This is a genomic window from Priestia sp. GS2 (assembly GCF_036409025.1).
In the GTDB taxonomy this organism is placed as follows: Bacteria; Bacillota; Bacilli; order Bacillales; family Bacillaceae_H; genus Priestia; species Priestia aryabhattai_A.
Genome location: NZ_JAZGJX010000001.1, coordinates 2,607,109 through 2,664,779, shown reverse-complemented (window position 1 = coordinate 2,664,779; position 57,671 = coordinate 2,607,109). Strand labels below are relative to the sequence as shown.

The following is a 57,671-nucleotide window of genomic DNA, read 5'->3' as shown; positions in this document are numbered from 1 at the left end:
TAATATTCCATATTGACCTACATTATGGTAACATATTTATCTTAATATTTCTAAATTACTAGTTTGTTATTTTATATTTTATGGTAATTTTATTTACTTTCTTATTATCTATAATTCTATTTATTGTAGGATTAGTAAAAAAGCAAAGAAGTATATTAATCTTCTTTAGTATACTTATGGTTATATCGTTAGGGTTAGGATTTTTCATATTCGAGCTTGTAGGGTTCATGTAAAAGTAATCCCTCATTATATAAAAGCTAGAAAGATAAAACAGGCATGTTTAATTCCTATTTTCTTTTTAATAAGTGATTGTTGTAACGTAAATAAAAATTTGGTATTTATCCTATGTATACTGTATTATTCTACATTTTGGAAGGTAAAGGGCAAAAACTCAAATGGGAATCAGGCGTAGGCCTAGTTTCCTCTAATTTTTTGATTTTTTTCAGATTGGAGAAGGACCTCTATTTTGTCAGCATGATGTGACATTAGTAGAATGGTCTAAATGTAGAGTTTTTTCTTACTATAAAAAAGATGTTAAGTTTCGAGAAAGCTTGTCCGATAAAATCAGCTTCTTTTTTTGGGGTATGTAGTACTTGTATATCAGAAGTAGTTTTACTTGAGTTATTAAGATTGGATTATATCTACAAATGAATCTTTTTAAAAGTAGGCTCTGTTAAAGTCGGGTGTTGATAATTTGATTAACAAGTATTCAACTAATGGGCAATTTGGCTTGTTAAATTATATTTATATGAAAATCATAGAAAGAGGTGTGTGGATTATGTTAGTACATAAGATGGATGATGAGGTCTCTTTGAGATTGTTTAATGAAGATGATGCAGAAGAGTTCTATGATTTAACGATTAATTCAAAGCCCTATTTAAAAGAGTGGCTTGGTTGGCTCGATTATACAAAGAGTGTAGAAGATACTGCAAAAAATATTCAATCAAGATGTAAAGAGATTATTGATAATGGGGGTTACCCACAATCGTTTGCAATTATATTTAATGGAAGAATTGCTGGTACAATCGGATTTAATACAATAGATAAGGCTAACAAAATCGGTGTTGTGGGTTATTGGTTAGGAGAAAAATTTCAAGGTAAAGGTATTATGTCTAAAGCATTTAAAGCATTAGTTGATTACGGTTTTAATGACCTTAAGCTAAATCGAATTGAAGTTCGAGTCGCAGTTGAAAACAGAAAGAGTAGAGCTCTTCCTGAAAGGTTTGGATTTAAGGAAGAAGGACGAAAGAGGCAAGCAGAATGGCTTTATGATCATTATGTAGACCACGTTATTTATGGAATTTTATCTAATGAGTGGAAATAAATTATTTAAATTTTGAACAAGCAAACATTATAAAAACGGAACTTTCACAAAATAAGAAGTTCCGTTTTTATAAGTAATATCAACATTGAACTTTAACAGAGACAAAATTTAAAAAGTAACGAACTTATTGAGCAAAAAAATAAAAAGATCATCCTATTATAGAGCATAAATTAAAAGAGTCTAGCTTTCTGAGAACTCACTATAATATAAAATATTAATCGAAGGGAATAAATTTTATCTTAATATTCAGATGCTTAATTTGTAATAAAATATTAACAATAAATCACTATAGATATAAAAAGGGGGGATTAAGCTATGAAAAGCAACACTGTCAAAGTGTTATTTTTAATTTTATTTGTTTTGTGTATAGTTGGCTGTCAACAAGGTATGGAGGCAAATGCTAAGAAAGATAAGCTTAACAATGATGGGATAATTGTTAGGAGAGAAATTATGATGTCGGATGGGGCAACGAAACTCATTATTAATAATCAAAATGGATTAGATAATACGTATGTGGAAGATGTTTCTTCAGACCTTAAAGAAGCTTTTAAAGAAATAAGTTCTAATTACAAAAACAAGAACTATGAATGGGAAGATACTATTATAGTAAATTTAAATGGTTCTGATGGGGTTAGTACTGGAATGAAAAACACCATTACATTATATAATGTTGTTGGAGGGAATCATCTTGCATATCATGAGTTAACTCACACTCTTCTAGGTTTTGGAAATCTAGAGGCAAATGAATTTAATACATCTAATGGTTATTTTACTCAAGAAGGGATAGCTGTATATTTACAAGAAAGATTGGATCCTAAGAAAAAGGTTTTTCCTACTAATTCCCTCAAGTTAGATACTATCATTAGGTATCTTTACGATAATAAACGTTTAATACCTATAGAAGAGCTTATATCTAGTGAACATAGAGATGAGTATTATAATTCAAACGATCAAAATCTGGCAAATGAATTACTTTGGAAGAGTTACGTTCAATCTGGATCTTTCGTTAAATATTTAATAGACCAATATGGAAAAGATAATTTCTTGAAGATTTATAATTCAAGTAACCTAGAGAAGGACATAAGGTTAATTTATAAAAAAGATATTAAAGAATTAGAAAAAGATTGGCTACATAGCATTAAAAGTAATAATAAACCTTTAAATGTGGATGAAAAGTTTCAAATTTCATTTCCTTAAAAATCCAATTTATATAAAATAAAGAGGTTGATTGTAATACCCCCTTTTACTTTGTGTTCTTTTTTTAAAAGGCTTTAATATAAAATAGAAGAAATCAGGAATGTAAAAAATCACATTTAATATGACCTGCATAATTAATTTGTTGGCTGAAAGGACCAGTTCCATTGCAATATAGCACTCCTTTCAAAGGAATAGACGCACTAAGCAAAACATTAAAGACTAATATTGCCATTTTAAATGCTTTGCATGTACATTGCAAAATTTGAAATTTGAATTATCAGACTTATTTTAGCTGAAGAGAAGATATATAAAGCTTATATTTATTAGTAAAGAACTAATAAATAGTCAAGGATGAAAAATTATTATTTGCAAGTTTATAAGGGAATAGTCATGTTATAAACTCATTTTCCTGGGTCCCAATTCATAAAAGTGAGCACTTATCTTCTGATAAGTATTTAGAATATTTAAAATTCAAAAAGGTAAAAAAAGAATTTATATTTTATATAAACAGGCTCTTTATCGAATCCAATAAAAGAATCTTTGAAAGAGAACCATTAATACATATCTTCAAAGATACACATCTCATCGTATAAATATAATTTGAAGAAAACGAGAAGTAAAAGAAGAGACATGGATGTTATTGTCAGCCTAACTGAAGAATTTATCGATAATAATTATATATTTTTTGTTGTGTTTAGAGCGAACCTTGTACAAGAACCAAATCAAATTTCAAAAGAAGAAAATATCTTAAAAGTATAATATAAATGCTTTAAAAAAAGATTTGAATTATTAAACCAACAAGTAAAATATGGTATGATTGTTATTAATGAAGATCTGTTTATATCAGAAAAAAACTTAGTTCAAGCAAATGTAGGTACAAAGTATGGAAAACTAAAAGATATTGGTGGATAGATAATGATTGGTATATAAACGCTCAAACAAAAGCACATATTAAAGACTTAAATTCCACTACTATACCTTACCTGCAAGTGGTGTAGCAACTGCATTAAGAGACACTTAGCTTTGTTCCTGGCGCATTTACAGGTGAAGTAGCAGGATTATACTGAGCAATATTAGGTTCAAGAGTGGACGCCAATAATAAAGTAAAGGTGTTACATTTTCAGCTACTTGGGCATTAGTCTTTAACGTACGTAAGCCCAAGACGATAAAGTGAGAAGGAGGAAGAATTATAATGACATCAACAACAATGACTTTTCTATTGTTTATGTTTATCATCATTATTTTTCTATCTTTTAACCCTACATTACAATCTTACAAATGGTCAAAAATAAAAATTATTGTCACTGGAATAGCTACAATTGCTCTAATAAATATTGTAACGTTTGCAATCTTAGGGTAAAGGTTCACTAAACTGTTTTTTATTTAATGTACTAATAAAGGTTGTCTTAATGGCAACCTTATCGTATTCCGCAATGTTAAATAATTTTCTTAACATCATTCTACATTTCCTCCTTAAATAATTCATCTAATATTACTTCAGCAAGTTGATTTTCCTTAATAAAATGTTCTAAACATGCTTTGATTCCGTGTTTATTATAATTTCCACACACATAGAGTAGAAAGGATTATTCGTCTCTAATAGAATAGTTTGTTTAAAACAAGCGCTTTGTATAAAGTTAAGCACAAAAAAAGACTTGTAGAATATAAAATTCCTACAAGTCTTTGCTTTATTAATAGCCCATCTATTCAACTTCTATGTAGCTAATTGGCGTACCATTGGCATTATCTGATGTGTTTGTAACAATAAGATTTGTTGTATATACTTCTAAGTGATGTCCTTCACTATCACTTAAACGGTCTGCTGCATTAGCCGCATATACATCATTATTCTTTTTATCGTATTCTTTTTCAATTTGATCAAAGTCAGTTAACGTTCCTGTAATTTTATCATCTGAAATACTCATTTTGCTAATTGTTGAATCTCCACTTGCAACGGTATACATTGCATCATAATAATAGTAAACGGTCTCTTCCGGCATATCTATTAAAGAAATAGGCTCCCCGTATTTTGCAAGCAACTCATCTCCTGTAAGCCCCAAGTTTAATTCTTCTTTTTCCACTTCAAAAATATTAAAGTTTCCTAACGTTACTTTCTTTGATTCTTCTGCTTGCAGCGCTTTCTTTTGGCTATCTGTTAATTCATCTTGATCTTCACTTCTATAAGTTGTAACTTCTGATTCTACCACTTCTACTTCTTCAGTTTCTTCACTCGTAGCAGGTTCCTTGTTAGACTCTTTTTTATTAGAAGAATAAGTTAAAGGATAGAAAAGCTACTAACCAACCTGTTACGACAGGTTGGTTTTTGCAGTAGAACCTAATTTCTTATGCGTATAAATGACTAAGAAGAAGTAACCAGCAATAAGAATGAAAATGACAATCTCAGGCCGGATGGCTAAGATAAAGCCGGCAGTGAGAGTAAGGAGTCCGCCAACTAAGCTGGATAAGCCGACTAGTTTGCTTGCTTTTTCTTTGTTTCGTATGCGGCGCTCGTTAAATCCAGGAAGCAGCCAGATTTGTTTTTTAATGCCGATGAAGTAGGATAGGATGAAGAGAACGAAGCTAATCAAAATCAGATTATAATTAATGAAAAACAAAATGAACACGCCCTTTTTACAACTAATGTATGGTGAAGTCAGTCGAAGTAGTACAAGGGAATAGAGGAAGTTCATATATGTTTTACCCAAAAGGTAATCCCACGTTGCTATAATAGAAACTAAGAATAAGAGAATAAAGGGGAGCGATCGATGAAAAAAGTAATTCTTACGCTTTTTGGTTTAGCTATTGTCGCTGCAGGAGTGATGGTGTATACGCTTCAACATCACGAAGCAAAGGCTTATGCAAAGGAAATAAAGCCTCAGGTAGTTACGCATTTAAAAGAAGAGTTTCATGATGTTTCATCCGTCACTTTTACGGAAGAAAAGCTGTTATCTAAGAAAAGAGTCCATATAAGCGGTTACGTGAATAACAATAAAGCACTTGGCTTTTCCGTGACGGCATCGTATCCAGCAGGAGACATTGAAAGTGAGCTCGTGGTCGATCAAGCGCTTTTTGATCAGTTAAAATAAGAGAAACCATTCTTTGGGATAAAAAACATCTAAAACAATAGCGAATCATTTACAAAAGGCTTAAACTTTTTAAAAAGGCGGCAAATGTCCGTGGACAAGCAGAGGAGAGGAGCATATACATATATAGCAATTATTTTTTAAAAGTGGTGAAAATAATGAATGACTATATATATCGATGGATTCAAATGAGAAGTAGTAGCGAAGGATGGCTTGCAGTTCAGCAAAAAGCCAGTAAAAGTCTCTCTCTTTTTTATACAAGTACGGGCGGACAAGCTTGGAAGGAAGTCACGCCAACATCTGCTCCGATTTTGACTGCTTTTGCTTTTACGAGCAAAACGGCATACGCAATCAGCGAGAAAAGAAACAGTCCTTCTTCACTTATAGTGTGGGGAACGATGAACCGAGGCAGGAACTGGAGTTCTGCTGTCATTGTGCTCCCTTTAAAAGCACAGGAACACATTCAAAAGGTTGTCATAGAGTTTCATAATGAGGCACATGGCTCGCTTTGCATCATGACCAGTGAACAAAAACATCTGTATAAAACTTTCGACCGCGGATTGACGTGGAATAAGGTTTCTTCTTTTTTAATAAATGGAATGGTAACGGGCCTGACGTTTGTCAATGACCAAGTTGGTTTTTTAACGGTAAAGGGGAACAAGCTGTATCGATCACTTTATCAAACAAATGACTTTGGAAAAACGTGGAGTCCAGCGCACTTTGTAAGCGTAGCGGCTCTTCTCTACCCATTAACAACTGACGCCACGGCGTACAAGCCTCTTTATGTGGATGGAAATATCTTTGTTCCGTTTAAGGTTACTGGTCCCGTTTTACACTCCCTTTTTTACTATTACTCTAACAATTTCGGTAAAACATGGCGCATGACGCCAGCAGTTCCGTACCGCGGGGGAGCTTTTTCATTTCCAACCTCAAAGAGCTGCTTAATTGCCAATGGAAGTAGTGGCGCTTTGTATGAGCAGCAAAGTCCACTTTATATTGGGAAAATATATGCACAAAATGAAGCGTTAAAAAACATGCACTGCTTGCATTTTGTTGACCGAAGCACTGGATTTGGCTGTGCGAAAGAAAAGCTTTATACGACTAAAGACGGCGGTAAAACATGGAGTTCCCTAAGCTTTAAACTTTTGTTTCATCAGTAATAAAGAAAGAAAGCCCATCGTAACCTGATAGGCTTTCTTCGTTATAGAAGGCATTCATATACATCTACTATGCTACGACATTTACAGATAGCAGACTCGCTGATAAACACCATTTTCTTGTTCTCTAACCATATCTTTGTACTTAATTAGCCTTTAGGTCTGAATGCTCATTGGATGATAGGTAATTTAAGGTAATGTCCCTATTTACCTTTCAAGCCTACATGTTAACCTAATTGTAAGTACATATCTGTAAAAAAATTTACTAAAAGCTAGGCGTACGTGTAAATCAACTACATCATCTTGTCAGGAGGAATACTCATGAACCAAGCACTATTACCAAACGGATCTGTTGTATTGTTAAAAGGTGGAGACAAAAAGCTGGTTATTTATGGACGTAAGCAAATGTCTCTTGGAGAAGAGCAACAAATTTATGATTATATTGGCGTTCCGTATCCAGAAGGATTCATCAATGAGCAGTATACATACGTGTTTAATCACGCAGCGGTTGAGCAAGTAGTGTTTGAAGGGTATCGTGATGAAGATGAAGTCAAGTTTCAAGATGTACTACAGCAAGTGCCAAAACAAAAGCCAGAATAATAGAGATAAGAGAAAAGCCTTCTTCACGGTGTGAAGAAGGCTTCTGTTGTTTTATAGACTAATTTCTTTCCCTTCTTTACGCATTTTTCCATACTCGGCAGTTGCCGTGAAAAGTACGTCTGAAGAAGAGTTAAGCGCTGTTTCACATGAGTCTTGTAAAACACCGATGATGAAGCCAACCGCAACGACTTGCATCGCTACATCATTTGGAATTCCAAATAAGCTACATGCTAGTGGAATTAATAGAAGCGAACCGCCTGCAACACCTGATGCTCCACATGCTGATATTGCAGCTACGATGCTAAGAATAAGTGCTGTACCAAAGTCTACTTCAATGCCAAGCGTGTTAACGGCTGCAAGCGTTAATACAGAAATTGTAACGGCTGCACCTGCCATGTTAATTGTTGCGCCTAGCGGAATGGATACTGAATACGTATCTTTATCTAAATCTAGCTTCTTGCATAGATTCATATTCACTGGGATATTGGCAGCAGAGCTACGTGTAAAGAATGCCGTAAGCCCGCTTTCTCTTAAGCATTGTAAAACAAGCGGATATGGATTTTTACGAATGTTAATAAAGACGATAATAGGATTCACAACAAGAGCAATAAAGAACATGCATCCTAATAAAACTAATAAAAGCTTTCCATAATCAAGCAATGCTGATAATCCATTTGTAACAAGGGCTTCAAATACAAGGCCCATAATACCAAGCGGTGCTAAGTTAATAACCCAGCGCACGATTGTTGAAATGGCATCTGAAAAGTTGCCAATCATGTTCTTTGTTGTATCAGGTGCATGGCGAAGTGCAATACCAAGTACGATCGCCCACGCTAAAATACCGATATAGTTAGCGTTCATTAGTGCATTTATAGGGTTGTCCACGATATTGAACAATAGCTTTTGGAGTACTTCACTTAACCCACCTGGAGGTTCAAAACCTTCAGCACCGCTTTCTTTTAGTTTTAGCGTTACTGGGAAAATAAAGCTTGCAATGACGGCAACAAGTCCAGCTAGAAACGTGCCGATAAGGTATAAGCCAATAATAGGCTTCATATTTGTTTGCTGACCATTTCTGTGCTGTGCGATTGCGTACATAACTAAAAATAATACCAATACAGGTGCAACCGCTTTTAATGCACCAACAAATAGCGCACCAAAGATTGTAACGAATTTAGCGCCTTCAGGAACCGTTAATGCTAGAATAACACCGACAATAATCCCGATTACAATGCGAGTAACTAGACTAATTTGATTCCATTTGTGTAATAAATTTTTCATCATATGTTCCTCCGATTAATGCTTTATATCCTACATATTGCTCATACGTAAAAGTAAGTTTATCATGAAAAATATTGCTTGTGAATGAGAAGAGAAAAAATCTTTATAATTTTTAGAAAGTTTTTTCTTTGTACAAATGTCCACTCCACTAAAACAACCGCTTGCATGATTATATGTTATAAAAGAGAAAAATGCTAGTGTAAAATTTTATAAAACAAAGAAAATTATTTTTTTGAAATAAAGAAAAAGCACAAAATCAGGCGTGCACGCACCCTGTCTTTTGTGCTACGTTGTTTCTCGTAGAATCAGTGTGGCTTTATAAAGGTTACGACGAGAAAGCACTTCATTCTGATTTACGCGGAGAGCAAGCGCTTTAGCTACGTCATCTGCAATGCTTTGCAGAGGGTAATCAATCGTTGAGAGTAAAGGGATGCTCGCGCGTCCAATGGAGTGGTTGTCAAAGCCGATAATTGATACATCACTCGGAATGTTGATGCTATGTTTTTGGGCACTATGAAGCAAACCCATGGCAACAAAATCACTTCCTGTCAACAGACCATCTGGATAGCTTTCAGCTTGAAAGAGCTGATCTCCAAGTCTGAGTCCATCGTCAATCGTCATGATTTTATTTCTTTTCATATCGGTTGAGTAGGAGATTTCTGCATTTTTTAAAGCACGTTTAAATCCAGATAACCTTTTTTGTTGAAGCGGCGTTTGTTCATAATCCATACAAAGTAAAAGGCGTGTTCGGCCTTGTTGGAGTAAATAGGTCGTTGCATCAAATATTGCTTGTTCTTCATCTACTGAAAAGACGTCAAATAGAACTCCAGGAGTTTGTTCATTACAAATGATGACAATTCTGCTGCCTACCAACTCTTTAATTTCTTGTTCAGATAACAAAGTATGTGTGACAACAAGAGCGTCCATTTCTTGCTGTGCGAGTTTGTCATAGACATAGCGCTCTTCTTTTGGTTGAAACCCACTTTGATAAATGACCGTTTCATAGCCAGACTTGCGACAGGCTTCTGATAGCGCACTGATTAACTGGCTAAAGTAGGGGTGGTTGACGGTAGGCACTAATAAGCCGATGAGCTGATTTTGCTTTTTGCGCAAGTGAACGCCTCTTGCATTTCGCTTGTAACCAATTTGCTCAATGGCTTTTTCTACTTTTTCTTTGCTTTCTTGTGAAACATGTGGGTGCTGATTTAACACACGCGAAACGGTAGATTTTGATAGACCGCTTATACGAGCAAGATCAAGAATTGTTGTCATAAAAAAACCTCCATTTAAGCGTTGACCTGGGAACGTTCCCAGCGTGTATGCTGAAAAAAAAGCAAAAGGAGAGGGAAACATGAATAAAAAAACATATCCTCACAGAAAAGAGACGCGCGCACTGATTTTTTTTGATTTTGATGAAACCTATTTTCCTCATGCGTGCACGGTTGAGCAGCTTGCGATGTTGCAACAAATGGAGATGTATTTACACGACGTATGTCATCAGTATCACGTGAAGATTGGCTGGGTAACCGGTAGCAGCATGGCACATATTGAGTCAAAAATGCAGAAAGCGAACTTAACCTATTGGCCTCATTTTATTTCCAGTAATCTTGGCACAGAGCTATATATGATTGATGAAGAAGGAAATACAAATCGTTTATCAGAATGGGAAGCCAAAATTGAAGCTTCCGGATTTTCAAAGGAAGCTGTTCAGTCGCTTTTACATCAGCTTTGCACTGATTATCAGGTTGTTTTAACGCCTCAAACGCAGTTTGGTCAACAAGGATATAAAATGAACTATTACTATTATACAAAATCAGAGCAAGATACTCATTCAGCCTTGGGGATTATTAGGAAGTTAGCTGATAAATATGAAGTGGAAGTAAATATTAACCGATGTAATCCAAAAGCAGGGGACCCGGAAAATGCGTATGATGTCGATTTTATTCCAAAAGGAACCGGAAAAGCAGCAACCGTTCATTTCATGAAAGCGTATTATGACGTTTCCCATCATCAGACGCTTGCTTTTGGAGATAGCGGAAATGATATTGACATGTTAAAAGCAGTGAAGCACGGCTATTTGCTGTTTAATGCAACTGATGAGGCAAAAAGCCTTCATGCTCAACATACATCAGCTGCTTATGGAGAGGGTATTATGGAAGTATGTCAACAGGTTTTTAGTTCGGTAAAATAACCAAAAACACCGGCTGCAGGTTCGCAGTCGGTGTTTTTGATTATTTTAAAAACTTTTTTACATACGGTGTAACCATTGGCTTAAAGTTTGTGTACAAATCTTTTGCCTGCTGGGCGCCGCCGGCAATCTTTGCATAATCCATATTGCCCTGATCGTCTTGAAAATAAGACATCCATTCAGCTACTTGAGATCGTCTTTGGGGACGTCTTCTTGCAAATCCAGGGAATGGGAAACCGGGTCTACGACGAGGTCTGTTTGAAAACATTTTTTTCACCTTCTTTTGCTTGTTATAACGTATTGTATGAAAACAAAGAGAAGAATGGAAAGGTTCCTGTCCTAAACTTTTTAAAATAAGTGAAAAGGTTTAAAAATACTACAATAAGAGAGTCGACAAATCCATCAGCGTGTTAGACAAAACATGACGCTTTCTGGATGGAAAAGCGTTATTTCCCCAGGAATTGTTGCAAACGACCTCTTTATTTGTAGAGATTTTACGTACGAAAGTCCCGTTTTCTAGGCATAATTCCCTTTATAATAAAGGGTAGTGAATGCTGAAAGGAGCGGTTGAATGAAATGGACAAGCGGTGTTGTAGTAGGAGCGTTGGCGGCATGTAGCGCAGTGATGGTAGCGGGTGTTCAGCATTGGGAAACAAAAATAGAGAGACAGGTGCAAGCGGCGGTGGTAGAACCAGCACAGCCTCACAAAAAGCAGTTTTCCGATGTGTCAAGCTACACAAAGCATTTACCGCCATTTTTAGTTAGTGCGATTGAAGATACATTTATAAAAGGCAAGCCCATCTCGCTTGTGCTGGTAGCGAGTGAAGAGGACGAGTGGGCATCTTTCGTAAAGAAATCTTTAGAAGCTACATACGGGCAAGATGTGTTTCAAATCCAAATCTATTCGTACCATGATCAAACAACAAAAGAGCTCGTTCATTCTTCTTTTCAACAAGACTTACAAAAGCTAAAGCCGAGCCTTGTTTTGGCTGAGATTCCAATGTTTGAAGATCAGAAAGAAACGCCAATTGATGATGCGTTGCCTGAACTTCAAGCATTCATTTCCCAAGTGAAAGAATTAAAAACAGCACTTATCCTTCAACCGTCATCACCGTATGCCTCTCAATATGAATCATACGAAGAAGCGGTAGCAGCCGTCGGGGGAAAGGCAAAGGAAAATCACGTTTACTATCTTAATCACGCTCCGTTATGGCCTTATGAAATCGCTCCTTATGTCACAAAAGAAAGTGAGCTAACAGAGGAAGGAAAGAAGCTGTGGGGAAAACATTTAAGCAGCTGGTTTACAGGAAAATAAACGGGTAACAAAAAGCATGAATGTCTTCATTCATGCTTTTTGTTTGGAGAAAGAATCAGCTGTTCTTTGTTGATGGTTCCAGGAGGTTGTTCAAGCCACTGGTTTTTAATCATAATATCCACTCCAGCTTTTGCATAACGCCCAATTTCAAGCGACATTCTTTCATAGTTAAACGCAAGATCGCTCCGTTGGCTAGCTGCAGCTGCCGTTGCGTAATTCCCCGTACCTGTAGCGCTTAATAAGCTCATGGGAAACATCATCAGCTTTTCAGAGAACACAGGCGTTGTTGAATTTGTAATACAAAGATCTGGGCTCATTGGAGCAGGGATATGATCGTTCAAAAGGGTATCTGCAAATAGCTTAATATGCTTTTTAGAGATCTCGTTTCCTCTCATCATAAACTGTTTTACTTCTTTAGACGTAGCTGTTTGAGCAAAGCTTAAGCAAATTTTATAGCCAATTAAGTTTGTTTGGATATTTAAAAATAAGTGTGAAATCTCCACGGCATTTACAGGCCGATTTTTGCTAAACAAATGAAAGCCGCTTATGTATTTCTTACTGTCGATGTAATCGACTTCACTTGGCATGCAGATGTAAGGTGGACGTGTGAGAATTCCTTTTTCAAGTGCTAATTTCGTCGTCTTTTCATAAAGAGAGGCCGTTTTATGCAGAGCAGTTGAAAAATAATCAATTAAGTCATATCGTGCACTCATCGCTAATGATCCGCTGTAGCCAATCATTCCAGCCTTTGACATGTGGTTAAGATAGCTAAGACAAAATGTATCCGTATATAAGCGAGGTGCATTTACATTGACGTCTTGCTTGCCAAATCCATTTGGAATTGCAAACTTTTCTTGGTGAAATAACTTTTGCAAACTGCTTATGTGCTCAGAAGACATTGTTAGAGCCTCTTTTACAAGCACGTGAATATCTTTATCTTCAATATGAGTTAACATATAAGCTAAAATACATGTCGCCATGCTGTCATTTACATAAGCTGTCCATAAAGATGCAATTTCAGCTGACGTTAAGTTGGGTAAGTGTTTTTCCATTCCTATTCCTCCAGTATCATTAGTTTTTCTCAAAGAGCAAAAGATTATGAGAAGCATTTCATAAGAATATGCCCTGCAAGAAAGATCTGGTCTTATGAACGGTAGAGAAAGATGGATATTTATAGTAGGGTGAACAAGGCACGTAGAAGATTTTGTATTTAAGCAAATGGAGAACCAAGTATCTCTACTTGGTTCTTTAAGATAACTGAAGTTTTTGTTGAAGCTTGCTTGTCAGCTGTTGAACCTCTGCTTCTGTTTTGGGGAATTCTTGTTTTGTAACGCTAGCAAATGCTGCTTTATAGTGCTTACGCATAAGTGAAAGGTCATCGAAAGTTAAATTTGTTTGTACAGTATTTGATAGCTCATTTAAAATAGGCTTTGCTTTTGTGAATGTCGGAATGGTAGCCACTTGTTTTACAATAGCTTTAGCAACTAGTATCTGACGATCATGAGCAGAGAGTACATCTTGTTCATGAACAGGCTGAAGATAAGCTAGCGTCTCTTCACCGTTTAACCTTACTTCACCTGCTGGAAATGTGCGTTCATCGTGCGTGAAGAGAGTTGGATTATTCACAATGATACCATCAAGCTTATCAACAATTGGTTTCAGGTTTTTTTGATTAATCATGACATAGTAGTCAATGGGAACACCAAGCGTTTGCTCCGCATTGTTCACCAGCTGCTCGGTAGATTGTGTGCGCTCTTTTAGGATAGAAGCTGTTGGAATGTTCGTCATATGAACATCTGAATCCTCTTTGTTAACGGTCATATGAACAAATGAGATATGCTCTTGGTTTTCCGTAATAAGAAGTGCAGAAAGAGGCTTTCCTTCCTTTAATGCTTCTTCTGACATTTGTTCCTTATGAGATAGAGGTACGTATGCAGCGTTCATAGCAGCTTTAACCGTTTCATATCCAAACATGCTTGTTCCAACAAATCCAATTAATAAAAGCAAAACAAGGCCACCAATCCATTCTTTTTTTGCTTTACTACTCATTGTGTCACCTTTTCTTTTTACAGTTTCGTTTTTATTATTTCCACGGAGGGTATAACCTTAAACAAGAATAGAATGTTGAAGCGAAAGGAAGGTGGTTGCACCAAAAAAAGATAGCCATAATCTGCTATCTTTTCCGATACTCTTTTGCATATTGTTTTAATGTATTTAATAATAATTGCTGCTGCTTTTCATTTGTAAATGCTTCAATTCCGTATAAAAATTCATGATTGGCTTTTTCTTTCCAAACAGCTAAACCAGTAACTGTAAGGTTCTCATCCAATAAAGAGAAATTAACAGTAAGCTCAATAGGCTTTTGAAATACTGGAAGATCTAGTGGAGTAATTAGCTTCATTCCTCTTGGAGATAAATCAATAACGGCAAGTGGACCAGGTTTGCTTTCGATCTCTTTTCCATCGAATTTTTTAATGAAAAACGTGCCAACAATAGGTTGTGTAAATGTAAAACGAAAAGGCTCTTCACGCTTATATTGCATAAAACAGCTCGCTCCTTTTAAGTAGGGAATAAATGGAGAAAAATGCATCCTTCAGCTGATGTATTCCTTGCTTTCTTCACATATAGTAAGAGAGAGGAGAGGCTTCTTTTGCTACTATTTCTCACTCCACTATATCGGTCAGTTACATTAAATCTATAGAAAAAGAAAAGGTGTTGTCAATATTTTATGAAATTTATGCATTCTTTTGTATCAAAATATACAGAAATGTTATGACTGAAACGAATAGGTGACAGTGTAAATAAAATAGTAGACAATAAGCATAGTAGGGTAGAGGGAGTGACAGAGGTTGAAGAAAGTAAAACAACGCAAAGAAAAGCGAATACTGTTTGACAAAAGTCAATTAGCACCGCTTAAAGTTGATTTGGAGACTAAAAGGCTGCTAGCTGAAGTTGGGCTACCGCGAGATGTTGCTCCATTGTTTGAATTCATGTCCTCTAAAAATCAGCTATGCACTTTGTGTGAGACGCTTCATTTATCTGCTCGCTATCAGCTTTATTGGTTTTTAGGGATGACAAAGCTAGGCGATCCTATCTGTTTACATGGTGACAATGGTAACATTGTACTTTTAGATGTTTCAAATGATGACTGTGAGCGTCTAATCAACTCATCGCTTGTACAGTTTTTGCAGTTTGTTGAACTATTTTACGACTATATCCAGCCTTTCGTATTACGAGATGAACGTCCTGAAGTGGATGGTCATGTTCCGAACGTATTGATTCGGGAAATGCGCGAGCGGTTTGAAGAAATTGATAAAGAAGCGATGAAACCGCATAGCTTTTGGAAATCCGAATTGGATTCGCTTTCAAAATAAGCCTCGCCTTGCGGCGAGGCTTTTTCTATGTCCGGTTCATGCTAACGGTAAACTTGTAGCGATCTGCTCTGTAAGCGGATCTTACAACTTCTAATGGCGTTCCATCTTCTAAAAATGTATAGCGCTTAATAAGAAGGATAGGAGCGCCTTTTGCTACCTGCAGGTGCTCTGTTTCATTTTCTGTTGCCACGATTGCTTCTAGGGTTTGAGTGGCATGTCCAATCTTAAGTTCACTTTGTTGTTCTACATGATTATAAAGCGACTGTTGGATAATAGCTTCCGTGACGCCTTTAATTAGATTAGCGGACATATAGACCGTTTCGATGGCCATAGGAATTTGATCTGCCAGTCGAATGCGTCTAATTTCATAGATGGGGTGGTGCACTGGAATCGAAAGCTGAGATGCAATTTTTGCTGGAGCCGGAACAATTTCAAAATGAAGCAAGCGGCTACTTGGCATGTAGCCTCTTGCTTTCATATCTTCTGTAAAGCTCGTTAAGCCAACGAGCTGTTGCTCAATTTTTTGTTCTGAGACAAACGTCCCTCTTCCTTTTTCACGGTATAAAAGGCCTTCGTTTACAAGGTTTGTAATTGCTTGTCTTACTGTCATACGGCTGATTTGAAACTGTGTTGCATACTCTCGTTCGGATGGAATCGCATCGTGGGGCTTAAGGTCGCCACTTTCGACTTGAGCGCGGATTCCATCTTCAATCTGTGTGTAAATCGGCAGAGGTGAATTTTTGTCAATCATGTGCAATTCCTCCTTTACATCGATCATACTACAATCTGTTATAAGTTTGTACGAGATAATGCTTTCTCATCAGCAATAATTGTAACGTTTTGATGATTTTTTAAGATAGAAGCAGGGAATTCTTCCGTTATTTTTCCTTCAAGTAAATGATAAATAGCATCTGCTTTATCTTCTCCCGATACTAATAATAAAATTTCATTGCTGTTCATAATTGAGGAAATGCCCATAGTCATAGCATGAGTCGGTACTTCATCAATAGACGAGAAGTAGCGAGCGTTTGCTTCGCGCGTAGAAGAAGCAAGGGTCACCACATGAGTTTTAGATGAAAAAGGCGTACCAGGTTCGTTAAAACCAATGTGTCCGTTATGACCGATTCCTAAGATTTGTAGGTCGATACCGCCATGTTGTTCAATCAGTGTTTCGTAACGCTCGCATTCTGCTTGTGCATTCTCTGCAGTACCGTTAGGAATAAACGTTTGAGTAAGATCTACGTCTAAATGGCCTAGGAGAGTCTCGACCATGTAATAACGATAGCTGTTTGGGTTATCAGCAGCAAGGCCTACATACTCATCTAAATTAAAAGTGTGTACTTGCGCATAAGAAGTTCCATTTGTTTGGTGATCTTGAATCAACTCTTCATACAAACCTTTAGGTGTCCCACCAGTTGCTAAACCGAGATTAATTGAAGGATTAGCTTTTACTTTATTAATAATAATAGTAGCTGCCATTTGGCTCATTTCTTTATAGTCTTTTACTGAGATGATGTTCATGATTGTTCCTCCTGTTTATATGCAATATGACCGCGACACACGGTTAGCTGTACGTCGAAATGCTTGTTCATGACAACGCAATCGCCATCTTTTCCTACTTTAAGACTTCCTTTACGATCGAAAACGCCAATTTGCTTAGCCGGATTAACAGAAGCCATCTGAATGATTTCCGGTATGCTACAGCCCGTAAAGTCCATCATGTTTTTCATTGCTTCATTCATTTTTAAAATGCTTCCTGCAAGAGTGCCATCCTCCAATGTAGCCATCGTTTCGTTAACCTGAACTGACTGACCTCCAAGATCATAAGTTCCGCTTTTTAACCATTTGGCACGTAATGAATCTGTGATTAAAATCAAGCGCTCGCTGGAAATTTGCTCATAAGCAAGCTTTACCATCTCTTTACGCGAATGAATGCCATCTACGATAAGCTCGGTGTATAACTCTTTACGTAAATAAGAAGCACCTAAAACGCCTGGCTCACGGTGATGAATACCACGCATGCCGTTGTAGAGGTGAGTGACGTGCGACGCTCCTGCTTGAATCGCTGCATCTACCTCTTCATACGTAGCGTCGGAATGTCCAATTGAAGCCACTACGTTTGTTTCTTTTAAATGCTTCACAAGATCTGTGCCTCCGGACTCTTCAGGAGCAAGCGTCACAAGTCGAATGTGGTTTTGAGCTAATTCTTGCCAGCGTTTAAACTGCTCGACGCTTGGCTGTTGAATGTGATGAAGAGGCTGAGCGCCTGCTCGTTTTGCCGAAATGAAAGGACCTTCTAAGTGAATGCCTATCGCTTCTGCTTGAGCGTCATTTTGGTTATTTGTAACAAAATCACCACATACTATGAGAGCGTCATTAATGGCTTCCACTGATTGCGTCATTGTAGTGGGAAGGAAGCTTGTTGTTCCTTCTTTTGGAAGAGTAGCAGCCATTTTTTGCAGCGCTTGTTCTGCAGCATCCATAGCATCTGCATTTGCAGCGCCGTGAATGTGTACATCAATCGCCCCTGGGACAACGATGAAATCAGGGGAATACTCAATAACTTGGTCGTCTGAACTTCTTTGATAATCGTGAATACTACCTAACTCTGTTATTGAGCCGTTTTCTATTTTAAGGTATCCGTTTGAATAGACGATTGTTTCGCCGTAAACCGTTACGTTGTATATGACCAGCGGTTTGTTCATAACATAGGTCTCTCCTTTGCCTTTATCAAATTTATATGATTAGTGTAGCGCGTTTAGGGTAAGTTGTCTAGACCAGTTGTAAAAATTTATGTTGTAAGTGTTTTCTTTATTTATAAATAAGCAATGTAAGCGCATAATTGGTATAGACAACTAGAACACCTCGTGGTAGGATGTTAGTAAATATAGAGATAAGGGGATGAAGAAATGTTTCAATTTTTACAACGCATTGGGAAGTCGCTTATGCTACCCATCGCCGTCTTGCCCGCTGCGGCATTATTGCTGCGCTTAGGTCAACCTGATTTATTAGATATTCCATTTATGGCGCAGGCGGGAGATGCAATCTTTGCTAACTTAGCCCTTTTGTTTGCTCTTGGCATTGCAGTAGGGTTATCAAAAGATGGAAGTGGGGCAGCTGCTCTTGCAGGTGTTATTGGTTATTTTGTTTTAACAAAAGGTGCTGTCGCACTTGATGAGACCATTGATATGGGCGTACTTGGTGGGATTGTAGCCGGTACTGTAGCAGGACTTCTATACAATCGTTTTTCAGATATAAAATTGCCGGAATGGCTAGGTTTTTTTGCAGGTAAACGCTTTGTACCAATTATTACGTCTGTTGTCATGCTTGCTATCGCCGGTTTGTTTGGCGTGATTTGGCCTCCAATTCAAGATCAAATTAATAACATCGGTGAATGGCTAACCGGTGCTGGTGCTCTTGGTGCAGGTATTTTTGGCTTTTTAAACCGTTTGCTAATTCCACTAGGGCTACACCATATTTTGAACAGTTTAGTATGGTTTGTATTCGGAGAATTTAACGGAGCGACAGGTGATTTAAACCGTTTCTTTAAAGGAGACCCAACAGCTGGAACGTTTATGACAGGTTTCTTTCCAGTAATGATGTTTGGTCTTCCAGCAGCAGCTCTTGCGATGGTAGCGGCTGCTAAAAAAGAAAAGCGAAAGCTCGTATCAGGAATGCTTATTGGACTAGCATTTACATCATTTTTAACAGGAATTACAGAACCGATTGAGTTTTTATTTATGTTTATTGCTCCTGTTTTATATGTAGTACATGCTTTGCTAACGGGAATCTCAATGGGACTTGCTGTTATGCTTGATATTCATCATGGCTTTGGTTTTTCAGCGGGGGCCATTGATTATTTCTTAAACTTTGGGATTGCGCAAAAGCCGCTTTTACTTGGAGGAATTGGCCTCATTTATGCAGCCATTTACTTTGTGTTATTTTATTGGCTGATTAAAGCGCTTAATTTAAAAACACCTGGTCGTGAAGATGATGAAATCGATGGTGAAGAAGCGGTGGTATTATCAGATGATAAATATGTGAACATGGCTGCGCACTTTATTGAAGGTTTAGGTGGAAAAGAAAATCTTGTTGAAATTGATAACTGTGCAACACGCTTGCGCCTACAGGTAAAAGATTCAGGTGCAGTTAACGAAGGACAGCTTAAGAAGAACGGTGCTCGCGGTGTGATGAAGGTTGCAAAAACGAGTGTTCAAGTCATTGTTGGAACGGAAGTCGAATTTGTAGCGAATGCGATGAAGCAACTTGTTCGAGGTGAAAAAGTAACGGCAAGTACATCGGTGAAAACTGAGCAAAAGCCAAACGAAGGTATACTTGAAGAATTCAGCTTACCGTTTGAAGGACTTGTTATGCCGCTTGAAAAAGTACCTGACCAAGTGTTTTCTGCTAAGCTTATGGGCGATGGGTTTGCGATTGAACCTGTTAATGATACGCTTTATTCACCAATTTCAGGTGAAGTCATGAGTATTTTCCCAACGAAGCACGCGTTTGGTTTGAAAACGGATACTGGGCTGGAACTACTAATCCATGTTGGAATCGATACGGTTGAGCTAAAAGGTGAAGGGTTTACAACACTCGTGAACGAAGGCGAACGTATTGAGCCTGGCACACCGTTATTACAAATCAATCTCGATTATCTGAAGAAGAATGCGACGTCACTTGTTACACCTGTTGTGTTTACTAATTTACCGGAAGGAAAAGAAGTAGAGATTAAAAAGACAGGTTATCAGAAACAAGGTACGAAAGGCGTTATCAAACTATTATAATGAAAGAAGCTGGGACATAAGCCTTTCAGCTAATGATCAATCCGAACTAGTGAGAGTTAATTACTCTTTTGTAGTTCGGATTTTTTATTGATTGTGAAATCACTGTTAGAGAGTTAGGAGAATGGAGCGTAAGACACGCAGCTTCTGCGAAGCGAGAAGGACTAGATGGGAGTCTCTGCAGCGAAATAAAAAGACTGGTTACTATAGCCTAAGTTCTTTAGAAAAGGCATAATTCGTTTTTGAGAAAAAACATTTCGCTTTGTTTCAGCTTCTTTAGTATAAGCGATAAAAAGAGCTATGATATACTACAAGAAGTAAGTACAGATAAGGGAGAAATTGTATGAACGAAACGTCAGTTACAAACATTATTCTTATGCAAACAGAAAAGTTAGCTCGTCAGTACGGCTATGATTTCTTATATGAACCGCAGGGAGATAAAACGCTTTGTCAAATTATTCAACGAGATGAAGATGGCTCAATTTTAGGAACGCCGCTTAGCTTTCATATCGACATGAACGAGGAAAAAGGAACTGGTCAAATTAGCTATTATCATGAGCAAGGTGAATTCAAAAAGCAAGATGTGAGTGTATTTGAAGAAAACAGTTTAGTTAACGTATTTCTATTTATTCAACAGCGACTTCAAATTAATTCGTAAGAGAGCTGGGCATAAGTAATTCAGTCAATAATAAACCTGAACGGTTGAGAGTTCGTCACTTTTAATCGTTCAGGTTTTTTGTTGGTTGGAAAAAATCAGTTTGGCAATAGAATAAAAAGCGAGTGGTCTTAGTGCAATGGAACGAACGCGTTCATCTTCTTTGAAATTTGTTTTGTTATGTCTCGTTCGCTTTTTATTGTGAAAAAAGGCTCGTTTTCCTTTCTTTTAACATGATGCCAAATCAATGTTCATATACATATCATCGTTGAGCTTTTGGAAGATCGAAAAAAATGAAGCAAAAAGGAGGAGAAGGGATAGCCTTCTATCGAACTATAAAAACATCTACTTCGTTAGGGTTTTGTATATTCATATTTTTGGTAAAAAGTGATGAAAATGGTTTTAAACTAGTTATGTAGGGTACTAGAAAATGAGTCTTTGTATCTGTTGATGGGTCTCTTTTTATCAGCTAAACGAACTAAAAATTGTCTTTTTTTGTCGAACGACTAGAAATACTGGTAATGATTCCTTATCATGTACAAGGGACCAAACAAACAATTATTTACAGGAGGGTGTAAAACACATGAGCGATGAAAACAAAACAAGACAAGAAACTGCTGCTTCCTTAGAAACAGCTCCAGCTCCGAAAAAAGCACCGACAAAACTAATTATCGGATTGGTAATTTTATTCGTGCTTATCGGCGCAGCAGTTACGTTTGGCTATGTATTCATGAAATCACCAAAGCAATTATATTTAATATCTGAAGTGAATACATACAACAAAATGACAGAAGAAATTGAAACGAAATATGGCGAAAGCTTAGCATTCCAGGAAAAAGCACTAGAGCAACCATCAAGCTCAGCTGCTTCTATCAGCGGTGATTTTTCAATGAACTCACTTGCTGCTGATCCATCTTATCAAATGATTCAAGATATGATTAGCAAGTCGACGATTAATGTGAAAACAGAACAGGATCCTAAAAAACAAGAAACATACGGCTCATTAACGCTTGATATCGGTAACACAAAAGCACTTGATGTAGAGGGTTACCAAACAAAAGAACAAATTGGTTTTAAAGCACCGATTTTAGCAAATCAATTTTTCTACTTAAATCTTGATGAATATGGTCAAGTTATGCGTATGTTTGACCCATCGTATACAGGTCCAGATAAGTTAGAGTTAAATCAAATTAAGTTAGAAGATTTAGAGCTAACAGAGAAAGAAAAGAAAGCAATTGCAACAAAATACGGAAAGTTCTTCTATGATAACTTAGATGAAGACTACTTCACAAAGGAAAAGAACGCGGAGTATAAACAAGGCGATGAAACGTTAAAATTCACGCGTCTAACGCTTGAAATGAATCAAGAACAAACTGAAAAATTTGTTCAAAAGCTAGTAGCTGAAATGGCAAAAGACGATGAGCTACAAACAATCATTGCAAAGCGCGTTGCAACGATTGCTGAATCATCTGCTGCAACAGACCCAGAGATGGCTGAACTAACAGATGAAAAAGAAGTGAAGAAGCAACTAAAAGAAGGCTTGGATGAATTTAAAACAGATGTGAAAGACCTTAAGTTCCCTAAGGGCTTCAAATCAACAGTTTACATCAACGATGATGAAGTAATTGTGGATCGTAACGTAGAGTTTGCTGCAACTTCAGCTGATGACGAAGACAACGTAGGAAATGTAAAAGTGGCTACAAAAGATGTAGAGTATGGGGATAACAAGCGTGCTCAACAGCTAGCTCTTACAATTGGAAATGACAACAATGATAGCAAAGTAGCACTTGATGTAACAAACGATATTACAGCTGACGGAGATAAGAGCTCTGAAAAGTTAGTTGCTAGCATTGACGCTTCTGATTCAACAACAGAAGACCTAAACTTAAAGTTCACAATGGATTCAGTTGTGAATGGTAAAACGGATGCAAAACAAACGGCAGATCGCAAATTCACGCTTGACTTGGGCGACCAAGCTCCTGGCTACACATTCAGCGGTGATCTTAAGCAAGATCAAAACATCGATGCTTCAAAAGGAAAGTCAGATTACAAGTTTGATATTAACTTAAAAGTTGGTATGCCGACAGATTCAGCTGATATCAACTTAAAGATCAACTCAAATTCTGAACTAAAAGACGCGGCGGATATTCCAGCGGTTGATTCTAAGAACGGTAAAAACGTAAAAGATATTACGCCAGTTGATTTAATGAAGATTCAAGAAGAGTTCTACACAAACTTACAAGGGTTAATGATGGATCTTGATATTTCTTAATCTTAACGGTTAATAGTTCTTACAAAAGCGGATGACGTGTAGCATGTCATCCGCTTTGTTAAATTTATCCGATTTGCAGTAGGTCTGAATCTACTTGTACAACCATATAGTAAACTATCATATCTAGTTACAATTCTAATGTAATCATGCAGGGAGAGAAGAGCAGGTGAAGATATTCTTTTATTTATGCTCATTCACATGGAAGTCGATGCTAAAAAACTGGAAGTCTTTTAGCCTGCTTCTACTTGCTCCTGTTCTATTTTTAATAGGAGCAGGAGTCATATTAACAGAAACAATGAAGGATGAAGCACGGATACAAAAGTTTCCGGTGGCAATTGTTGATGAAGATGATACGCTTCAAACAGAATACGTCATCAAACAGTTAACGGAAAGTGAACAGCTAAGCTCACTTATCAATCCTGTGTATCCAACAAAAGCAGAAGCACAACAAATGCTGTCCAAAAACGATATTGCAGCGCTTGTTGTGTTACCAGATGGATTTAGTCATTCAATTGCAACGGGAGAAAACATGCCTCTTGTTGTAGTGGGGAATAAAAACAAGCCGCTTCAAGCTCAGCTGTTTCGCTATGTGATGGATAGCGCAGCTGACTATACATCAGCTGCTCAAAGCGGAATTAATACAATTGATCACTTTCTACAAGAAGAAGGAGCCAGCACGGCAGAGAGACAAGCTGAATTTCGTCGTAGCCTTCTTTCGTTTGGGCTTCATGTTCTTGATCGAGGAAGCGTGTTTGAAGAACGAATAGCAACATCTTTGTTTCAGCAAGATATGAAGCAGTATTATATTCTATCATTCTTTTTATTACTGCTTATGATTTGGACCTACAGCAGCATGCTTTTTGTAAAGGGACTTCATTCACATGCAGTGCTTAAGCGCATGCAGACTCACGGAGTATCCTCACTACACGTTCACCTCGCCCAGTTTAGCTGTATGTTCTTACTCGTTTTCGTTTTATCGCTAGGATTATACGCAGTAGGAATAGAGAAGCTTGGCTTGTCACTATCGTACACGTGGGGTCAACTGGTTGGCAGCGTTGCCGCTAGTGCATTCGCTTTTTTAGCAACGTTTGCGCTCTTACAAGCTATCTTTACGAGTGAAAAGATGTATCAGCTAGTAGGCATTCTTTTGCTTGCTGCAGCCTCTCTTGTAGGCGGGCATATTTTACCTAGCGTTTATTTACCAGAGTGGTTGCTACCCCTTCAGGCCTGGTCGGTTAACGCTTGGTCGCTGCAAATGATGTTTGGTTTATTCGGAGGTTATGAGTCGGTAGACTGGTCGGAATCCATGACTTGGCTTGTGGTTTACGGGCTCACTGCTTTTAGTTTGTCTCTCCTCTGGACGGCACTGTTTCAAAAAAGGAGAGTGAGCCTATGAATCTCATGATGGAAAAGCTAAAGGGGATTATCCGAAAGCCATTTTTACTTATACTTCTTCTGGTGGTGCCTGCTGCAGGTGCTTATGTAGGCCAAATGTTTCTTCAAAACGTTGAGAACGATGTGAAAATTCCAGTTGCCATTGCAGATGAAGATCAAAGTGAGTTTTCCAAACAAGTAATTCAGCGGGTTGCTACGAATGAGAGAATCAAATTGACAGCTACAACGGCGGATGAAGGAGAGAAACAGCTGCTTCGAAACGAAGTTGATAGTTTATTTATCATTCGAGAAGGCTTTATGGACAATATTAAAAAAGAAGATTATGAAGAAACGATTGAGCTGGTGAAAATGCCAGCATCAGTTGCTACGAGCGTTGTAGAAGAAGTGATTGCCAGTGAGGTAACGCGCTTATCAAGTAACAGTAAAGCAGCTATTCAAGTAGAACGCCTGTATGAACGCTATCGTTGGAAAAAGCCCGCGACTCTATGGGAAGATGCGTATCGCTATACGGACGAGCAGTGGAAGCCGGAACCGTTAATGACCATTCAATATGTGACTGATGGACAAGAAGGTGCACAACCAGATCAAAAACAACAGATTATAAATCGCTCTGTTCCGCTGTGGGGCTTTTTGACACTTATTGTTTCGCTTATGGCAATGGAATGGGTTCTAAAGGAAAAAGGGCCTATTTTTAAGCGAATGAAGACCGTTCCAAAAGGTGTTATGTCTTATGTAAATCAATCGGTAGCAGCATACGGGTTTATTTTGATTATCCAAACAATCCTGAGCTTTTTCTTCTTTTTGAAAATCGGAGCGGTGACAGATAGCAGAGTGCTGTTGCTAATGCTCCTATATCTCTGCTTTTGCTTAGCTTTTAGCTTTTGGCTAGCTACGGAATCGCGTCATATCGGTCGCTACTACATCGCAGGATTGTTACTTGCCATGATGTTCAGTATTATCGCGGGCGTATTTTTCCCAATCAGTGACATAGCGGAGCAGCTAAGCACAATTGCTACATGGATTCCTCAGCATCTATTGGTTACGCAGCAGCTTGTACTTGCTAAAGAGCTTTGGATGCAGCTTGGAACAATACTAGTCATCACCATTTTATTGTGGTTAAAAGCAGTGTGGAATGTGAGGTCGATTACATGATTTCAATTGAAAAAGTAAGTAAGCGTTACGGAAGAAAAAAATCATTAAATAAAGTATCTTTGCATGTGAAAAAAGGTGAGGTGCTTGGGCTATTAGGACCAAACGGTGCTGGTAAGTCTACGCTTTTATCTATTTTAGCAACGCTTACTAAGCCTTCTAGCGGCGAAGTGGTCATCAACGGTCAGCGATTAAAAAAAGCTAAAAAGCACATTCGTAATCAAATTGGCTACGTCCCGCAAGATATTGCGCTGTGGGAAGAGCTAACGGTAAAAGAAAACATGCGACTGTGGAGCAAAATGACGGGGCGATCGGTATCAGACGATGAGCTCAAAACGCTTTGTAAGTCCGTACAGCTAGAGGGGAAATGGAGCGAAAAAGTTCAAAGCCTATCAGGGGGAATGAAGCGAAAGCTCAATATTGCTGTTGCGCTCATTCATAAACCGGCGATTTTACTTATGGACGAGCCGACGGTTGGAATTGATTTGCAGTCGAAAATGGAGATTGGCAGATACATTCAAAAGCTTACGAGAGAAGGAAAAACAGTCATTTATATTACGCATGACTTAAATGAAATTCTCGGTTTATGTCACCGGTTTGCTGTGTTAAAAGAAGGAGAAATACAGTTTATCGGTACGATGGAAGAAGCGAGAAGCGCAACAAGACAAAACAGTGACGAAGCGGTTATCTATCAGCTCCTTCATCCAGCGGTGCAGCGCGGTTATTAGAACCACTACCTAATAAAAAAGAGAAATGAAGAGTAAAAGTGTCTAAGTGAAAAACTTAGGCACTTTTTTTACAGAACCTTCTAAAATTGTGTCGAAATTAAGATTGTGAAATTGTGAACAAACTTTAACAAAATGGTGAACTGTATGGTCAACTATAAAAGAAGTTTTTATACTAAGGGCTACAATCTGCTAAGAGAAGGGAGAATTCTCTTCATACATAAAGGAGGAAATGTTTGTGTTTGAGTATGATCCGGTCTTGTATAGTCGAATCTTAACCGGTTTAACACTAGCTGTGCATACGATTTTCTCAACATTAGGAGTCGGAGTTCCGCTCTTGATTGCACTTGCTGAATGGATAGGAATTAAACGAAACGATGAGCACTACCACTTACTTGCTAGAAGATGGGCACGCGGATATATCATCACGGTAGCTGTTGGTGTTGTGACAGGTACAGCAATTGCGCTGCAGCTAAGTTTACTATGGCCAAACTTTATGCAGGTAGCTGGTCAAACGATTAGCTTTCCGCTTTTTTTAGAAACATTTGCTTTCTTCTTTGAAGCTATTTTCCTCGGAATTTATTTATATACGTGGGATCGCTTCAAAAACAAAATGTACCACTTGCTGCTGCTAATTCCAGCTGCGCTTGGTGCAACGGCATCAGGTTTCTTTATTACAACGGTAAACTCATTTATGAACGCACCGCTTGGCTTCACGTATGAAAACGGAGTGTTGTCAAATATTAACCCGATCGCAGCGATGTTTAACCCGGCGACGCCGACAAAAGTGTCGCACGTTTTATCATCCGCGTATTTAACGTCTGCGTTTGTGCTTGCAGCTATTGCAGCTTTTGCGATTTTACGAGGGCGAGATCACGTTTATCATAAAAAAGCCCTGCATTTATCAATGGTCGTGGCGTTTGTATTTGCCATTGTAACGGCACTTGTTGGAGATTTATCAGGTAAATATTTAGCAAACTACCAGCCTGAAAAACTCGCAGCAGCTGAATGGCATTTTGAAACAATGGAAGAAGCTTCATTAATTCTAGGTGGTATTTTAACCGAAGATAACGAAGTGAAGTACGCGCTTGAAATTCCGTATGCGCTCAGTATTTTAGCACACGGAACTCCAGGAGCTGAAGTTATTGGGCTTGAAGAATATCCTGAAGAAGATTGGCCTCCACTTGTTGTTCACTATATGTTCGACTTGATGGTTGCAATTGGAATGGGACTTGCGCTTATTTCATTTATTTACATTGTAATGAAAAAGAAAAAATCATGGAATCCGCTTAACAAACCGCTTCTTAGCTTAATTGTAGCCGGTGGACCGCTAGCGATGCTTGCGATTGAAGCAGGATGGTTCTTTACAGAAGAAGGCCGTCAGCCTTGGATCATTCGAGGCGTTATGCGCACAGCAGAAGGAGCGACAACGTCTCAGCACGTTGATATTATGCTTTATTTGTTCGCTGCTTTATACGTTATTTTAATTGTATCGGCCGTGACGGTTCTGATTCGTACCTTTAGAGCAAATCCTGTTGAAAAAGAATTAAAAAAACGCGGGATTGAATAGGGAGGACTACTATGAGCTATGAAGTAATTGGTATCACCGTACTATGGACATTTTTATATGGCTATTTAATCGTTGCTTCCATTGACTTTGGAGCAGGTTTCTTTAACTACTATGCGTCGGTGACGGGGAAAGGACATGTTGTACAAAAAGTCATCAACCGTTACTTGTCTCCAGTATGGGAAGTGACTAACGTATTCTTAATTTTCTTCTATGTTGGACTCGTTGGTTTTTTCCCGTCGCTTGCGTATTATTACGGAACGGCATTGTTGGTTCCTGGAAGCATCGCCATCATCTTAATTGCGCTTCGTGGTTCTTACTATGCGTTTCATCATTATGGAAACAAAGGGCGCCTAGGCTACCAGCTTTTATACGGAGCAACGGGACTTTTGATTCCTGCTTCGCTTTCCATCGTCTTGACAATTTCAGAGGGTGGTTATATTAAGCTAAACGGTACAAGTGTCTCGCTTGACTACGGGGCGCTGTTCACCAGCTTTTATTCATGGGCTGTTGTGCTTCTTGCAGTAGTGAGCGTTCTGTATATTTCCGCTTGTTTTTTAACCTTTTACGCGCACAAAGCAGGAGATGAAGGGGCGTTTCGTATCTTGCGCAAATATGCATTGTTTTGGAGCACACCTACGATTTTGGCTAGCTTCCTTGTATTTTGGTCCATGTCAGATCATAACAGCGAACACTTTGCGAAAATGTTAGATGTATCGTGGTTATTTGCTTTGTCATTCTTGTTCTTTGTGGGAGCTGTTTATTTTATTTGGAAGAAAAAGCGTCTCGGTTTATCGTTTATCTTTGTTATGCTGCAGTTTGCCACAGCGTTTTACGGATACGGAGCGGCGCATTTGCCGTATTTACTCTATCCGCACGTAACAATCTATGATAGCTTCACAAACGATACAATGGCCATCACGCTTATCATTTCCTTTGTTGCAGGGCTTTGCTTACTCGTTCCATCATTATACTTATTGATGCGACTGTTTCTATTTGATAACGAGTATGTGCAGGGTAAGAAGTGAAGGAGGGACGGAATGTGAATACGTTTTTAATTATGATAGCACCTGTTTTACTTGTGGTTGGTGCAATTGTATTTTTGTTCATCTGGGGGGCAAAAGGAAAAAGCCCTTATCAGTAAGTACTGCTAACTAAATGTAAGGAGACCGATTGTGTATGGAGCTGCTGAGAAAACGAGCATTTGCACATAAAAGAATGATGGTTCCGCTCATCCTATCATCGGTGTTAAACGGTGTGATGTTAGTTGGCCAAGCGTATTTCTTTGTGTACATCGTCGACCAAATCTTCTTGAAGGACGCGTCGTTTCAAGACGTGCTTCCTTCTTTTGTTTATTTACTAATTGTCTTAATTGCTCGTGTGCTGTTTATCTACCTATCAAGAAAACTAGGAATTAAGCTGGGTGAAAAAGTGAAGGGGGAAATCCGAGAAGAGCTTTTGGAAAAATACGCAAACAACCCTCTGCAAGCGTCGTTGAGCGGCCAAACAGGTAAAAAAGCGAGCATAGCGATGGATGCGATTGATGAAGTGGATAATTACTTTAGTTTCTATATTCCACAGGTCATCCAAACGAGCATTTTGCCGCTGATTATCTTGCTTGCCGTGTTTACGCAGCACTGGTTTTCAGGGTTACTCATGATGATAACCGCACCATTTTTCCCGATTTATATGATTGTAATCGGGTTAAAAACGCAAAAAAAAGCGGATGTTCAAATGGAAAAAATGACGGCTTTTTCAGGTCATTTCCTCGATGTCTTGCAAGGATTAACAACGCTGAAACTCATGCGAAAAGCAAAGTTACAAAAAGACAAGATGAAAGAGAAGAGTTTTGAATTTCGTGATGCGACAATGGATGTTTTAAAAACAGCATTTTCATCCTCGCTGGCACTTGAATTTATTGCGATGTTAAGCGTTGGTCTCATTGCTTTTGAGCTTGGGTTACGTCTTGTGGTATTTGAAAACATTACGTTTTTCGCATCGTTCTTTATTTTAATTCTAGCACCGGATTTTTATCTATCGCTTCGAGATTTAGGTAGTGCATTTCACGCTGGAAGAGGTAGCATCGGAGCAACGAATAAAATCAAAGAAGAGCTTGCTGCTTCCGCACGCGGAGTAAAGTGGGGGAATAATAAATTAAAACAAGATCAGCCTGCTCCTATCGTGCTGAATGATGTTCATTTTTCGTATCAAGAAGGAACATTTTCATTAAGAGACGTTTCGTTAACCATTAAACCGTTTGAAAAAGTAGCGATTATCGGTCCTAACGGATCGGGAAAAACAACGCTACTTCGATTGATTTCAGGCTTAATTGATCCAACACAAGGACAAGTAATCATTAACGGAAAACAGCGAGCTGACATTAGTGAAAGCAGTTGGTTTGAAGCCATCAGCTATATTTCTCAGCATCCTTATTTGTTTTCTGGAACGATTAAAGAAAATATCTGCCTTGGTACACAAACGCCAGTGACGGAAGCAGAACTTATAAAAGCAGCCGAAAAAGCGGGGCTCCTACCTCTTATTCAGTCAATGGAAGCGGGCTTTGATACGTTGATAGGTGAAGGGGGAAGAGGTTTATCTGGCGGTGAGAAACAGCGCCTTGCGTTGGCTAGAGCCTTTATTAAACAACCTTCTATTATTGTATTTGATGAACCAACAACCGGTCTGGATTTAGTAACCGAACAAATTCTACAATCTTCGATTAAAGAACTAAGTGAACGAGCAACCATGATTACCGTTGCTCACCGACTTTATACGATTCGAAATGCAGATCAAATCGTTTATTTGCAAGAGGGAAAAGTGATTGATTCAGGAACGCATCATGAATTAATGACGCGCGTTGCCAGCTACCGTCACATGATGCAAGCACAGCAAGGAGAGAGTGTTAGATGAGAAACTTACTGACCATCAGCACAATTATACTGAAAGAAAAAAAGGATATTGTATATACGACGATATTCGGTGTATTAGCAGGGATTATCGGCATCTCTTTATTCGGTGCAAGCGGGTATGTTATCTCCAAAGCAGCCCTTATTCCACCGCTGTATACGTTAACGGTTATGCTTGCGCTTTTAAAGTTGTTTGGCATTGCAAAAGCTGTGACCAAATATGCGGAGCGCTATTATTCACACCGAGCAACTTTTACAATTCTCGGAAATCTACGCGTGCGCTTTTTTGAAAAATTAGAACCGCTCATGCCAAGCGTACTTCATCAATATCGGAGCGGAGATTTATTGGCACGAATTGTGGGAGACGTAGAAAATTTACAAAACTTTTTCCTGCGCGTATTTTACCCGCCAGTTGTTTTTTTCTTTGTATTCATTAGCACGATTTTCTTTACATCATTTTACTCAGTTTGGATTAGCCTGACTCTTGCTGCGGGAATGCTCTTAACAGGACTTGTTGTACCAGTGCTTGCAGCGTGGAGGCAGCAGCGCTTAAAAGCCTCTACTCAAGAGTTAAGAAGTGAGCTATCGGCAGAAACAGCGGAGTTTTTATACGGATTTAGAGATTTAAAAGTTCACCAAAAAGTAAAGGAAAAGCAAGAAAGGCTCACGGGATTATCTACGCGTTATTTGCGCGCTCAAGCACGAAAGCAAGAAGCAGAAAACGCAAGCCAATCGTGGAGCTTAGTCATTTCCATGTTTGTGTGCTGGGCTGTAACCTTAGTAGGTGTTTATGACGTCACGCGAGGGGAACTGGACGGGTTATTTTTAGCGATGCTTATTATGATCGGTCTGAATGTATTTGAGTATGCCGTTCCAATGTCTGCATTTCCGACTCACTTTGAAGATAGCCGCCGCTCTTCGGCGCAGCTGTTTTCCGTGACGGGCAACGTGAAAGAAGTAGAGAAGCCCAGTTCATCAGTTCTTCAAGATGAACCGATGGACATAGAGGTGAGAAATCTATCATTTGCTTATGGAAATCGCAACGTACTGAATGATGTTTCTGCTACGTTTCCAGCTCGCTCAAAAACAGCAATTGTGGGACCGAGTGGTTGTGGCAAATCTACTTTATTTCAGCTACTCGTCAAGCTGTACGAGCCTACCTCAGGCACCATAGCTATTAATCAAGAGTGCTTAGCGAATGTTGAACAAGAGGATTTGTGGAACTATACGAATGTCGTGATGCAGGAAAACCACTTTTTTTACGGAACGGTTCGTGAAAACCTCCTGCTCGCAAATGATGACGCGTCTGATATTGAGTTACAAGCAGCGTTACAAGCAGTGGAGCTACATGCGTATGAGCTTGATGATCGTATATTAGAAAAAGGTGAAAATCTATCTGGAGGCGAGCGTCAAAAGTTAGCAATGGCTAGAGCCTTTTTGAAAAAAGGTCGAATTTGGCTATTGGATGAGCCATTCTCATCAATGGATTTGCTAACGGAACAAAAAGTGGTTGGTGAACTAACACAAAAAGCAAAGGACGCAACGCTTATCTTCATTAGTCACCGTCTTGCTGGTTTAGAACATATGGATCAAATTATGGTTATGGATGAAGGAAAAGTAGTTGAAGTTGGGTCATTCTCTGAGCTGATGAGTAAGCAAGGTTACTTTTATCAGTTAAAGCAAGTCGAAAAAAGTATTTTATTTTCATGATAAAAGCGTGTCAGGTTAACTGATGCGCTTTTTGTTATGTTCGTCTTTACATATGGTTCATATTTCCTTAATGCTTTTATGATAGCCTAACGGTAACAGCATGAGGAGGGGATATGAAATGATGTTATTTCAGCGAGTAGCGATGCTTTTACTTGTAGGCATCTTATTGTTTACTACGTATCACCATGCTTTTCAAACGCATTTTACAGCCTCATCTAATGATTTAATCCACGTACAGCTTTTAGGTATAAACGATGTTCACGGTCAGTTAGATCAATACCAGCAGCTCCAGGGCAAGAAAGTAGGAGGAGCTGAATATCTCGCTTCTCATTTACAAGCATACCAAGAAAAAAACCCGAACACGCTTCTCGTTCACATCGGTGATATGGTCGGTGGGAGTCCTCCTATTTCTTCGTTATTTAATGATGAACCAACAATTGAATTCTTGAATTTGCTAAACGTTAATATTGGTACTCCAGGCAACCATGAATTTGATCGTGGAGTAGCAGAAATGAAACGCTTAATTCATGGTGGATATCATGAAAAAACCGGGCGCTTTAAAGGAGCGACGGCAAAGTACATTTCGTCCAACGTTTTAGATAAAAAAACCGGAAAAACTGTGTTTCCCCCATATATCATTAAGAAAATAAATGGAATCAAGATTGGCTTTATTGGAGTTGTCACGACGGATACAAACGATTTTGTACTGTCAAATAGCCGCCAAGAAGTCGTAATTACAGATGAAGTAAATGCCATTAATAAAAGTGCACAGCAACTGAAAGAGCAGGGGGTACGTTCCATTGTAGTTCTAGCACATATTGCAGTAAACTCAGATCAAAACGGTGGTAATCCAAAGGAAGATTTAGCTGAAATGGCATATAAAGTAGATGATGAAGTAGACGTCATGTTTGGAGCTCACAATCACCAGTATGCTAATACCATTGTTGATGATAAACTTCTCGTTCAGGCTTACTCCTATGGAAAAGCTTTTTCACAAGTTGAGCTGGGGATTGATAAGCGTACTGAAGAGATTACCTACAAACAAGCGGAAATTGTACCTGTAGAACATGAATCTGTAAAGCCAGACCCAAAGGTAATGACGCTTTTACAAGCGTATAAGGATCAGCTTGGTACGCATACAGGTAAAACTATCGGAACCCTTCCTTATAAGCTGACGCGTAAAAAAAATGAGCGGGCTGAGTCGCCTCTTGCTCAGCTTGTGGCAGAAGCAAGCAGAAAAGAAATGCAGGCGGATATCGCACTTGTCCATCATGGAGGAATTCGAGCAAGCCTTCCTAAGGGAGACGTGACGAAAAAAGAGTTGTATACGGCTTTTCCCTTTGAGCATCACCTGGTCAAAATTGAGCTAACAGGTAAGGAGCTATATGAAGCATTAGAGCAGCAGTGGAGTGAAAAATATGATGCAGCTTTACAAACAGCTGGCATTACAGTGGAATGGAATGAATTAGCGCCGTTTGGTGAGCGGATTGAAGAAATTAAAGCAGAAAGCGGTGAGCCGATTGAACTGACTCAAACGTATACGATTGCTTTATCAAACTACTTACAAGAAGGTGGAGATGGCTTTTCAAAATTCAAACGTACAAAAGTGTTACAGAAAGGTCCCCTTGTAGTAGACGCTGTAGCTACGCATTTTGAAGAGGTTAATTTAAAGAGCTTTACGAATCAATAAAAACAATATAAAAAGAGGATTGGTGCTAAACCCAACATGTAGCATGCTTTTACTGATGAAAAGAAATAATCTACGGGGACATATCATAAATTGAAAAGGTGGAGAAAGTCAAGGTGAAAGGAGTAAGAGATGAGCACCTTATATGAACCCCTTTGTTTGTCGATTCCAAGAAATTTTTTAGGTGGGGAAGAAAAGAAATTTAAAAGCAATGTAGGAGAGTTGTATTATATTGTAAGAGGAGAAGGCAAGCCTCTATTGCTCATACATAGCGTAAGCTTAGGGGCATCAAATGCTACTTGGAGAGAAAATATAGATGTATTGGCTAAGCATTTTAAAGTATATGCATTAGAGCTACCCGGTTTTGGACGCTCAGAAAAGTTGCCTATCGTCTATAAGCCAACCGTGTTCATACAGGCAATTGCTGAATTTATACAGCAAGTTATTCAAAAGCCAGCCTATGTGTTAAGCCGGGACTTACCTGCTGCGTATTGTTTATACGTGGCTTACTATTATCCAAAGTTAATTCGAAAGATTGCTCTTATTACGCCTTCTGGAATAGGGAGTAATGATACCGAACCGTGTGAATCCAGTCTAACAACGTTTAATACGTTTACACAGCCTTTTGTAGGAAATGGTGTCTACAATGCTTTTTCTTCTAAAGAAAGTATTGAATATCAGTTGAAAACATTGTTTTACACAAAGCCAGAGCTTGTCACTGAAGAAGTATTAGAAGATTTTTACCGAGCATCTCACCAGTGTCCAAATGCTAACTATGCTCCTGCTTCATTCGTAGCTGGTTTTGCTAATATTAATATTCAAGCGATTTTTCCGTTTATTACTCAATCAGTTCTTATTTTATGGGGACAAAAAGCACGCTTTAATCCCATTAGCAATTTGCAAAAGTTTGTTCAGCTAAATCCGAGCGTAAAGGTATCAATTTTTAAAGACAGCGGGTTGCTTTTACAAGAGGAAGAAAAAGATAAGTTTAATCAAACGATTGTTAATTATTTCAGGTAATAATCGTTGAATAGAAAAAAGGGTTTAAATCAGTTTATTTTCATGATTTAAACCCTTTTCTATTAGTCAAAGCTCTATTTACTTAATGCTTTCTTACACTTCAACCTCTGTAGTTTCCGGTTGTGCTGTTTCACTTTCTTCCCGAGCTAATTGACGAACTTCCACTTCTTTCATTTGATGTCCATCCATTTCTTTTGCTGTGAATTCATACCCATATAAAGTTAAGGCTTCATTTTCTTGAATATCAATGTTTTGAACAAGCATCCAGCCACCAAGTGTATCGATATCTTCATGTTCAAGTTCAATGTCTAACAGCTGATTCACTTCATCAAGCAGTACTTTTGAATTGAAGATAAAGTGTTGTTCACTAACCTTTTGAACATATGGCTTTTCATCTGTATCAAACTCATCGCGAATTTCGCCAACAATCTCCTCTAAGATATCTTCAACCGTTACAATCCCAGCCGTACCGCCGTATTCATCAATTAGCACTGCCATATGAGTACGCTGTTTCTGCATGGATAGTAGTAAATCATGAATTGGGACCGATTCAATGACTTGAATAATTGGTTTCATATATGCTTTGACAGGCTGATTGCGCACAGCATCATTTAAAACCACATCGTTTAGAATTTCTTTGATGTTCACAAGTCCGATAATATTATCTTTATCTCCATCAATGGTAATTGGATAACGAGTATAGCGGTCTTCTACGGCTACTTTTAAAAATTCTTCAATCGTATCGTCTTCAGAAACAACGGCTATTTCGGTTCGTGGTACCATGATTTCACGAGCAACACGATTGTCAAATTCAAAAATGTTGTTTACATATTTGTATTCAGATTGATTAATTTCGCCACCTTTGTAGCTTTCTGACAAGATGATGCGAAGCTCTTCTTCACTGTGTGCTAGCTCGTGCTCTGAGGCTGGTTTTAACCCGAATAAGCCTGTTAATAAGCGAGCTGAGCCGTTAAGTAACCAAATAAAAGGAAACATGACCTTATAAAAGGCAATTAACGGTGGTGCAAATAGAAGCGTCACCGTTTCAGCTTTTTGAATTGCTGCCGTTTTCGGTGCTAATTCTCCGACAACGACGTGGAAAAACGTAACTGACGCAAAAGCAATTACAAATGAAAGCACGTGTGAAACGGAAGACGGTACCCCAAGGTCAGCAAACACAGGGTTCAGAATGCGCTCAACCGTTGGTTCACCCAGCCACCCTAACCCGAGTGCTGTAATGGTAATACCGAGCTGACATGCTGATAAGTACTCATCTAAGTGAGTTGTTACGGTTTTTGCTGCAGCCGCTCCTTTTCGACCTTCTGCTACGAGCTGATCGACACGAGAGCTACGAAGTTTTACAATCGCAAACTCTGTCGCAACAAAATAAGCAGTTAAAGCAATTAAAAAGGCAACTAAAATTAAATTAATGGTTATCAATGAACATACTTACTCTGCGTGAGCAAAGTAAGTAAACACCTCCTGTAAATAATCAAAATTACGCCGAGAGCATGATAAACGAGTGCGTGAGAATGTTTTTGACAAACATTGCCCAACAGCACCTTTTTCACCTGCGCTCTTCATGACGTTGTTTGTGCGTAAGCTCGTCGTTATGAAGGAGGACTTGTTTTCTATAGGGGATGTATTTTCTAATTGTTGCTTACTGTTTCTAAAGAAACGTCCTCTTTGTTTCAAAGCTTCAATAAGACGAAAATATACGAGTAATTCTTCTGTGTAATAATTCATCGTGCACTTTGTTATAAATGCCATCTCTGCAAGTTTGCTAACTTTATACATCGCAACCCCATCAGAAAACCACCTCCTTTCAAGTAGTAATAGAAATAAATAGTATAGTCGCTCAAAAATTGATTTAAAAAATAGTATACTATAAAACTATGTTTGATGACAAAAAACAATTTAATGAGTAAAAGATTAAGAAGAAAGTAAATTTCCTAAAAAAGTAAATGGTTCTTTTCTTTTTATAAGTGCTCGGTTATCATGAAAGCATTGATTACATAGGAGGGGTAAGAATGGAGTTTAAGAGAATTCACCATGTAGCAATTATTGCAAGTGACTATGAGCAATCGAAAGTTTTTTATGTAGAAAAGCTAGGAGCACGTATTTTAGAAGAGACATATAGAGAGCATCGTGACTCGTATAAGCTAGACTTAGAGCTAGCGCCGGGAGTGCAAATTGAGTTGTTTTCGTTTCCAAATCCTCCGTCTCGTCCATCACAACCAGAGGCGTGTGGTCTTCGACATTTGGCGTTTGCCGTTGAAGATGTTCAAGCAGCAAAAGTAGAGTTAGAGAGCAGAGGCATTGAAGTAGAAGCAATTCGAGTGGATGAGTTAACTGGAAGATTATTTACGTTTTTTGCAGATCCAGACGGCCTTCCACTTGAGCTGTACGAAGAGAAGGGGGATTAAAAAAGGAGCGGACACCGCTCCTTTTTTAGTGCATTAGTTTGATATCAGTGAGAGGCCAATACTTCACGTTGACTTCACCAACAATGTCCGAGACAGGTGTTAATCCGAAGTGTCGGCCATCGCGGCTTATTCGACGGTTGTCTCCAAGTACAAGTACGAAACCGTGAGGAATGGTGCCGTCATTTACGAGTTCTTCGGTAGAGAAGTTTTCGGTGAAGCGTTCGTATGTTGGGATATGCTGTAGGTATTTATGTAAGTGGGGTTCACTTACTTCTTGGTTATTAATATAGAGCTGGTCATCAATGTATTCAATCTTTTCGCCTGCAACACCGATTATTCGTTTAACGAGATACTCGTCCTGGTCATGGGGAGAGTGAAGAACGACGAGATCGAAGCGTTGATAGTTGCTTAGTTTATTAATAATAATGCGGTTGCCTTCTTGAAGCGTAGGATTCATAGAGTCTCCTTTAACGGTATAAGGCTGAAAGAAATACTGTTGCACAATAAGAGAAAAGAGAAGCGTTCCGAGAACGATAGAGCAATAGATTATGATTTCTCGTTTTATGCGAGTTTTTCTCAATATAAGAGCACCTTCTTTGTTAAGTAAATCGTTTGGTTAAATGATATTAGAAGAATAAAGAACAGAATTGATTGTACCATTGTTGGCTAAAGATTTCCATTTGTATATGGGGTTATTTATATTTTCATAGAAGGAAAGAACGCACGCAATGAGTCGTGATTTCCACTTCGGCTTATTCGCTTTCCGCAGGGCTCGGTCTAAGCCTCCTCGTAAACTGCGGGGTCTCAGAGCACTCGCTAGTCCTGCAGGAGTCTCACATCCTCCGTTCCACTCACAGGCTTTTGGAATAGAACACGAGCAGTCTCTATGTGTTGTTTGGGTGTGGAAGAGGGAAAGAACGCACGCAATGAGTCGTGATTTCCACTTCGGCTTATTCGCTTTCCGCAGGGCTCGGTCTAAGCCTCCTCGTAAACTGCGGGGTCTCAGAGCACTCGCTAGTCCTGCAGGAGTCTCATATCCTCCGTTCCAATCACAGGCTTTTGGAATAGAACACGAGCAATCTGTGTGTGGTGTTTGGGTGTGGAAGAGGGAAAGAACGCACGCAATGAGTCGTGATTTCCACTTCGGCTTATTCGCTTTCCGCAGGGCTCGGTCTAAGCCTCCTCGTAAACTGCGGGGTCTCAGAGCACTCGCTAGTCCTGCAGGAGTCTCATATCCTCCGTTCCAATCACAGACTTTTGGAATAGAACACGAGCAATCTGTGTGTGGTGTTTGGGTGTGGAAGAGGGAAAGAACGCACGCAATGAGTCGTGATTTCCACTTCAGCTTATTCGCTTTCCGCAGGGCTCGGTCTAAGCCTCCTCGTAAACTGCGGGGTCTCAGAGCGCTCGCTAGTCCTGCAGGAGTCACGCATTTCCCGTTTCACTCACAGGCTACTGACATAGCTGATACATCCTTTAGCTAATGAATGATCATAAGGGGGAAGAAAGACCAAAAACCCCTGCCTTCCCGTAGTGCTGGGAAGGCAGGGGGGGTGTATACTTATATATTAAGCTGATGGTTCCCCTTGCGTTGATAGAGGCTTTTCTGGATCAGCTTGTGGTTCTGAGTGAGCGGCTATTTGCGTTTCTAGTTCTGCAATTCGTTTTGTTTGTTGCTTGTTTTTGCTTTTAAGCTGAGTTATTTTAACAAAACTTAGCGAAGCAGCGACGACACCACCGAATACAGCAGATGTTAAAATAATTAAAATAAGTGGCCAGTCTTGTGAGCCAAAGACGTAGTTAAATTGAACTGGCTCATTGTTAATGACAGCTAAGATAGCAATAATAAGAGCGAAAATAAGACCTAAAATGAAAAAGCTTTGTCCTTTCATTAGGTGCACATCCTTTCTGAAGATAGATAAAGGAGCAAAATTAAATTTTATACTGCCTTTACATATACTTAACCTATATTATTCAACTATAAACATTTTTTATTATCATTAAGTTTTAATAAAACACAAATTGTAAAAAAAACACCCATCCTTTGTTTGGTTTAGGATGGGTGTTTTGCTGTTAGCTGATTAGAATGCTTGTAAGCTGTTTTCTTCTAACCATTGTTTACGCTCTGTTGCATCTTCAAATAATGAGTCTGCATCTGTAAATTGTGAAGCAATCACATATTCAATTGTTGTTAATGGTGCTAGAAGTAGACGCCAGTTTAATACTAGCTCACCGTTTTCCATCGTTGCATATGTATCTTGCAGTTCCTTCCACGCTACAGAGTCAGGTGCATCTGCTGCTTGCTTTTTCACTGCTTTTAATGCTTCGTTGAATTTTTCACCTGCTCGTCCTTGGTACCATTCTGTTAAAAGGCTTTGAATTCCTTCGTTTGTTTCTTGTTCAGACCAAGATGATGGCACTGTTGCGATAAATTTAGCGCGGAACGTCATCTCAGGTTGCTCAACATCATCACGAACAATGTTTAAGCGATATTGACGGCCTAAATATGAAAATTTGTCATCGTTTTCAAAAGATGCCGTTTTTGCTTTAGGTGCAGCTGTAGGTTTGTTCTCAGCTTTTGCTTTTTCAGCTTTTTTTGCAGCCGGTTTTTTTGTTTCAGTTGGTTGGTTACCACCGTTGAGTTGTTTTAAAATCCAAGTCGCTTTACGAGAAATAACAGAGCGAACGTTGTGCTCGTTTAGGCCTCGTGGGATAATTACGGTTACCCCTTCATTGTCACAAATTTGGACCGTAATATCGGTTTTATTTGGAACGACTTTAATTTTGTAGTCAATTGTTTGATTGCCAATTTGATACGTATACATATAGTTTTTCGTGCTCCTTTCTACAAATCTTCATTTTATAAGCAAAGGTAGAGTTTGGTCAAATGAAAGAATAATCAGAAAAAAAGGCTGAGAGCTTAATTAATGACTTACATCACGTTTTTTATTAGTTTTTACGTAAAGAAAAGAAAATATTCTTGCTTTACTACGCATAGATTAAAAAGAGTGACAAAACTGAAAAAAAGAAAAATTTAAAAAATATCCTTGCTAAACAGGAGATATTTGGTATAATGAAATCTAATTTAAAAAGTTATCACGAGTGGACGAGAGATCTGGCTCTACGACTCCACAGCAACCTACCAATGTAAGGTGCTCCTACCAGCAAAGCATTAGCTTTGGGTGATAAGACGGGTGAAAGCTCATTTTGCATCTAAAGCAAAATGAGCTTTTTTAATTTTAGTAGAAGGAGAGATACGGATGACACAAACAATTATAAAGAATCATGAAGAAGTACTAAACGATGTTTTAAAGCAATTGAGGGAAATTAATGATTTTACCTGTAGAAAGCTTGAGACGTTTTACGAAATTGTCGTGAAGAGCGAGAAAGATACGTACGCTATTGGAATTGATTGCAAAGTAGTGGAGAGCTACACAGAAGAAGACTTAAAAGAAGCTTGCATAGCAAAATTGAAGCGAGTTGGATGGCTAAAAGGTACATACGCTTAAAGCTGTATTCATATCAATTGCAGTCATGTCTACAATCATGGTAAGATGCTTATCTTCTTTCTTTTCGTTTTTCGTTGAAAAGGGAGGGTATTTGTCGAAATTTTTACACAAAATAACCGTTACAACTTGTTTGAAATTGTGGTAAGGTATAAAACAAGAATATTCGAACAATTTAAAAAGGAGGTTTAGCATGGAGCTGTTGATTGAACATGGAAATGATGAAGGTAGCGAACAATTTATTGATCGCGTACTGGACTTCTTAGAGGACGATGAATAAAAGTGTAGGAGCTCGTTTCTACGCTTTTTCTTATGTGCTGAAGGAATAAGTCGCCAAAGAAAAAAGAGCTTATATCGAGCGAGAAACGCGATATAAGCTCTTTCGTTATTTTCTGAACCAAAACGTCCCGCCTTGAACCTTACAGTTAGTTTCCACGTTGCTATTTGTGCATTTTACAATAAAAGGTCGCTCGCCGACTTTATATAACGTATCGTTTACAATGCCTTGGTTTGCTTGGGAAAAAATGAATGTTACATCATTTGTATATAGCTTTAGGCAGGTAGCTTGAAGCGATGGGTCGTTGTAACTCTCCCCCATGTTAGCATCCAATAAGTGAGCCCACTTCCTAGCAGTGGCCTTGACATCGTGTACAGCGCAGTATATAGCATCCATATGAAGGTAGCCTAATGGATGAGCAAATGCAGATTGCAGGGATTTTATGCGCTCTTGATCGCTTTGCTCCCACTCGATAAAAAAGGGCAAAGGAAGAGAGGATGGGTTAGGATCTTTTAGAAAGCCCATTTTCCACTTCAAGAGCTCTCCATTTTTTGTTTTACGAGAAGCATCAATAATTGTATCCATGTGAAACCCTTTTTCATAAAGCTGTTGTTGAAGCATGTGTAGATTTGAGGTGCGAAATGCCAAGTGTCCAAATTGTCCTGTAGAAGTTTGTTCTTGGTGTAAGCGATGAATCAGTGGAGTATTGGTGGCACCAGGTGGTGTATTCAGTGAATGAAAACTTAACCATTCAATGTAAGAAAGTTGAAAGTAAGCGAGGGTATTATATGTTCCCCAGCTTTCGTGCTGCCCTCCTTCAATTACTTGTATGCCATGTGCTTTCATATCACGCTGAGCTTGATGAGGGTCTGGGGAGAAATGAACGAGATGATCAAAGTAAATATCCATCAAAAAACCTCCTTTGTGCTATGACGTTAGTATAAATCTTTTATGAACAAAGGCCAAAGAAGTTCTTCCATTTTCAGCGTATAAAAGTTATATAAAAAACATATTTTTTAATTTATGTAAAAATATTGTTATTAAGGTAATTAAAAGTGGAGGTTTCGTCTCAAAAAGCTATTTGGACGTTTGTTCACCCTCTCTCTTCTATGTCTATCAGCATGCAGTAACCAACAAGAGAAATTAACGGAGGAATTTAATGAATATAAATAATTAGAAAAATTAAACGTGCTTCTGTAAACAACGCCGCAACCTAGTGAAAGCGTATTGCTAGCTTTTTACGAAACAGCCAATCACACATTTGGCGTTATTGAATTTGACGGTCACGCCAATCTGAAATTCGAAAAGGGAATGGAAGATAGTATAATTAATACATTGGAAGGAAAGCAAGGTAACTACATAGGAGTAATGCGCTCCTTAGAAAAAGTACCTCATGTAAAAAAAGTGAACTTATACGGAGACAAAGGCGAACTACTTGATTCTCTTGAATTAGCAAAAGATGAATCGCTCAATTCTTTTCAATTGAAGAAGCATTGGATAGTAAGTATATGGTGAAAATATTCGATAAGAACAAAGAGGTCGTATACACTGAAGCAGTTACGTTTTAAAAAGCAGTGTCGAAATGAAAGATTGGCGCTGGTTTTAGTTTTGCTTATATGTTCTTAAAAAGAAAAGACTTTAGCCAATAAGACTAAAGTCTTTTCTTTTTAAGAGCTAGGCGTTATTTCATTGGGTGAATAATCCAGTGTAATATGACGCTGAAGCAGAAGGAGCGCACTAAATGTTAATATCGCTCCAATCAAAAATGGATACATGCTGTTTAGTTCAAAAGCGAAAGCTCCCATCAGAGGCCCGAAAATCCTTCCTAAGCTATCCATTGATGAATTAATACCTGAAGCTGACCCGTAGCCAATATTCGTTTTAAGGGTAATCAGAGCGAGTACACAAGGGCGAATAAGGGCATTACCAGCCGTAAAGATGCAAAGAAAAACCGTTGCGTTAAATAAATTGGATGAAAATAAAATGGACGCAAATCCGACAGCTGAGACAATTAACCCAACAGCAATTAATTTTTTTTCATTTCCTTGCTTAAAGCGCTGTAAAACGCCGCCTTGAATAACAGCTTGCGTAAGTCCACTCGCCATAAACATCCAGCCGATCATGGTAGGGGTTACATCAATTCGTTCAATTTGAAAAAATTGAAAAGTTGCTTCAAGGCCAGCAAGCGTAAACGTTCCAAAAAAGGAGAGTAAATATAAATACTTCATTGCGCCTTTAAAATCCGTATTGAAATCTTGCAGCGTAGTTTTCTTTTCCTGAGAAATCTTTTCTCGCTGCAGTGATTCTGGCAGTGCGAAAAAAGCAAAGGTTGTCATAATCAGTGCTAATATCCCTGAAATGGTAAACGGGAAAAATAAGCTCACGGACGATAGCAATCCACCTAACGCCGGTCCAAAAATAAAGCCAAGCCCAATCGTCATTCCTAAAAGCCCCATTGCTTTTGTACGATTTTCTTCCGTAGTAATATCAGAAGCGTAAGCAAATGCACATGGAATAACCGCTCCGGCAAATAAACCTCCAAGAATACGTGATATGTACATCAGAACGAGTGAGTCATTAGCAAATGAAAAAATAAAGAAACTAGCGCTAAATCCAACTAAGCCCGTCAGAAGAACGGGTCTTCTACCTTTTCGGTCAGATAGACTCCCCCAAAATGGAGCGGTTAGAAAAGATGCGATGGAATAGCTTGCCATTAAAAGTCCAAGGTTAACCGAGCTAGCTCCAGTTGTGCGAATGACTTCTGGCACAATCGGAATAATGATGCCGAATCCGACAAAGATCATAAATAAGACAAACATAAGCGTGCCAAGCTGTTTTTTCATGTGAAGCTCCTTTCAATGAAGACGTTTTCTGTATATTCAGTATACCAAATAACGAAAGAGATGCCACTTAAATCCAATGGATCTCAAAATAAAAAGCGATGCATAAGCACCGCTTTTAATGTGGTAAAAACACAAGTTGATATAAGAATAAGACAGCAAATACATAAACAAGTGGATGAACCTCTTTTGCTTTACCTTTTACAATCTTCATTAGTGGATGTGAGATAAATCCTAGCGCAATTCCAGTTGCAATGCTTGATGTCAGAGGCATTGTTAAGATGACAAGAAACGCAGGAAATGCTTCATCAAACTCACTCCAGTTAATCTTTGCAATAGAGCCCATCATTAAGCTACCTACAATGATTAAAGCCGGAGACGTAATCGCTGCAATACCTGAAACGGCGCTTACAAGCGGACTGAAGAATGCAGCAACAATGAATAAAAGAGCTACGGTTACGCCAGTTAAGCCTGTACGTCCACCGGCAGCAACACCAGCTGAAGATTCAATGAAAGCAGTTGTTGGGCTTGTTCCAAACATTGCACCAATTGATGTACCGAAAGAATCTGCAAGAAGAGCTTGACGTGCTTTTGGCATATGGTTATCTTTCATTAATCCTGCTTGCTGTGCTACACCAATCATTGTACCTGTCGTATCAAAAATGGTTACTAGTAAGAAAGAAAATACAACAGCATACAAACCATGCTGAATAACGTCACCAAACGCAGTTAGCGGGTTTGTAATTAAAAGTCCTTCTGGTAGAGAAGGGGCAGATACAAATCCTTGGTCAAAAGAAAGTTGACCTGTGAAAAGGGCGATAACGGCTGTAATGAGCATACCGAAAAACAACGCGCCGTTGATATTCATTGCGTATAACGCAATCGTAATAGCCAATCCAACTAAAGTAAGTACAACGCCAGGAGATTGAAGATCTCCTAAGCCAACAAGATTGGATTCGTTTGCGACAATAATACCTGCTGAACGAAGGCCGACAAAGGCGATGAAAAGGCCAATACCAGCTGTAATTCCATGCTTTAAGTTTCCTGGAATGGCTTCAATTAATTTCTCACGAAACGGCGTGAGCGACAAAATAACGAAAATAAGACCTGCGACAAACACGGCCGCAAAAGCAATTCTATAATCGATGTTACCGTGTGAACCGACAACAGAGTATGCAAAATATGCGTTTAATCCCATACCTGGCGCAATTGCAATTGGATAATTAGCGGCAAGTGCCATCCACAGTGTACCAATCACAGCTGAAATGATGGTTGCCATAAATACTTGATCAAATGGTACACCTGCATCTGATAAAATTACAGGGTTTACAACCACGATATAAACCATTGTTAAAAATGTAGTAATTCCAGCTAAAACCTCTGTTTTAGCATTCGTGTTAGCTTCTCGTAACTTAAACATAAGTACCTCCAAAAATAACGAACATTAAAAGCAACATGATATATAATATTCGTTTTTAGAGATAAATGCAAGACATTTAATTAAAAAAGAATATTATTTTACATAGGATTTCATAGGATGAATTTTTTCTAGTATGCATCATTAGTTTGTACCATTAATAGCAAATTCATTGAAGAAAATTAAACAACAATTGGAAATTTAACTTTAATGGTTAATCGTTGGTTTTGATAAAGGTAATCTAAGTAACCGTTATATTGCTGAACTAGTTCATGAATGACAAATGTACCAAGACCTTCGTGGCTACCTAGCTTGGTGGTTTGATTAAACTGTTTAAAGAGTTGGTCCTGAAGTTCATTAGAGAGTGATGGGGTTGAATTGGTCACTTCCAGTATGTAAATACCACTTTTTACAAATGATGTAATTTTAATCTGCTTTTTATCAGTACAGATAGCTGCATCAAAGGCGTTTTCTAGAAGATTGATTAGCAAGTTCATTTGATCAAGCTTTGAAATAGGAAGTTGTGACAGTGGGTAATCAAGCTGAAATACTAGCTCGATGTTATGTTGAACTGCCTGCTGCTTCCATTGATATAGAACTGAAGCGATATGTCCGCTTTCCCCTTTCATGTATGTATTTGTGTTATACAGTGCGTCGACATAGTGTTTAATATACTCATTAGCTTTTTCATATTGGTTGCTATCGATAAGATAGGATACAGCGCTTATATGTTTCATAAAATCATGTCGCTCTCCTCGTATTTGTTGAAACGAGTCGTTCGTCTTTGAAAGCTCAGAGCTTGCTGCCATTTCACGCTTATTCGTCAGGTATATTTGTTTATGGAGTTTCGCCGTTTCGAAATAGTAAATTAATAAAACAGCTAACAGCAGCAGCGACACAATAGAGGAATCAGAAATCCATATACCGCTTACTATACAAATTGACAAAGTAAATGCTACCAATGAAATAGAAATCTCAAACGTAACTTGTTTTATATAGATATACACGCTGGTCCAAACTACTGTCCATATAAATGCAAGAGCGATAGCAGGTAGGGGCTTGCTAAGCAAAATAACAGTGGAGCATAGAGTAGTTATCGATAAGAGGTACTTCATAAAAAAGCTCCTTTAGAAAAAATTCCGCTGTAAACGATCTAAATTGCTTTTAGTGATTAGGGCGGTTTGGTTCGTTTGTTGAAATGAAATTGAATAAGAGTGCTTCGTATAGAGAGAAAAATTTTTTACATATTGAACATTAATAATAAAAGCACGATGTGAACGCATGAAATGAGACTTGTTGAGCTCTTTTTCTAAATCATTTAGCGATAGATAAGTAGAATAGTCTCCTATTGTTGTAAAAATTGTAGTTGATCTTCCCGTTCGTTCAGCAAAAATAATATCTTTTTTATCAATGATTTGCATTTCATTTTTTTGTTTTAAGACAAGCTTATCCTTCCTACCTTGAGGTTCGTTAATTTGTAAAAATCGATTAATGCCTTTAAATAATCGCTCTTTCGAGTAAGGTTTCATGATGTAGTCTAAAACGTTCAATTCAAAAGCGTGTACCGCAAAGCCTGTATGGCCCGTAACAAAAATGACTTTAATATTTAGCGCGTAGCTATTTATAAAATCGGCTAATTCATATCCTGAAAGCAAAGGCATTTCAATATCTGTAATGAGCAAGTCAATTTCGTCTTTTTTAATTTCTTCGTACGCTTCTTCAGCATCACTTGTTGCAAAAATAATTTCAAGATTATCTGCGTTTTTTAACGATAATTTTAACTTTTCTAAATCGTACTTTTCATCATCTACTAATCCAACCTTCATATCAGACCCTCACATGCATTAAAAGTTTCTTCATTATTTTACCATGTCTGAGAAGTGAAAAGGGACGCTTCGTGACAGGAAATGACCTTTTAATGACAGGTTCGGTGTTTTGTTCCATATTCTTTTGTAAAATGAAACCAATCAACAGAACGGAAAGGGGTATAAAGGTGATTGAACTGAAGGGTGTATCTAAACTTTTTGTTGAAAAAAAAGAAAAAATTCAAGCGGTTCAAAGTGTAAACGTCAAGATAAAAAAAGGAGAGGTTGTGGGCCTTTTAGGTGAAAATGGAGCGGGGAAAACGACGCTTTTGCGAATGATTTCAACCGTTATGGAACCATCTGAAGGTAGCATTTTCATTGAAGGTATTAACATTCATAGAGATCCTAACAAAGTAAAAAAAAGAATGGGTGTATTGTTCGGAGGGGAAACGGGATTGTACGACCGCTTGACGGCAAGGGAAAACTTATCTTATTTTGCAAAGTTTTATGGAATGAGTAAACATGAAACAAAAGTAAGGATTGAAGAGTTAGCGAAGCGATTCGGCATGCGCGACTATTTGGATCGAAAAGTAGGAGGATTTTCAAAAGGAATGCGTCAAAAGGTAGCAATTGCAAGGACGCTTCTACATAATCCAGACGTTATCTTGTTTGACGAACCAACGACCGGTCTTGATATTACGGCTGCTAATATGTTTCGTGAGCTGGTGCGAAGTTTGAAAAAAGAAGGAAGGACTATTATCTTTTCCAGTCACATAATGGAGGAAGTTGAACAGCTCTGTGAATCTGTCATTATGATACACAAAGGAAAAATGGTATATCACGGCACAAATGAATCTCTATATGAAGAAGAAGAAAGCAGAGATTTAAACTATATCTTTATGTCTCGTATTATAAGGGGGGCTTAACATGATTTGGCATGTATATATAAAAGAATTACTGGATTCGTTACGCGATAAGAAAACCATTTATCTCAGTGTATTGATTCCAATGGTCATGAATATAGGAATGTTATATTTTGTAGACTCGTATGGTTCAGGTAAAGAAGATAAATCAATTACAGTGGCCATTGGTGAACAAGCTGACGGGCATGTTACTAGTTGGTTAAAGCAGGATAAAAGTATTGAAGTTATGAAAGTTGAAAATCCAGTACAAGCGGTTGAAGAAGGAGAAGCTTCTATTGCAATAAGAGCCAGTCAAAATTTCTCTGAGCAAATGACAAACTTAAATTCTCCCGAAATTACGTTATACAGTGATCTTACAAGTGGGAAAGGAGATGCTGCGAATGCCTATGTAAGTGCACTATTAGAACAGCAGCAAAAAGGCTTAGTAAATGAACAGCTACTGGAATTAGAGGTGGATAAACGAACGCTCTCGCCGTTTGTAATCAAAGCAAAAAATGTAAATGGTGAAGATAGTTCACTTGGAATGGTTTCTATGTTTGCTCCTCTTCTTATTATTATGACGATTATAGCAGGGTGTCTCCCTTCAGCAAATGATATGTTTGCTGGTGAAAAAGAAAAAAATACGATGGAAGCTTTATTAATGACACCAGTAAAAAAAATTCATCTAATTATAGGAAAGTGGCTAGCTATTTCAACACTTGGCATGGTAAGTGGTATTCTGTCTTTAGTGACATTTATCGTATTTATTCAATATTTTACGAAAAATTTGGGAAATGCATTAGATCTGTCCAGTCATTTGGGGATATTTAGCCTTTCATTATTTCTTGGCATTGTATTATTTTCCTTACTAGTAGGCATGATACTATCTATTTTCAGCCTATTAGCAAATACGGTTAAGGAAGCGCAAAACTATGCTTCACCTGTTCTTATGCTTGCATTCATTCCATACTTTCTATTGGTGGGTACATCCATTAACGAATTTACTAACATTGATTTTCTTATACCGGTTTATAACGTATATGCGCTTATTAAACAGCTACTATACGGTGTATTCGACATAACAAGTATAGGGCTTGTCACGATTAGTATAGGAGTAGTAATTGCCTGTTTGTTTGCGGTTGCGAATATTTTATTTTCAAAGAGTAAATGGGTGCTTGGTAAATCTTAATAAAGTCTAGGACATAAGTGTTTCAGTCAATGATATATGGGAACTGTTAGAGGTGAAATTCAAGCAATTCAGTTTTTTATTCAGAAAACAAAATTAAAAAAGAATGCAATGGAGCGTAAGACACTAGACTCCTGCGGGAATTAGAGGAAAGGCTGAGACCCCGCAGCGAAGCGAGGAGGCTCAGGTTCCTCCCCGCGGAAAGCGAGTGGCTGTAGCGCAATGAAATGCACTTACTCTTACACCTAACTTGTTTAGAAACTTCATGCTTCATCTTTCTAAAGGAATCATTTCGTGATGTCTTATTCTCTGTTTTGTTGAATTCCCACTTTCTTTGCCGAATCCCTTCTAGTTTTGTCACGAATGAAGGGAATCTTTGTTTCGTAGCGAAGTTGCTAGTATAACAAGAAGATGGAGGGATTACGATGGCAATAAAAACGCTTGACGTGGCCAAACAGTTAGGAATTCATCCGAGTACGGTTTTAAAGTGGGCAAAGCTTGCAGAAATTGATATTCAACGAAATGATGCTGGACACTGGGAGTTTACGGAAGAAAATGTTATAAAGCTTGAGGAGTTTAAGAATAATCGGAATCGACAAGCGATCGTGAAAGTAGTTGATGCAAGCGATGATCGTATTGAGCAGCTTCAAAAGCAAATGGATGAACTTTACGATAAGTGGTCAGCTCATGAAGAAGTAGCAGCTTCAATAGCAGCTGATGATACGGACAATCAAAAGCTACAAGATGTAGAAGCTCAGGTAGCTGTACTGCAAGAAACGCTTAAAGCCTATCAGTCTGTGAAGAATAAAGTAGTGGAAGAGCCTAATCAAGAAATGCAGCGTCAAATTGACCAGCTATTAATGCGCTTGATTGAAAATGAAAAAAGAACTGAAGAAAAGGCAGGAGAAGTGGTAACGTTTCAGCTTCTTGAGCACCGAAAAGAGATTGATCAGTTAACGAAAAAGATGACAAAGCTCCAAGCAAAAGTAGAGGAGTTGGAAACACGCTTAAAAGACAGTCAGTTTGCAGCTGCGAAAAAGCCTCCCAAATGGCGAACGTTTTTAACAGGATTATTCACGTATTAGACATGCTTACGCTTATTGCAAGCATGTTTTTTTTATGGCTTTTTTTCTGAAAAAAGAAAATACTATGTTTTAAGAAGTTTTATCTTGACGATATGCATGTTTATTTGATAAAACTATTTTAGTTAACTAAGTGAAATAAATATTTTATTAACTTTTTAATCATATAACAATAAAGAAAGGAGCGTGCGTAGTGAAAGAACGTCATGAGCTTCTCCATGAAATGGAGTTGTTGTTCCGCAGCGTATTTCGTCAGCTTCGACAAGAAATTAACAGCGTATTTGATTCGGAGTTATCAACTAATGCCTTTATGATTCTTCGCATGTTAAGAAATGGAGGTCCTCAAAAATCAACCGATATTTCAAAGCACCTACAGGTATCAGCTAGTCACATTACAGCTTTGACGGATTTGCTTTTATCTAAAGGGTACGTGGAACGAAAGAAGTCAGAGGCGGATCGAAGAATTGTTGAAATTGTCATTACTGAAAAAGGGCATGCTATATTTGAGGAAATTGAGGCAAAAAAAAGAGCGTACTTTTTTGAGCGGTTTAACGATTTTACAAATGAGGAAATTCAAATTATGAACACATTATTTCAAAAAATTGATCGTTCTTCGGAACGACAGTCAAACTAAGAGATACGTATGCCATAAAAATGATTCACTAGGTGAATTATTTGGTTGCCGAAAGGAGTAGACATATGGAACATTTAGAACATCGAAAAAAAGTAGCCATTATGATTGCAATTATGTCAGCAATGCTGTTTACAGCCGTAAACCAAACGATTGTAGGTACTGCATTGCCACGTATTATTGCTGAGCTACAGGGAATTGAATATTATAGCTGGGTATTTACAAGCTTTATGTTAGCTTCCAGTATTACAGCTATTCTAGTAGGGAAACTTTCAGATATTTACGGGCGTAAGCCGTTTATTTTAACAGGAATCGGTATTTTCATTATCGGTTCACTATGTGCAGGATTTTCAAACACGATGATTCAATTAATTATCTTCCGCGCTGTTCAAGGTCTTGGTGGAGGTTTAATTATGTCGACTGCATTTACAGCAGTTGGAGATTTATTTACGCCGCGTGAGCGCGGTCGTTGGCAAGGGTTACTAAGCTCAGTATTTGGTTTAGCCAGCGTATTTGGTCCAACGCTTGGAGGTTGGATTGTTGATAATGCAAACTGGCACTGGGTTTTCTGGGTATTCTTACCGTTTGGTATCGTTGCATTTGTTTTAATTTGGATGCTGTTTCCAAGTGTTGAAAAACGAGAAGGTGAAAAGGTCGACTATGCCGGTTCACTATTCTTAACAACAACAATTGTACCGCTACTATTAGCGTTCTCATGGGCTGGTTCTAAGTATGATTGGGTGTCAACACCAATCATTAGCTTATTTATTGGAACAATTGTTTCACTAGCTGTTTTCATTATGGTTGAACGAAAAGCAAAAAGTCCGGTACTACCGCTGCACTTATTCCGTAACAATATCTTTACGCTATCAAACGTTGTTGGATTTATCTTAGGTGCTGGAATGTTTGGAGCAGCGATGTACATTCCGTTCTTCATTCAAGGTGTTATTGGTCGTTCTGCAACGGCGTCTGGGTTAATTATGATGCCAATGACGCTTGCAATGGTACTTGCAAGTACGCTCGGCGGACAGTATATTACGAAAACAGGTAAGTATAAAGGGTTAGCAATCATTGGTTTAGCCATCATGTCAGCTGGAATGTTCTCACTTTCAGCAATGAATCAAGATTCAACGTCAACAAATGTAATCATTAACAATATTCTAGTTGGTTTAGGATTAGGAATGAGCTTCCCAGTGTTTACGCTAATTATTCAAAATGCTGTTGAACAGCGCTATCTAGGTGTAGCAACAGCATCTAGTCAATTGTTCCGTCAGCTTGGTGGTACCGTTGGAGTTGCGATTATGGGAACAATGATGAACTCACGTATGTCTAGTCACATGACAGAAGAAGTAAGCGGAGCATCTGTACCTCCTGAATTAGCTTCCAAGCTTCAGGGGTTAGATCCACAGGTACTAATGGACCCTGCGCGTTTAGCAGAAATTCAAAAGCAGGTACCGGCATCTATGCAACAAGCATTTGATGGCTTTGTATCTATTCTTCGTGAAACATTAAGCTATTCACTAACAGGTGTTTATCTAACTGCTGGTTTTATTGTTGTGACGGGTGTAGTTCTAACGTTCTTTATTAAAGCTATTCCGCTTCGAATGAGTCAGCGCACAGATGAAAAAGAAAACGAAGGACATGAAAATAAAGCAGGATAACCGAAGAGGAAGCTTCATAGCTTCCTTTTTTTCTGTACATAATAGTCGTTGAAGCAAGATAGTTGGTGTCTTAATTAATCAGTCGTATAATAAACATAAATACTTAAGAGGAGGTCTTCTCGTTGACACAATCTAACCATCAATTAGCCACGTTTGCTGGAGGCTGCTTTTGGTGCATGGTAAAGCCGTTTGACGAACAGCCAGGCATTCTGAAAGTCGTATCGGGCTACACTGGAGGCCATACTGAAAATCCAACGTATAAAGAAGTATGTTCAGAAACAACAGGGCACTATGAAGCGGTTCAAATTACGTTTGATCCCCAAGTGTTTTCATATGAAAAATTATTGGAGCTTTACTGGCCTCAAATTGATCCAACCGATCCAGGAGGGCAATTTGCTGACCGCGGAGACTCTTATCGTACGGCTATCTTTTATCATACCGATGAGCAAAAGCAGCTAGCCGAAGCTTCAAAGCAACAGCTAGAAAAGAGCGGCCGTTTTTCAAGCCCTATCGTAACTCAAATTTTACCTGCAAAGCCGTTTTATGAAGCGGAAGAGTATCATCAAGATTACTACAAAAAGAATAAATTTCGCTATTCAATGTACCGTCGAGGTTCCGGACGCGATCGGTTTATTAAAGAGAACTGGAAAGATACCGGTCGAGATGAAGAGTTGAAAAAACGCTTGACGCCAATTCAATACGAGGTAACACAAAACGATGCAACCGAACCTCCATTTCGAAATGAATTCTGGAATCATACAGAAGAAGGAATCTATGTAGACATTGTTTCTGGAGAACCACTCTTTAGCTCACGAGATAAATATGACGCGGGGTGCGGATGGCCTTCCTTTACCAAGCCTATTAACAAGGAAGAAGTAAAGGAAAATATGGATGTTAGTCATAATATGGTTCGTACGGAAGTGCGGAGCAAAGCTGCAAATTCACATTTAGGCCATGTTTTTGAAGATGGTCCGACAGAAGCTGGAGGATTACGCTACTGCATCAACTCAGCGGCTCTTCGATTTGTCCCTAAAGATAAGCTGGAAGAAGAGGGATACGGTGAGTATGTAGCGCTATTCAACTAATAAAAAGAGTGGGTCACGATGAAGGTGACTCACTCTTTTTTTGAGGTTCTTGCCGTGGTTCAGGTGTTCGTTTGCTTCCTTTTATTTTTGAACGAATAATGCTGAAAATAAATAGAAAAGGAATGTAAAGATAAATAACGTATGTTCCTATTTGGGAAACGGTGTTATTTAAAATATCTATGTTTTTTCGATTGTCAAAGAAAATTGAAAAAGCTAATAGAATTATCATAAAAGCTAATAAGTAAATAGTAGATTTTCCGCGAAACGTCCGTCTCATCCCTCGAACGCTGCACCATAAGGTTGTACAAATTGCTGGTAAAACAACAAGAAGCCATAACGAAATTACGATGTATTCAAATCGTTGGATAAAGGGAATCTCGATTATTTTAGCCATTGTAAGCGTCGGCCAAATCGTTTTTAAAAGCTGCCCTTGACTAAAATAAACAAATGTTACAATTGTTAAAAATGTATAGAGAATTGTTGTAAATAAAAGGCCAGCTTGCCCCCACTTGTAACTAGAGGGTCCATTTTTAATGTAGGGATAAAAAAATAAAATCGATTCAAACCCCAAGTAGCTAAACGTCATTGTTTTAAAAGAAGTAAACAACTCACCAAAGCTATGATCTAAAATCGGTAAGATATTGTTTACTTCACCTAACGACAGTGGATAAAATAATGAAAAAAATAAAGGTAATGGAAGAATCACCCCAAAGAATGCAATACCTGTAATGACGCGAAAACCACCTGAAATAATGTAATAAATCAGGGGAAGATAGATCAGTGAAATACTCCAAGTGGTTAGCTGCGGGAACATCCAGACCTGTAAAACTTCAATATATGTTCGATAAATTGTGATTGCAAAAGAGAAAAAGTATAGGCATAAAATGATATTAAAGAGATTGCCAATCCATTTTCCGAAATACAGGCGGTGGATTTCGATGACATCCGTATTTTCACGTTTTAGTACATAAAAGCACATCCAAAACAGAATAGAAACGGCTAAGCCAGAGGCAATGACTGAAATCCAAGCGTCATGTCCGGCACCTTTCACGATGTATCTTTGAAACCCTAGTAGTCCAACCCCTACTTGAACAGAATGAATTAAAAAGAACAGAAAGGACGGAGAGACTTGAAATTGTTCTTTCACGTTGTTTTCCACTTTGCTCCCTCCTATTGACTGATACCTGTTTGAACTAAATTTACATGCGCTTTTACATGGATATCCATATTTGAATAGTTTTCTCTAAAGCGTTGGCTGTTAAAGTTGCGCGTACGGCTGCGAACGTAATCTGTAAAGCAAATTGGGTCAACGCCTAATTTTTGAAGCTTTTTAATTAGATTATTGCTATCCTTCTCTAAGTTTGAGGTTAACTTTTCTTCAAGCATATTGATATTAGAGGGTGTTGTTAAACTGAGCCACTGTGGAAACTCTTTTACAAGGCCATCAATGTGTAAATGTACAACAATGGTAGGGTTCTGGCGGTTCCCTTTTAATGTATACTTTGTTTTAGTTCGGAGATTTTCCAAAATGACTTCTCCTGAATGTCCCTCGTGCTTAATATCCATTGTATAACGACCGTGTTTTGTCCCATCCAAGAGTAGCTTCAGTAAAAAGGTCTCTTTCATATCAATTGAAGAAATGTATTTTTCATTTTTAAACAATGCAATTCCTTCTAATTTGATTGCATCTTTTTCTTGGGATAACAGCGGTAAAAAAGGATCACGGTCATCGCTAAAAAAACTAAATAAAAACGTTTGTAAGTTAGTTAGTGGTAGGTTTTCAGTTTCAATATTCTGGTCAATTAAATTTGAGATAAACTGATAATCCTTAATTTTCTTTCGCGTAACAGAGCTTAACATTTCATGTGCATTACCGTCTGTGATGGCTACTTTAATGGTACGTCCTAAGTCGGGATTTCGAGCGAGCGTATTGACTAAATCTCGCATTCCATGTTTGGCATAGTCTTCACCAATTATGACGCTACGCAACTGGCCAAATGCCAAAGGAAGCGAAGACTTAACGTTTAGGTGAAGAGGGATATCAAAAGAGCTATCGCCTTTGGCTGCAATGATGCTTGGTTCCTCCGTTGGTCCATATTTAAAGATAGGGTATAAAACGGTTCCTCGAATTTTGTCTTTGTCCTCATCGTAATCGTATCCAATCGCATTCACGACTTGGATTTCATCAATTATTTCGCGGTCGGCACAGCTGATTAGAAAGAGACTACAACAAGCTATAACTATTAATTTTTTCATTGTTGTATATCCTCCTTGGTTACTCTCGGTCTAGATTTTGTTTCTTTTTTGATTTTTCAGGATTGTAGCGGAACCAGCTTAAAGGTCTTAAGTATCCAGGGCGCTTTGCTGTTTTGCTATATGGAAGTCTAAGGAACGTATCACGTTGGCTTTTTGCTCGAAATGGATAGACGGGAACCAAATAAGGCATACCAAGAGACTGTAAACGAAGTAGGTGAACAATTAGGTAACAAAAGCCAAAAATAATACCGACAAGTCCATACAAGGCTGCAAACAGTACAAAAGGGAAGCGCAAAAGTCGAATCGTATTAGACATTTTAAAAATTGGGGTTGTAAACGATGCGAGTGCAGTTAAAGAAACAATGATGAGTAAGACGTTACTCGTTAAAGCAGCTTCAACGGTTGCTTGCCCAATAACAATTCCCCCAACAATCCCAAGCGTTTGACCAACCTTAGAAGGTAGTCTTGCTCCTGCTTCTCTAAGCAGTTCAATAGTAATTTCTAAAAATAATACTTCTACCACAGGGGGGAAAGGGACATTCGTTCGTGAAAAAATAATCGGTCCCAGTAAATCCTTTGGCAACATTTCATAATGATAGGTAACAACGGCAACATATAGCGGCGTTGCAAAGATAGAAAAGAATACGCCAAACATTCGAATTAAGCGAAAGAATGAGCCTAGCACCCACGGTAAATAATAGTCTTCAGGTGAAATAAAAAAATCAAGCAGCGTGGATGGTCCCGTCACTGCGTAAGGAGAACCGCTTGAGAAAAAGGCCACTTGGCCATTTAGCAAGGTAAACAATACGCGGTCTACTCTCTCGGTTGTTAGAAACAAAGGAAATGGTGTATTTGAATTATCTGAAATGAGCTGCTCGAGCATGGTGCTGTCAAAGATTACGTCAAAGTCAAGAGATTCTAAACGCTGTGTCATGGTATCCACGTGCTGGGGATTCGTTACGTTTTCTAGGTAAACAATTACTACCCGTGTTTTGGACTTTTGCCCGACCGTAATCTCTTTGAACACTAAATGTTCAGAAATCAAGGTTTTTCGCATGAGATATAAATTAACATCAAGATCTTCTACAAATCCGAGCTTTGGACCTACGACGCTAAATTCATTTTCAGTTTCATTCTCTGTGCGAAATCCTGTATCAAAACTTTGAACCTTAATTAAAGCAACTTCTCTGTCGTTTGTATGAAGTTGA

54 protein-coding genes and 1 riboswitch (1 of these 55 running past the window's edge) are annotated in these 57,671 nt (G+C 38.3%); of the genes, 31 read left to right on the top strand and 23 right to left on the bottom strand.

Annotated elements, in window-relative coordinates; translation table 11 throughout:
• Nucleotides 1-778 precede the first annotated feature (778 nt).
• The 3 genes from V2145_RS13660 (at nucleotide 779) to V2145_RS13650 (ending at nucleotide 3,881) form a co-directional block, all read left to right on the top strand.
• The gene (locus V2145_RS13660) at nucleotides 779-1,324 is read left to right on the top strand and encodes a GNAT family N-acetyltransferase (protein WP_330987849.1); all 546 of its coding nucleotides are present in this window, start codon (nucleotides 779-781) and stop codon (nucleotides 1,322-1,324) included.
• 315 nt (nucleotides 1,325-1,639) lie between these two features.
• Nucleotides 1,640-2,521 carry a peptidase MA family metallohydrolase gene (locus tag V2145_RS13655; protein ID WP_330987848.1) on the top strand — a complete coding sequence of 294 codons (882 nt, stop codon included), beginning with the start codon at nucleotides 1,640-1,642 and terminating at the stop codon, nucleotides 2,519-2,521.
• Nucleotides 2,522-3,713: 1,192 nt separating this feature from the next.
• Nucleotides 3,714-3,881: a hypothetical protein gene (locus tag V2145_RS13650; RefSeq protein ID WP_330987847.1), complete on the top strand. Its 168-nt coding sequence runs from the start codon at nucleotides 3,714-3,716 to the stop codon at nucleotides 3,879-3,881.
• A 343-nt stretch (nucleotides 3,882-4,224) separates the two neighbouring features.
• Here V2145_RS13650 and V2145_RS13645 read toward each other — a convergent pair whose 3' ends face one another.
• Together V2145_RS13645 and V2145_RS13640 are read right to left on the bottom strand one after the other, a co-directional pair.
• Complete coding sequence (locus V2145_RS13645) at nucleotides 4,225-4,728, bottom strand: hypothetical protein (RefSeq protein ID WP_330987846.1); 504 nt, start codon at nucleotides 4,726-4,728, stop codon at nucleotides 4,225-4,227.
• A 99-nt stretch (nucleotides 4,729-4,827) separates the two neighbouring features.
• Nucleotides 4,828-5,136, bottom strand: a complete 309-nt coding sequence (locus tag V2145_RS13640) for a DUF3784 domain-containing protein (protein ID WP_165932508.1) — start codon at nucleotides 5,134-5,136, stop codon at nucleotides 4,828-4,830.
• A gap of 150 nt (nucleotides 5,137-5,286) precedes the next feature.
• On the opposite strand from V2145_RS13640, the gene V2145_RS13635 reads away from it, so the two are divergent.
• The 3 genes from V2145_RS13635 (at nucleotide 5,287) to V2145_RS13625 (ending at nucleotide 7,361) form a co-directional block, all read left to right on the top strand.
• Nucleotides 5,287-5,607 carry a DUF1433 domain-containing protein gene (locus V2145_RS13635; protein WP_094911702.1) on the top strand — a complete coding sequence of 107 codons (321 nt, stop codon included), beginning with the start codon at nucleotides 5,287-5,289 and terminating at the stop codon, nucleotides 5,605-5,607.
• Nucleotides 5,608-5,762: 155 nt separating this feature from the next.
• Nucleotides 5,763-6,764, top strand: a complete 1,002-nt coding sequence (locus V2145_RS13630) for a WD40/YVTN/BNR-like repeat-containing protein (protein ID WP_330987845.1) — start codon at nucleotides 5,763-5,765, stop codon at nucleotides 6,762-6,764.
• Between the two features lie 318 nt (nucleotides 6,765-7,082).
• Nucleotides 7,083-7,361, top strand: a complete 279-nt coding sequence (locus V2145_RS13625; protein ID WP_210608695.1) for a DUF4176 domain-containing protein — start codon at nucleotides 7,083-7,085, stop codon at nucleotides 7,359-7,361.
• 51 nt (nucleotides 7,362-7,412) lie between these two features.
• On the opposite strand, the gene sstT is transcribed toward V2145_RS13625, so the two are convergent.
• Together sstT and V2145_RS13615 are read right to left on the bottom strand one after the other, a co-directional pair.
• Complete coding sequence (gene sstT, locus V2145_RS13620) at nucleotides 7,413-8,642, bottom strand: serine/threonine transporter SstT (RefSeq protein WP_210608694.1); 1,230 nt, start codon at nucleotides 8,640-8,642, stop codon at nucleotides 7,413-7,415.
• 285 nt (nucleotides 8,643-8,927) lie between these two features.
• Nucleotides 8,928-9,914 carry a LacI family DNA-binding transcriptional regulator gene (locus V2145_RS13615; protein ID WP_330987844.1) on the bottom strand — a complete coding sequence of 329 codons (987 nt, stop codon included), beginning with the start codon at nucleotides 9,912-9,914 and terminating at the stop codon, nucleotides 8,928-8,930.
• A gap of 79 nt (nucleotides 9,915-9,993) precedes the next feature.
• Here V2145_RS13615 and V2145_RS13610 point away from each other — a divergent pair, with 79 nt between their 5' ends.
• The gene (locus tag V2145_RS13610; RefSeq protein WP_330987843.1) at nucleotides 9,994-10,833 is read left to right on the top strand and encodes an HAD-IIB family hydrolase; all 840 of its coding nucleotides are present in this window, start codon (nucleotides 9,994-9,996) and stop codon (nucleotides 10,831-10,833) included.
• Nucleotides 10,834-10,873: 40 nt separating this feature from the next.
• On the opposite strand, the gene V2145_RS13605 is transcribed toward V2145_RS13610, so the two are convergent.
• Entirely contained in the window at nucleotides 10,874-11,098 is a 225-nt protein-coding gene (locus tag V2145_RS13605) for a hypothetical protein (protein WP_210608691.1), read from the bottom strand.
• Nucleotides 11,099-11,401: 303 nt separating this feature from the next.
• Between V2145_RS13605 and V2145_RS13600 the strand changes: the two genes are divergently transcribed.
• On the top strand, nucleotides 11,402-12,145 hold the full coding sequence (locus tag V2145_RS13600; RefSeq protein WP_330987842.1) for an SGNH/GDSL hydrolase family protein: 744 nt from the start codon (nucleotides 11,402-11,404) through the stop codon (nucleotides 12,143-12,145).
• Between the two features lie 26 nt (nucleotides 12,146-12,171).
• Here V2145_RS13600 and V2145_RS13595 read toward each other — a convergent pair whose 3' ends face one another.
• The 3 genes from V2145_RS13595 to V2145_RS13585 form a co-directional block, all read right to left on the bottom strand.
• A complete protein-coding gene (locus tag V2145_RS13595) occupies nucleotides 12,172-13,197 on the bottom strand; it encodes a DUF3231 family protein (RefSeq protein ID WP_330987841.1) in 1,026 nt (341 codons plus the stop codon).
• A gap of 196 nt (nucleotides 13,198-13,393) precedes the next feature.
• A complete protein-coding gene (locus V2145_RS13590; RefSeq protein ID WP_330987840.1) occupies nucleotides 13,394-14,194 on the bottom strand; it encodes an LCP family glycopolymer transferase in 801 nt (266 codons plus the stop codon).
• 124 nt (nucleotides 14,195-14,318) lie between these two features.
• Nucleotides 14,319-14,687: a PilZ domain-containing protein gene (locus V2145_RS13585; protein WP_094911693.1), complete on the bottom strand. Its 369-nt coding sequence runs from the start codon at nucleotides 14,685-14,687 to the stop codon at nucleotides 14,319-14,321.
• Nucleotides 14,688-14,994: 307 nt separating this feature from the next.
• Here V2145_RS13585 and V2145_RS13580 point away from each other — a divergent pair, with 307 nt between their 5' ends.
• Nucleotides 14,995-15,519 carry an SUKH-4 family immunity protein gene (locus V2145_RS13580; protein WP_311858824.1) on the top strand — a complete coding sequence of 175 codons (525 nt, stop codon included), beginning with the start codon at nucleotides 14,995-14,997 and terminating at the stop codon, nucleotides 15,517-15,519.
• Nucleotides 15,520-15,544: 25 nt separating this feature from the next.
• Here the strand turns inward: V2145_RS13580 and V2145_RS13575 are convergent, their stop codons facing one another.
• The 3 genes from V2145_RS13575 to nagA are packed head-to-tail and all read right to left on the bottom strand — an operon-like array spanning nucleotide 15,545 to nucleotide 18,224.
• Complete coding sequence (locus tag V2145_RS13575) at nucleotides 15,545-16,270, bottom strand: GntR family transcriptional regulator (protein ID WP_131887028.1); 726 nt, start codon at nucleotides 16,268-16,270, stop codon at nucleotides 15,545-15,547.
• A 38-nt stretch (nucleotides 16,271-16,308) separates the two neighbouring features.
• Nucleotides 16,309-17,040 (bottom strand): glucosamine-6-phosphate deaminase, encoded by a 732-nt coding sequence (gene nagB / locus V2145_RS13570; protein WP_094911690.1) that lies wholly within the window; start codon nucleotides 17,038-17,040, stop codon nucleotides 16,309-16,311.
• Entirely contained in the window at nucleotides 17,037-18,224 is a 1,188-nt protein-coding gene (nagA, locus tag V2145_RS13565) for an N-acetylglucosamine-6-phosphate deacetylase (protein WP_330987839.1), read from the bottom strand. Before nagA ends, nagB begins: the two co-directional genes overlap by 4 nt.
• A gap of 204 nt (nucleotides 18,225-18,428) precedes the next feature.
• Here nagA and nagE point away from each other — a divergent pair, with 204 nt between their 5' ends.
• From nagE to V2145_RS13505, 13 genes are all read left to right on the top strand, one after another.
• Nucleotides 18,429-20,306, top strand: a complete 1,878-nt coding sequence (gene nagE / locus V2145_RS13560; protein WP_311858820.1) for an N-acetylglucosamine-specific PTS transporter subunit IIBC — start codon at nucleotides 18,429-18,431, stop codon at nucleotides 20,304-20,306.
• A gap of 340 nt (nucleotides 20,307-20,646) precedes the next feature.
• Complete coding sequence (locus V2145_RS13555) at nucleotides 20,647-20,961, top strand: hypothetical protein (RefSeq protein WP_094911687.1); 315 nt, start codon at nucleotides 20,647-20,649, stop codon at nucleotides 20,959-20,961.
• A gap of 580 nt (nucleotides 20,962-21,541) precedes the next feature.
• Nucleotides 21,542-23,230: a DUF6583 family protein gene (locus V2145_RS13550; RefSeq protein WP_131887024.1), complete on the top strand. Its 1,689-nt coding sequence runs from the start codon at nucleotides 21,542-21,544 to the stop codon at nucleotides 23,228-23,230.
• A 166-nt stretch (nucleotides 23,231-23,396) separates the two neighbouring features.
• Nucleotides 23,397-24,626 carry an ABC transporter permease gene (locus V2145_RS13545; protein WP_131887023.1) on the top strand — a complete coding sequence of 410 codons (1,230 nt, stop codon included), beginning with the start codon at nucleotides 23,397-23,399 and terminating at the stop codon, nucleotides 24,624-24,626.
• The gene (locus tag V2145_RS13540; protein ID WP_330987838.1) at nucleotides 24,623-25,777 is read left to right on the top strand and encodes an ABC transporter permease; all 1,155 of its coding nucleotides are present in this window, start codon (nucleotides 24,623-24,625) and stop codon (nucleotides 25,775-25,777) included. Before V2145_RS13545 ends, V2145_RS13540 begins: the two co-directional genes overlap by 4 nt.
• Nucleotides 25,774-26,502, top strand: coding sequence for an ABC transporter ATP-binding protein (locus V2145_RS13535; RefSeq protein ID WP_094911683.1), 729 nt, complete (start codon nucleotides 25,774-25,776; stop codon nucleotides 26,500-26,502). Before V2145_RS13540 ends, V2145_RS13535 begins: the two co-directional genes overlap by 4 nt.
• Nucleotides 26,503-26,737: 235 nt before the next feature.
• On the top strand, nucleotides 26,738-28,069 hold the full coding sequence (locus tag V2145_RS13530; RefSeq protein WP_094911682.1) for a cytochrome ubiquinol oxidase subunit I: 1,332 nt from the start codon (nucleotides 26,738-26,740) through the stop codon (nucleotides 28,067-28,069).
• 11 nt (nucleotides 28,070-28,080) lie between these two features.
• Nucleotides 28,081-29,094, top strand: a complete 1,014-nt coding sequence (locus V2145_RS13525; RefSeq protein ID WP_094911681.1) for a cytochrome d ubiquinol oxidase subunit II — start codon at nucleotides 28,081-28,083, stop codon at nucleotides 29,092-29,094.
• 14 nt (nucleotides 29,095-29,108) lie between these two features.
• Nucleotides 29,109-29,210 carry a cytochrome bd oxidase small subunit CydS gene (gene cydS / locus V2145_RS21470; RefSeq protein ID WP_373688673.1) on the top strand — a complete coding sequence of 34 codons (102 nt, stop codon included), beginning with the start codon at nucleotides 29,109-29,111 and terminating at the stop codon, nucleotides 29,208-29,210.
• A gap of 35 nt (nucleotides 29,211-29,245) precedes the next feature.
• Entirely contained in the window at nucleotides 29,246-30,976 is a 1,731-nt protein-coding gene (gene cydD / locus V2145_RS13520) for a thiol reductant ABC exporter subunit CydD (protein ID WP_311858813.1), read from the top strand.
• Complete coding sequence (cydC, locus tag V2145_RS13515) at nucleotides 30,973-32,682, top strand: thiol reductant ABC exporter subunit CydC (protein WP_330987837.1); 1,710 nt, start codon at nucleotides 30,973-30,975, stop codon at nucleotides 32,680-32,682. The genes cydD and cydC overlap by 4 nt, the downstream gene beginning before the upstream one ends.
• A 118-nt stretch (nucleotides 32,683-32,800) precedes the next feature.
• Complete coding sequence (locus V2145_RS13510; RefSeq protein ID WP_330987836.1) at nucleotides 32,801-34,372, top strand: bifunctional metallophosphatase/5'-nucleotidase; 1,572 nt, start codon at nucleotides 32,801-32,803, stop codon at nucleotides 34,370-34,372.
• A 129-nt stretch (nucleotides 34,373-34,501) separates the two neighbouring features.
• Nucleotides 34,502-35,389, top strand: a complete 888-nt coding sequence (locus tag V2145_RS13505) for an alpha/beta fold hydrolase (protein ID WP_330987835.1) — start codon at nucleotides 34,502-34,504, stop codon at nucleotides 35,387-35,389.
• A gap of 93 nt (nucleotides 35,390-35,482) precedes the next feature.
• On the opposite strand, the gene V2145_RS13500 is transcribed toward V2145_RS13505, so the two are convergent.
• Nucleotides 35,483-36,829: a hemolysin family protein gene (locus V2145_RS13500; protein ID WP_330987834.1), complete on the bottom strand. Its 1,347-nt coding sequence runs from the start codon at nucleotides 36,827-36,829 to the stop codon at nucleotides 35,483-35,485.
• A gap of 590 nt (nucleotides 36,830-37,419) precedes the next feature.
• Between V2145_RS13500 and gloA2 the strand changes: the two genes are divergently transcribed.
• Nucleotides 37,420-37,815 carry an SMU1112c/YaeR family gloxylase I-like metalloprotein gene (gene gloA2, locus V2145_RS13495; RefSeq protein ID WP_311858807.1) on the top strand — a complete coding sequence of 132 codons (396 nt, stop codon included), beginning with the start codon at nucleotides 37,420-37,422 and terminating at the stop codon, nucleotides 37,813-37,815.
• Between the two features lie 25 nt (nucleotides 37,816-37,840).
• Here gloA2 and lepB read toward each other — a convergent pair whose 3' ends face one another.
• The 3 genes from lepB to V2145_RS13480 all read right to left on the bottom strand — a co-directional run bounded on the left by lepB (nucleotide 37,841) and on the right by V2145_RS13480 (nucleotide 40,640).
• Nucleotides 37,841-38,395, bottom strand: coding sequence for a signal peptidase I (gene lepB, locus V2145_RS13490; RefSeq protein ID WP_311858805.1), 555 nt, complete (start codon nucleotides 38,393-38,395; stop codon nucleotides 37,841-37,843).
• 988 nt (nucleotides 38,396-39,383) lie between these two features.
• On the bottom strand, nucleotides 39,384-39,707 hold the full coding sequence (locus V2145_RS13485) for a LapA family protein (protein WP_131887016.1): 324 nt from the start codon (nucleotides 39,705-39,707) through the stop codon (nucleotides 39,384-39,386).
• Between the two features lie 189 nt (nucleotides 39,708-39,896).
• Nucleotides 39,897-40,640 carry a M48 family metallopeptidase gene (locus tag V2145_RS13480; protein WP_311858803.1) on the bottom strand — a complete coding sequence of 248 codons (744 nt, stop codon included), beginning with the start codon at nucleotides 40,638-40,640 and terminating at the stop codon, nucleotides 39,897-39,899.
• Nucleotides 40,641-40,905: 265 nt separating this feature from the next.
• Nucleotides 40,906-41,007, top strand: a riboswitch (SAM riboswitch).
• Between the two features lie 68 nt (nucleotides 41,008-41,075).
• On the opposite strand from V2145_RS13480, the gene V2145_RS13475 reads away from it, so the two are divergent.
• Nucleotides 41,076-41,324 carry a hypothetical protein gene (locus V2145_RS13475; protein ID WP_311858801.1) on the top strand — a complete coding sequence of 83 codons (249 nt, stop codon included), beginning with the start codon at nucleotides 41,076-41,078 and terminating at the stop codon, nucleotides 41,322-41,324.
• 382 nt (nucleotides 41,325-41,706) lie between these two features.
• Here the strand turns inward: V2145_RS13475 and V2145_RS13470 are convergent, their stop codons facing one another.
• Nucleotides 41,707-42,507 (bottom strand): VOC family protein, encoded by an 801-nt coding sequence (locus tag V2145_RS13470; RefSeq protein WP_330987833.1) that lies wholly within the window; start codon nucleotides 42,505-42,507, stop codon nucleotides 41,707-41,709.
• A gap of 318 nt (nucleotides 42,508-42,825) precedes the next feature.
• Here V2145_RS13470 and V2145_RS13465 point away from each other — a divergent pair, with 318 nt between their 5' ends.
• Nucleotides 42,826-43,113 carry a hypothetical protein gene (locus V2145_RS13465; protein ID WP_094911668.1) on the top strand — a complete coding sequence of 96 codons (288 nt, stop codon included), beginning with the start codon at nucleotides 42,826-42,828 and terminating at the stop codon, nucleotides 43,111-43,113.
• Nucleotides 43,114-43,265: 152 nt separating this feature from the next.
• Here V2145_RS13465 and V2145_RS13460 read toward each other — a convergent pair whose 3' ends face one another.
• The 4 genes from V2145_RS13460 to V2145_RS13445 all read right to left on the bottom strand — a co-directional run bounded on the left by V2145_RS13460 (nucleotide 43,266) and on the right by V2145_RS13445 (nucleotide 47,681).
• A complete protein-coding gene (locus V2145_RS13460; protein ID WP_094911667.1) occupies nucleotides 43,266-44,441 on the bottom strand; it encodes an MFS transporter in 1,176 nt (391 codons plus the stop codon).
• Nucleotides 44,442-44,556: 115 nt separating this feature from the next.
• Nucleotides 44,557-45,858: an NCS2 family permease gene (locus V2145_RS13455; protein ID WP_094911666.1), complete on the bottom strand. Its 1,302-nt coding sequence runs from the start codon at nucleotides 45,856-45,858 to the stop codon at nucleotides 44,557-44,559.
• Between the two features lie 179 nt (nucleotides 45,859-46,037).
• Nucleotides 46,038-46,970 carry a sensor histidine kinase gene (locus tag V2145_RS13450; protein ID WP_311858796.1) on the bottom strand — a complete coding sequence of 311 codons (933 nt, stop codon included), beginning with the start codon at nucleotides 46,968-46,970 and terminating at the stop codon, nucleotides 46,038-46,040.
• A 12-nt stretch (nucleotides 46,971-46,982) separates the two neighbouring features.
• The gene (locus V2145_RS13445) at nucleotides 46,983-47,681 is read right to left on the bottom strand and encodes a LytR/AlgR family response regulator transcription factor (protein WP_311858795.1); all 699 of its coding nucleotides are present in this window, start codon (nucleotides 47,679-47,681) and stop codon (nucleotides 46,983-46,985) included.
• Between the two features lie 167 nt (nucleotides 47,682-47,848).
• On the opposite strand from V2145_RS13445, the gene V2145_RS13440 reads away from it, so the two are divergent.
• The 6 genes from V2145_RS13440 to msrA all read left to right on the top strand — a co-directional run bounded on the left by V2145_RS13440 (nucleotide 47,849) and on the right by msrA (nucleotide 54,207).
• The gene (locus tag V2145_RS13440) at nucleotides 47,849-48,586 is read left to right on the top strand and encodes an ABC transporter ATP-binding protein (RefSeq protein ID WP_131887012.1); all 738 of its coding nucleotides are present in this window, start codon (nucleotides 47,849-47,851) and stop codon (nucleotides 48,584-48,586) included.
• Nucleotide 48,587: 1 nt separating this feature from the next.
• Entirely contained in the window at nucleotides 48,588-49,751 is a 1,164-nt protein-coding gene (locus V2145_RS13435; protein WP_311858793.1) for an ABC transporter permease, read from the top strand.
• A 422-nt stretch (nucleotides 49,752-50,173) separates the two neighbouring features.
• Nucleotides 50,174-50,833: a hypothetical protein gene (locus V2145_RS13430; protein WP_094911661.1), complete on the top strand. Its 660-nt coding sequence runs from the start codon at nucleotides 50,174-50,176 to the stop codon at nucleotides 50,831-50,833.
• A 190-nt stretch (nucleotides 50,834-51,023) separates the two neighbouring features.
• Entirely contained in the window at nucleotides 51,024-51,464 is a 441-nt protein-coding gene (locus tag V2145_RS13425) for a MarR family winged helix-turn-helix transcriptional regulator (protein ID WP_094911660.1), read from the top strand.
• 65 nt (nucleotides 51,465-51,529) lie between these two features.
• Entirely contained in the window at nucleotides 51,530-53,122 is a 1,593-nt protein-coding gene (locus tag V2145_RS13420; RefSeq protein ID WP_094911659.1) for an MDR family MFS transporter, read from the top strand.
• Nucleotides 53,123-53,244: 122 nt separating this feature from the next.
• Nucleotides 53,245-54,207, top strand: a complete 963-nt coding sequence (msrA, locus tag V2145_RS13415) for a peptide-methionine (S)-S-oxide reductase MsrA (RefSeq protein ID WP_311858790.1) — start codon at nucleotides 53,245-53,247, stop codon at nucleotides 54,205-54,207.
• Between the two features lie 13 nt (nucleotides 54,208-54,220).
• Here the strand turns inward: msrA and V2145_RS13410 are convergent, their stop codons facing one another.
• The 3 genes in view from V2145_RS13410 to V2145_RS13400 are tightly spaced (at most 19 nt apart) and all read right to left on the bottom strand, a layout consistent with a single transcriptional unit that may run on beyond the window.
• Nucleotides 54,221-55,366, bottom strand: a complete 1,146-nt coding sequence (locus tag V2145_RS13410; RefSeq protein WP_311858788.1) for a GerAB/ArcD/ProY family transporter — start codon at nucleotides 55,364-55,366, stop codon at nucleotides 54,221-54,223.
• Nucleotides 55,367-55,377: 11 nt separating this feature from the next.
• The gene (locus tag V2145_RS13405; RefSeq protein WP_311858786.1) at nucleotides 55,378-56,463 is read right to left on the bottom strand and encodes a Ger(x)C family spore germination protein; all 1,086 of its coding nucleotides are present in this window, start codon (nucleotides 56,461-56,463) and stop codon (nucleotides 55,378-55,380) included.
• A 19-nt stretch (nucleotides 56,464-56,482) separates the two neighbouring features.
• Nucleotides 56,483-57,671 carry the 3' portion of a spore germination protein gene (locus V2145_RS13400; protein ID WP_311858784.1) on the bottom strand. The gene runs 323 nt beyond the window's last position, so 1,189 of the gene's 1,512 nt are visible here — the last part of the coding sequence; its start codon lies off the right edge, out of view — the gene reads right to left on this strand; the stop codon is at nucleotides 56,483-56,485.

Coding starts and splice junctions, on each gene's coding strand:
- V2145_RS13660 (WP_330987849.1), top strand. CDS start 779: ATGTTAGTACATAAGATGGATGATGAGGTCTCTTTGAGATTGTTTAAT.
- V2145_RS13655 (WP_330987848.1), top strand. CDS start 1,640: ATGAAAAGCAACACTGTCAAAGTGTTATTTTTAATTTTATTTGTTTTG.
- V2145_RS13650 (WP_330987847.1), top strand. CDS start 3,714: ATGACATCAACAACAATGACTTTTCTATTGTTTATGTTTATCATCATT.
- V2145_RS13635 (WP_094911702.1), top strand. CDS start 5,287: ATGAAAAAAGTAATTCTTACGCTTTTTGGTTTAGCTATTGTCGCTGCA.
- V2145_RS13630 (WP_330987845.1), top strand. CDS start 5,763: ATGAATGACTATATATATCGATGGATTCAAATGAGAAGTAGTAGCGAA.
- V2145_RS13625 (WP_210608695.1), top strand. CDS start 7,083: ATGAACCAAGCACTATTACCAAACGGATCTGTTGTATTGTTAAAAGGT.
- sstT (WP_210608694.1), bottom strand. CDS start 8,642: ATGAAAAATTTATTACACAAATGGAATCAAATTAGTCTAGTTACTCGC.
- V2145_RS13615 (WP_330987844.1), bottom strand. CDS start 9,914: ATGACAACAATTCTTGATCTTGCTCGTATAAGCGGTCTATCAAAATCT.
- V2145_RS13610 (WP_330987843.1), top strand. CDS start 9,994: ATGAATAAAAAAACATATCCTCACAGAAAAGAGACGCGCGCACTGATT.
- V2145_RS13605 (WP_210608691.1), bottom strand. CDS start 11,098: ATGTTTTCAAACAGACCTCGTCGTAGACCCGGTTTCCCATTCCCTGGA.
- V2145_RS13600 (WP_330987842.1), top strand. CDS start 11,402: ATGAAATGGACAAGCGGTGTTGTAGTAGGAGCGTTGGCGGCATGTAGC.
- V2145_RS13595 (WP_330987841.1), bottom strand. CDS start 13,197: ATGGAAAAACACTTACCCAACTTAACGTCAGCTGAAATTGCATCTTTA.
- V2145_RS13590 (WP_330987840.1), bottom strand. CDS start 14,194: ATGAGTAGTAAAGCAAAAAAAGAATGGATTGGTGGCCTTGTTTTGCTT.
- V2145_RS13585 (WP_094911693.1), bottom strand. CDS start 14,687: ATGCAATATAAGCGTGAAGAGCCTTTTCGTTTTACATTTACACAACCT.
- V2145_RS13575 (WP_131887028.1), bottom strand. CDS start 16,270: ATGATTGACAAAAATTCACCTCTGCCGATTTACACACAGATTGAAGAT.
- nagB (WP_094911690.1), bottom strand. CDS start 17,040: ATGAACATCATCTCAGTAAAAGACTATAAAGAAATGAGCCAAATGGCA.
- nagA (WP_330987839.1), bottom strand. CDS start 18,224: ATGAACAAACCGCTGGTCATATACAACGTAACGGTTTACGGCGAAACA.
- nagE (WP_311858820.1), top strand. CDS start 18,429: ATGTTTCAATTTTTACAACGCATTGGGAAGTCGCTTATGCTACCCATC.
- V2145_RS13555 (WP_094911687.1), top strand. CDS start 20,647: ATGAACGAAACGTCAGTTACAAACATTATTCTTATGCAAACAGAAAAG.
- V2145_RS13550 (WP_131887024.1), top strand. CDS start 21,542: ATGAGCGATGAAAACAAAACAAGACAAGAAACTGCTGCTTCCTTAGAA.
- V2145_RS13540 (WP_330987838.1), top strand. CDS start 24,623: ATGAATCTCATGATGGAAAAGCTAAAGGGGATTATCCGAAAGCCATTT.
- V2145_RS13535 (WP_094911683.1), top strand. CDS start 25,774: ATGATTTCAATTGAAAAAGTAAGTAAGCGTTACGGAAGAAAAAAATCA.
- V2145_RS13525 (WP_094911681.1), top strand. CDS start 28,081: ATGAGCTATGAAGTAATTGGTATCACCGTACTATGGACATTTTTATAT.
- cydD (WP_311858813.1), top strand. CDS start 29,246: ATGGAGCTGCTGAGAAAACGAGCATTTGCACATAAAAGAATGATGGTT.
- cydC (WP_330987837.1), top strand. CDS start 30,973: ATGAGAAACTTACTGACCATCAGCACAATTATACTGAAAGAAAAAAAG.
- V2145_RS13510 (WP_330987836.1), top strand. CDS start 32,801: ATGATGTTATTTCAGCGAGTAGCGATGCTTTTACTTGTAGGCATCTTA.
- V2145_RS13505 (WP_330987835.1), top strand. CDS start 34,502: ATGAGCACCTTATATGAACCCCTTTGTTTGTCGATTCCAAGAAATTTT.
- gloA2 (WP_311858807.1), top strand. CDS start 37,420: ATGGAGTTTAAGAGAATTCACCATGTAGCAATTATTGCAAGTGACTAT.
- V2145_RS13485 (WP_131887016.1), bottom strand. CDS start 39,707: ATGAAAGGACAAAGCTTTTTCATTTTAGGTCTTATTTTCGCTCTTATT.
- V2145_RS13480 (WP_311858803.1), bottom strand. CDS start 40,640: ATGTATACGTATCAAATTGGCAATCAAACAATTGACTACAAAATTAAA.
- V2145_RS13475 (WP_311858801.1), top strand. CDS start 41,076: ATGACACAAACAATTATAAAGAATCATGAAGAAGTACTAAACGATGTT.
- V2145_RS13470 (WP_330987833.1), bottom strand. CDS start 42,507: ATGGATATTTACTTTGATCATCTCGTTCATTTCTCCCCAGACCCTCAT.
- V2145_RS13460 (WP_094911667.1), bottom strand. CDS start 44,441: ATGAAAAAACAGCTTGGCACGCTTATGTTTGTCTTATTTATGATCTTT.
- V2145_RS13455 (WP_094911666.1), bottom strand. CDS start 45,858: ATGTTTAAGTTACGAGAAGCTAACACGAATGCTAAAACAGAGGTTTTA.
- V2145_RS13450 (WP_311858796.1), bottom strand. CDS start 46,970: ATGAAGTACCTCTTATCGATAACTACTCTATGCTCCACTGTTATTTTG.
- V2145_RS13445 (WP_311858795.1), bottom strand. CDS start 47,681: ATGAAGGTTGGATTAGTAGATGATGAAAAGTACGATTTAGAAAAGTTA.
- V2145_RS13435 (WP_311858793.1), top strand. CDS start 48,588: ATGATTTGGCATGTATATATAAAAGAATTACTGGATTCGTTACGCGAT.
- V2145_RS13430 (WP_094911661.1), top strand. CDS start 50,174: ATGGCAATAAAAACGCTTGACGTGGCCAAACAGTTAGGAATTCATCCG.
- V2145_RS13420 (WP_094911659.1), top strand. CDS start 51,530: ATGGAACATTTAGAACATCGAAAAAAAGTAGCCATTATGATTGCAATT.
- V2145_RS13405 (WP_311858786.1), bottom strand. CDS start 56,463: ATGAAAAAATTAATAGTTATAGCTTGTTGTAGTCTCTTTCTAATCAGC.